The following is a 55,345-nucleotide window of genomic DNA, read 5'->3' as shown; positions in this document are numbered from 1 at the left end:
CGAACGGTCGTCGGGATGCCGTGCGCTCGCAACCGCTCGACAAACTGCTGCTCGACGCCGGGCCGAGACGCGGTCCACTTCGACCCCGGGGTGGGGTTGAGGGGAATCGGGTTGATGTGCACCCACCCGCGACCGCGCGCCGCGAGCTTCTCCCCGAGGAGGTCGGCCCGCCACGCCTGATCGTTGATGTCGCGGATCAGGGCGTACTCGATGCTGACGCGCCGCCCCGTCGCGACGAAGTAGCGGTGCGCCGAGTCGATCGCTTCGTCCACCGAGAAGCGGGTGTTGATCGGGACCAGTTCGTTGCGCAGTTCGTCATCGGGTGCGTGGAGCGACAGTGCCAGCGTGACCGGGATGCCTTCGGCGGCCAATTTGTCGATCCCTGGGACCAGCCCGACGCTGGACATCGTGATCCCCCGGGCGCTCATCCCAAGGCCATCGGGACTGGGGTCGACCATCCTGCGAATCGCACCGATCGCGGCCTTGTAGTTGGCGAGGGCCTCCCCCATCCCCATGAAGACGACATTGCTGACCCGCCGCAGCGCGTCTGCCCCTTCGAGCGAATCGTCCTCGTCGGCCTCAGCGCCGAGTTCGACCCCCGGAGCGGCGGCGTCGACCATGCCCGAGCGGAGCATGCGGTTTGCCGCGACCACCTGGTCGACGATTTCGGCCGTCGACAGGTTACGGGTGAGGCCCTCCTGGCCGGTGGCGCAGAAGGGGCAGTTCATGCCGCAGCCGGCCTGACTCGAGATGCAGATCGTCGCGCGGCGCGGGTAACGCATCAGGACCGACTCGACGAGCGCTCCGTCATGCAGACGCCAGACGGACTTGATCGTGGCCCCGGCGTCGGCCGTGATCGAACGGACCGGGGTGAGCAGCGTCGGGAGCATCGTCTCGACGAGGTCCGCGCGGCCGGCCTTCGGCAGGTCGGTCATCGTCTCCGGGTCGGTGCTGAGGTGCTCGAAGTAGTGGGTGCTCAGTTGCTTCGCCCGGAATCCGGGGACACCGAGCTCGCTCACCGCGGCCTTGCGTTCGGTCGGGGTGAGGTCGGCGAGGTGGCGCGGCGGCTTCCCGCGGCGCGGCGCGGTGAAGGTGAGTTGTCCGGGGCGGGGCTTCGGGGTGGAGGTCATCGCTATCGCCTCTCCTTGAGTGTGCTGCGAAGGGGGGTCAGTGCGGCGCGACGAGGCGTAGGACCGCCCAGACCACCGGCGCGACGAGGACGAGGCTGTCGAGCCGGTCCATCAGGCCCCCGTGCCCGGGCAGCAGGTTCGACATGTCTTTGAGGCCAAGGTCGCGCTTGATACTGGATTCGACGAGGTCGCCGATCGTGGCGACGGGGGCGACGAGCAAACCGAGCAGCGCGCCGTGCCACCACACGCCGGAGGCAAAGGCGAGCGGGACCACGATCGCGCCGATCACCATCGCCATGATGATCGACCCGGCCATGCCTTCCCACGACTTCTTCGGGGAGAGTTTGGGCGCCATCGGGTGCTTGCCGAGAGTGACACCGGCGATATATCCGCCGATATCGGAGCCGACGACGAGCAGGATGAAGGTCAAGATCCGCCACTGCCCCTCGGGTTCGGCGACCATCAGGATCGCAAAGCCCGCGAGGAAGCAGGGGTAGAGCACGGTCAGCAGGCCCGCGGCGACATCGCGCGCGGCCACTCCCGATACCCCGTCGGCGGCGCGCCAGAGGAGCACCGCCACGCAGGTCAAGGTCGCCGCGAGGACGAGGGCTTCCGGCCCGGCGCGATAAGCCGCGACGACCATGCTCACCGCACCGACCGCGACGGGGACGAAGGGGACGTGCAGGGAGCGCTCAGCGAGCGCCTGGCGGAGTTCCCAGACCGCGATCACGAGAGCGCCCGCGACAATCACGACGAAGGCGACGGGCTCTACGAACAGGGCGATCGCCACCATCGCGCCGAGCCCGACGCCGACGGCGATGGCCGCCGGCAGGTTGCGCCCGGCACGACTGGTCTTCGGTTCTTCGCGCCTCGCCACGGCCATCTCGCTCGTCTCCCCGTCGGTCGTTGCGAGCGGTTCGCCGCGCGAGGGGGCGGCGCTCTGGTCGTTCATCAGACCTCGGAGAGTTCGGCTTCCTTGCGCTTTAGCAGGTCGTCGACCTTGTCGACGTACTGCTTGGTGAGGCTGTCGAGTTCCTTCTCCCCGCGCATCCCGTCGTCCTCGCCGACCTCGCCGTCCTTGACCAGTTTGTCGATCGCGTCCTTGGCGTGTCGGCGCACGTGCCGGATCGAAACCTTCGCCTCTTCGCCCTGGGAGTGCGCCAGCTTGATGTACTCCTTGCGGCGCTCGGCGGTGAGCTCCGGCATGACGATGCGGATGACATTGCCGTCATTGCTCGGGTTCGCGCCGAGGTCGGAGTCGCGCAGCGCCTTCTCGATCGCGCTCATCGACCCCTTGTCGAAGGGGGAGATGATCATGACCCGCGCCTCGGGGGTCTGGAAGGAGGCGAGCTGCTGCAGCGGCGTCGGGGCGCCGTAGTAGTCCACCGTCACCTTGCTGAACAGACCCGGGTTGACGCGACCGGTGCGGATGCCGGCGAAGTGGTCTTTGGCGACCTCGATCGCCTTTTCCATCTTCTCCTCGGCCTCGAGCAGGGCCTCTTCGATCATCGTCTTATGCTCCTTCGCCGGCCGTCCATGGGCCGCTCGGGGTGAAAGGGGGTGGTGGACGCTCGCCCTAGTCTCGCAGATGGGCCGCGATCAGGGGGTGACGAGGGTTCCGAGCCGCTCGCCGAGCAGGGCGCGGGTGATGTTGCCCTCGCCCTCCATGCCGAAGACGAGCATCGGGAGGTCGTTTTCGCGGCCGAGGGCGAAGGCCGCGGCGTCGACGACCTTGAGGTCCTGCGCCAGCGCCTCTTCGTAGGTGACCGTCTCGAGCTTGCGCGCCTGCGGGTTGGTGCGCGGGTCGCTGTCGTAGACCCCATCGACGCCGCTCTTGGACATGAGCACGGCGTCGCACTTGATCTCCAGGGCGCGCTGAGCGCTCACCGTGTCGGTCGAGAAGAAGGGCATCCCGGCGCCCGCACCGAAGATCACGACCCGGCCCTTTTCGAGGTGGCGGATCGCTCGGCGCGGGATGTACGCCTCGGCGACCTGGCCCATGGTGATCGCGGTCTGGACCCGGGTGTCGATCCCCGCCTTCTCCAGGAAGTCCTGCAGAGCGAGGCAGTTCATCACGGTGCCGAGCATCCCCATGTAGTCGGCGCGGGTGCGATCCATGCCCTGCTCCTGGAGCTGGGCGCCGCGGAAGAAGTTCCCGCCGCCGATCACGATGGCGACCTGGACGCCTTCGCGCACGGCGGCCGCGATCTGCTCGGCGATCCCCCGCACGACCTCGGGCGCGACGCCCACCTTGCCACCACCGAAGACCTCGCCGGATAGCTTGAGCAGAACCCGCCGATAGCCAGGGTTGGTCGCTTGGTCGCTCACGTGGGTTCTCCTTGGCTGGCGGGACGGGCGTGGTCGGTCCGCGCGAGGTGATCGCGGGCGGGCCGCGAACGATCCTCGCATATGCCAAGGGTGCCCCAGCCACTTCGCGAGTGCTCATCGGGGTGAACTTCGCCTGACCAGCCCATTTTCGTTCGGCGCGCGATCTGGGTGCACACTAACCCGTGCCCGAAACACCTCCCCCTGCCCCGAAACCGCCCGCCGCCGTCACCGTCGCGATCACCCGACGCGTGCGCCCCGAAGACGAGATCCTCATGCAGGCCTGGGCCGACGCGGGGACGACGATGGCGCAGCGCTTCGAGGGCTTCCTGGGCTCCGGCTGGGTCCGTCCGGCCGCCGACTCCCCCGACTGGCACATGCTCTATCGCTTCGACTCCCGCGAGCACCTCGACGCCTGGGAGAGTTCCCGCGAACGCCAGCGCTGGCTTGCCTCGGGACGCGACCTCGTCGAAGACACCCGAGTCGAGCATCGCACCGGGATCGAGGGCTGGTTTGACGAGCCCGCGGAGCACAGCACGCACGACCTGATGGCGCCGGCCGCGCCCCCGCGGTGGAAGCAGATGGTCGTGATCTTCTGCGCGTTCTTCCCCACCAGCCTCGCGCTCACCTATGCGCTCATGCCGATCACCAGCAGCTGGCCGGGATGGGGACGGGTGTTGCTCAACACGATGATCGCGATCCCGTGGATGACCTATATCTTNTGCGCGTTCTTCCCCACCAGCCTCGCGCTCACCTATGCGCTCATGCCGATCACCAGCAGCTGGCCGGGATGGGGACGGGTGTTGCTCAACACGATGATCGCGATCCCGTGGATGACCTATATCTTCTTGCCCTTCGTCACCCGCCTGTTTTCGCCCTGGACCTCCCCCAAAGGCTCGGCATGACGAAGGGGGTCACTCACCAGATCTGGTGAGTGACCCCCTTCGCGGCGTAGCCCGATAAAAGTGGGCGACCGCGTGTCGGTCAGGCGCCGACGCGGAAGCGGGCGAAGGCGGTCGCCTTCGCGCCGGCCTCGTCGAGCACCTTCTGGATGCTCTTCTTGGCGTCCTTGGCGAACGGCTGCTCGAGCAGGACGTTCTCCTTGAAGTAGCCGTTGACCCGACCCTCGACGATCTTCGGAAGGGCAGCCTCGGGCTTGCCCTCCTCCTTGGCCGTCTCCTCGGCGATCCGACGCTCGTTCTCGACGGTCTCGGCCGGGATGTCCTCGCGGGTGAGGACCGACGGGGCCATCGCCGCGATGTGCACCGCGACGTCCTTGGCCACGGTCTCGTCGCCGCCCTCGGTGCCTAGCAGGACACCGACCTGCGGGGGCAGGTCCGGGCTGGTCTTGTGCAGGTAGACCGTGACGAGCGGGGCCTCGACGCGGGCAACCCGCTTGACCTCGATCTTCTCGCCGATGGTGGCGTTGGCCTCGTCCAAGACGGTCTGGACGGTCTCGCCGTTTGCGGTGGTGGCCGCGAGCAGCTCCTCGGCATTGGTCGCACCGGAGGCGACGGCCGCGGCGAGGACGGTGTCGGCGAGCTCGCCGAACTTCTCCCCCTTCGCGACGAAGTCAGTCTCGCAGAGGACCTCGACCAGGGTGCCGACGCCATTGCCGGACTCGGCAGCCACGAGACCATTGGAGGTCGCGCGGCCCTCGCGCTTGGTCACGCCCTTCAGGCCCTTGACCCGAAGGATCTCGGTGGCCTTCTCGCGGTCACCATCGGCCTCGTCGAGGGCCTTCTTGACGTCGAGCATGCCCGCGCCGGTGCTGGCGCGCAGGGCCTTGATGTCAGCGGCGGTGTAGTTCGCCATAGATGTGTCTTCCCTCAGCTCTGTTTCGTAGGGGTGATCAGGCGCCGGCGATCTTGTGCGCCTCGTCGGCGGTCACGTCCGCGACGGCCTCGGCCTCGTCGGCCGGCATACCCGCGGTGTCGACCGCAGCGGTCTCACGCGCCGCCTCTTCGACCGACGTGGGGCCGGTCTCGGTGTCGGTGTCGGCGGCGGCCTGCTCGGCAGCGGCCTGCTCACCGGCGAGGAGCTCGCGCTCCCACTCGGCCATCGGCTCGGCCTCGGCGCCCTCGGCGTCGGCGCTCGCGCCGCCACCGGAGCGGGCCAGCAGACCATCGGCGACAGCGTCGGCCACCACGCGGGTCAGCAGGGTGACCGAGCGGATCGCGTCGTCGTTACCCGGGATCTTGTAGTCGACCTCGTCCGGGTCGCAGTTGGTGTCGAGGATCGCGATGACCGGCAGGCCAAGCTTGCGCGCCTCGTCAACGGCGAGGTGCTCCTTCTTGGTGTCGACGATCCAGACCGCCGACGGCACCTTGCTCATGTTGCGGATACCGCCGAGCGCCTTTTCGAGCTTGTCCTTCTCGCGGCGCAGGATGAGCAGTTCCTTCTTGGTGTAGCCGGAGCCGGCCACGGTGTCGAAGTCGATCTCCTCGAGCTCCTTCAGGCGGGTGAGCCGCTTGGAGATCGTCTGGAAGTTCGTGAGCATGCCACCGAGCCAGCGGTGGTTGACGTAGGGCATCCCAACCCGGGTCGCCTGCTCGGCGACGGGCTCCTGGGCCTGCTTCTTGGTGCCGACAAACAGGATCGTGCCGCCGTGGGCCACGGTCTGCTTGACGAACTCGTAGGCGTCGTTGATGTAGGTCAGCGACTGCTGCAGGTCGATGATGTAGATGCCATTGCGCTCGGTCATGATGAAGCGCTTCATCTTGGGGTTCCAGCGACGGGTCTGATGCCCGAAGTGGACGCCGCTCTCGAGGAGCTGGCGCATGGTGACGACGGCCATGCCGATGTCTCCTTATATCTAGGGTTGTCAGTTAGGTCCTGGTGTCCTGGCGGCACCCCACCCGAGCGATCGGGACTGCTGTGGTGCGCCCCGGGATCGAAGGAAACCTCGTCACCCGGCGAGAAGACACGCGAATTCGACCGGCGAAACCGGTCGTCCGGCCAGTGTATGCCCGATGCGACGCAACCGCCGAATCGAGGCGGGCGGCGCTGCCCCCGTCGGTTAGGTGAGGATCGGGGATTTCGGGAAGGGCCGGGCGCGCTCGAGCTGAGCGGCGAGGGCGAAGAGGATCCCTTCGTCCCCCTTCCGCGCCACTAGCTGCACCCCGAGTGGGACGCCGCGGTCATCAGTCCCGGCGGGGACCTGCATGACGGCATGACCGGTGACGTTGAACAGCGCGGTATTGGCGACGACCGGCAGCGTGTGCCACTGGGAGCGGAGGTAGCCCGCCCCGGTGAGTTGGCCCGCTGGCGGCGCCGGCGTCGTCAGAGTCGGCAAGACCACCACGTCAGCGTGGGCGAAGAAACGCTCCTCGACGGCGGTCGCGATCCGTTCGCCGCGGCGCTCGGCCCACTTCACGGCGCGGCCTGGGATGGGCCGGCCGATCCGTGCCGAGATCCGGGTCTGGCGCTGCAGACGCGCATAGTGCTCGACGGTGGCTGCCTCGGTTGCCATCCCCGCGAAGAATTGGATCAGGAAGGAATCGGTCGGAGTCGGCCAGCGGGCGTCGGTTTTGGCCACTCGGTGACCGGCGCCGGCGAGGGTGTCGACGACCCCCTTCGTCGCCTCCTGCACGACCGGATCGGTCCGCAGCCCAGGGGTGATGGAGCGGGTCGTCCAGGCGATCCGTAGCGGGGCTGGGTCCTTGGCCGCCTCGGCCGCGAAGGGGGTGACCGGAGCCGCCGCTTGCCACCGGTCGGTCGGCATCGACCCGCTGATCACGTCGTAGAGGACCGCGGAGTCGGCGACCGTGCGGCTCATCCCACCCGCGACGACCAGGCCGAACCAGTGCTCGGAGTGCGGCGCGAGCGTCACGAGTCCGCGCTGCGGTTTGAAGCCCACGAGACCGGCGCACGCGGCGGGGATCCGGATCGATCCGCCGCCGTCGGCCCCCAGCGCGATCGGGACCATCCCCGAGGCGACCGCCGCGGCGGAGCCTCCCGAGGAACCGCCGATGGTCCGCGCGTGATCGAAGGGGTTGCGGGTGATCACCCCATCGCGGGTTTCGGTGAGCGGGACCTGGCCGAACTCGGGCATCGCCGTCTTCCCGACGATGACCGCGCCCGCCGCGCGCATGCGTCGGATGACCTCGCTGTCGGCGCCCCGGGGCGTCGAGTTGCCCCGGCCTCCGAGCGTCGTGACGCAGCCCGCGACGTCGAACTCCTCCTTGACCACGATCGGGACCCCAGCGAGCGCACCGGAGCGGGCCCGGTCATCGTGATCGACCGCAGCGGCCTCGGAGAGGGCTTCGCCGGAGCGCACGGTGGTCATCGCGCCGATCGTGGGATCGAGCGCGGCGATCCGGGCGAGGGCAGCCTCGACCATCTCGCGAGCGCTCCAGCGGCCCTCGCGGACTCCCTTCGCGATCTGGGTCGCGGTTAAGGCGCTGTACTCGTCTGGGTTCATGGCTCGTCCTTGGTGTCGAGATGTTTGAGGGCTTCGCGGCGGCTCAGCGGGGCCAGGTCGTGGTGCTCGACGAAGGCCACCACCCATTGCGGGTCCGTGCGCGCATACTGCCGCAGCGCCCACCCGATCGCCTTGGTGATGAAGAACTCGCGGCGGGCGAGGTTGATCTCGATGACCTCGGCGAGGAGGTCACGATCGGTGCGTTCCTTGGCGCCCAGCTGGGCGATGATCGCGCTCCGCCGGAGCCACAGGTCATCCCCGTGACGGCTTTCGCCGCGCGCCCAGGTGCGAAGGCGTCCCCCTTCACCCTCCGGGTCGGTCAGCAGGATCGCTCCGACCACATGGCTGATCTCGTCAACCAGATCCCACCAGGCACCGGTCACGATGAGGTCTTCGACGAGCGGCATCGCCTCGCTCGTGCGCCACGGGGCCGCGAACCGGTGGCGCAGGACGGCCAGCGCGGCATAGCGCTCCTCCCGGTACTGCGCGCCGTCCCACAGCTCGCGAATGTCCTGCTGCCACTCCTCGCGGCTGGTCGGACGAAGGGTGGGCTCGGCGAGCACCGCCGCGACGATGGCGCGCACCGTCGGGACGCGCACGCCGAGGAAGGGCATCGCCGACTTCATGTAGCGCTGCGCTCCCTCAGCCCGCTGCGGGTCGGCGTGGGCGGCTAACTCGCGGCGAAGGGCGATCCGCACGGCCGTCGTCATCCCCCCATCGTGACGCACCTGCCTACAGTGGCGGGATGGACTCTCCGCTCGTGGCCCGCATGACCCCCTTCGGCGAGACGATCTTCTCGACCATGACCGCGCTCGCGATCACCCATGACGCGGTGAACCTCGGGCAGGGTTTCCCCGACGAAGATGGTCCCGCCGAGATCCTCGCCGCCGCGCAACAGGCGATCGCCGATGGGCATAACCAGTACGCGCCGGGCCCCGGGGTGCCGGTCCTGCGCCAGGCGATCGCCGATCACCAAGAGCGCTTCTATGGGCTCTCCGTCGACCCCGACCGCGAGGTCCTCGTCACGACCGGCGCGACCGAAGCGATCGCTGCGTCGCTTCTCGCCCTGCTTGATCCCGGCGATGAGGTCGTCGCCTTCGAGCCCTACTACGACTCCTACCAGGCCTGCGTCGCCCTCGCCGGCGGGGTGCTGCGCACGGTGCCGCTCACCTGGCCCGATCTCGAGCTCGACGTCGAACGCCTCGAAGCCGCCTGCTCACCACGGACCAAGGTCTTCTTGCTCAACTCCCCGCACAACCCGCTGGGGAAGGTCTTCACCGCGGGTGAGCTCAGCACGATCGGGGAGATCGCCCGCCGCCACAACGCCGTGATCGTGAGCGACGAGGTTTACGAGCACCTCACCTTCGACGGTGCCACGCACATCCCGATCGCCAGCCTGCCCGGGCTCGCTGATCGCACGCTCACGATCTCGTCGGCGGGCAAGACCTTTTCGACGACGGGCTGGAAGATCGGCTGGGCGACCGGTCCCGCCGACCTCATCCGGGCGGTTCGCACGGTCAAGCAGTACCTGACCTTCACCTCCGGCACCCCCTTCCAGTTCGCGATCGCGCACGGCCTTGGGCTGGGTGACGAGGTGTATCGAGGTCTCACCGAATCCCTCGACGCGCGCCGAGGGCTCATGCTCGATGGGCTTCGGTCCATGGGTTTTGGGGTTCAGGCACCAGAGGGGACCTACTTCATCGTGGCGGACACCGCGCCGCTCGGCGTCGATGACGCCGACGCCCTCTGCCGCGCGATGCCCGAGCAGATCGGGGTGGCCGCGGTGCCGGTGTCGGCCTTCTATGAGGACCAGACGCTCGGGCGCTCGCTCATCCGGTTGGCGTTCTGCAAGGACGAGGCCGTGCTGCGAGCAGGCCTCGAGCGCCTCGCCCGCGTCCCCGACGTCCGCCTCTAGCACCTCCCAAGCCCCCAAGCACCCCACAGACCGCGGCCGGCCTGCAAAAGGTGCCGACCCCCGCACCCCGCACACCCCACCGTCTGCGGCCGGCCTGCAAAAGGTGCCGACCCCCGCACCCCGCGCACCCCACCTCCACACCCGGGGTGCCAAACGCGCCCACCCCAGCACCCCGCGCACCCCACCGCGGCGGCCGGCCTGCAAAAGGTGCCGACCCCCGCACCCCGCGCACCCCACCTCCACACCCGGGGTGCCAAACGCGCCCACCCCAGCACCCCGCGCACCCCACCTCCACACCCGGCCTGCAGAAGGTTCGCCCCCTTCGCCTCGGGTGCGGGAGTTATCCCCATCGGTTGCGAGCGCATCGGCGAAATGCACCGGCAGAAGGGGCGATGAGTTCCACCGACCGCCTTATTGCCACGCTTCGTGGATGGAACTCACGAGCGTCCTCCCCGGCGCCGGGCTTGCCCTCGTCCTCGCGCTCGCCCCTGCGCCGATCGCCGCAACGGATCGCGATGCCTTTGCCCCCACCCACGGGGGCGAAGGGGGGCCCGCGCTGCTTGCTCCCTTCGCCAGGGGCGACGTCGACTCGGCCTTCGTTGCCCCCACCGGCGGGGGCGAAACGACACCGCGCGGACGGTGGGCGTGGCCCCTCACCCCCCGACCGCCGCTGGTCCGCCGGTTCGAGGCACCGGCATCGGTGTGGGGTGCCGGTCATCGCGGCCTCGATCTCGGCGCCCACGTGGGAGCCCCGGTCCGCGCCGTCGCCGACGGCACGGTGAGTCACGCGGGCGTGATCGCTGGACGAGGCACCGTGAGCGTGCGGCATGCGACCGGGATTCGCTCCACCTACGAGCCCCTCGACGTCAGCGTCGCCGTGGGCGAGCGCGTCCGGCCCGGCCAGGTCATCGGACGCCTCTCCGACGAGAAGGGGCATTGCCAACCCTCGGCGTGTCTGCATCTCGGCGCCAAGCGCGGCAACGAGTATCTGGACCCGCTGCCCTTCTTCGGATGGCGGGTGATCCTGCTCCCGGTCACGCGATGACGTCTTTGGTAGTTCGCTCCGGCCGCTAACCGAGCACCGCCGCGGCCTAAGCCCGGGGGTGTGCCTGCGCGTACGAGCGGCGGAGCCGTTCGACAGAGACGTGCGTATAGATCTGGGTCGTGGCGAGTGAGGAGTGGCCGAGGAGTTCCTGGACCATTCGCAGGTCGGCTCCCCCTTCGAGGAGATGGGTGGCCGCACTGTGGCGTAGTCCGTGCGGGCCGACATCGGGGGCATCGGGGACGTGCCGGAGCAACTCATGGACGACCGCGCGGACCTGACGGGGGTCAACCCTGCGCCCCCTTCGGCCGAGGAAGAGGGCCGGCCCGGAGTCCGCGGATGCAACCCGCGGACGTCCGTGGTCGAGCCACTCGACGAGCGCCTCGGCGGCCGGTTCACCGAAGGGGACCACGCGCTCCTTACGCCCCTTGCCCATCACCTTGACGACCCGGCGGTCGAGATCGAGGTCGTCACGGTCCAGCGCGCAGAGCTCGCCAACCCGGATACCGGTCGCGTAGAGGAGTTCGAGGATCGCACGGTTTCGTTGATGGATCGGATCGTCATCGTCGGCGGCAACCGCGGCGACGTCCAGAAGGTCGGCGGCGCCGCCTTGGGAGAGCACCTCTGGCAAACGCGAGCCGCGCTTGGGGGCAGCGAGTCGGGCCGACGGGTCGGTGGCGATCACTCCCGTCCGGGCCGCCCAGCCAAAGAACCCGCGCACCGAGGCGGCGCGCCTCGCGAGGCTCGCGCGAGCGGCGCCGGCCGCAGCCAGTGACCCGAGCCAGGCCCGAAGGTCGGCGAGCGTGATGTCGGTGAGCGCGGCGCCCTGCTCGGAGGCGCACCATTCCAGGCAGGTGCGGGCGTCCCGGATGTACGCCCGCACCGTGTGCTCGGAGCGATCTCTTTCGACGGCGAGGTGGGTCCGGTAGTCGCCCAGCACCCGCTCGGTGCTCTCGGGAAGGGCGGGACGATCACTCACCCGAACCAGCCTAGGTCGGTGAGGTCCGCGGGCCCGGAAGGCGCTCCGAGCCATCACCCCGCCTCGGCTGCGACGCGGAAAACGCCATCGGCCGCGGAAATAGCCGCGCCAGCGGGCGCTTTCCGGTACGGGAGGCTCAGCGGCGCATCAGCCGACGCCACGTCCCGTCGGGCTCACGTGCGGCCCATCCCTCCAACTCAAGGGAGACGAGCTCGGCGAGGACCTCATCGGGCGCGAGCGCCGTCGTGACTGCCACGGCCGCGACCGTCGTGCCGCGACGCACCAGCAACGCATCGTGGACCGCCCGCGCCGCCACACTCAGGTGGTCGACCGCGAGACGACGGTCCAGATCATCGGTCCCGGCCGCGTCCGCTCCGATGTCCCCAGCGAGGTCGATGACCTCGACAGCATCGGTGACCAGCACAGCGCGTTGCTCACGGATCCACTGATGGCAACCGGATGAGGCCATCGACGTGACCGGGCCCGAGACCGCTCCGACGGGGGCACCGATCCGCTCGGCATGACCGGCCGTGTTGAGCGCACCCGAACGCCGCGCCGCTTCGACCACGATCGTCGCCGCCGTGAAGGCGGCGATCAGGCGATTGCGGCTGAGGAACCGTTGCCGCATCGCGACCGACCCCGGGGGTAACTCCGAGACGATCCCTCCCGAGCGAGCCACCGCACCCACTAACTCCCGGTGTGCCATCGGGTAACACCGGTCGATGCCGCAGGGCAGGACCGCGATGGTCGCTCCATCGACCGCCAGCGCTCCTCGGTGCGCGGCCGCGTCGATCCCGTAGGCCGCTCCCGAAACGACGGTCCACCCACGGGATGTCAGATCGGCGGCAATCTCTTGGGCCACCGATTCCCCGTAGCCGGTGCTGGCCCGCGAGCCGACCAGTGCGACGCTGCGTGCGCTCACCTCATCGAGGCGCTGCTCGCCGCGGACCCACAGGGCGTGCGGCGGCTCCGGGAGACGGCCGATTTGGGCGGGCCACTCGGCGTCGCCGGGGATGATGATCCGCGCGCCGACCCGCATCGTGTTCGCGATATCCCGATCGACGTCGACCAGGCCGATCCGCTCACGCGGCCCGCGGACGGCCGTCAGTCGGCCGTCGATCAACCGGTGCCATGCCCCGACATAGCCATGGCTGCTCACGGCGGATTGCACCGCTGGGCTCGCCGGTTCGGCCACCCGTGACCAGGCGATTCGGGCCCGCCGCTCGTCGGCTTTGACCATGTCTCGCGCTCGGGCCATCACCGCCGCGCTCACCGAACCCGTCGAGGCCGTCATCGCTGCACGCCTTCGGCCGCGCGATACATCAGGCCGAGCGCGAGCTCGGCTCGTCCCGGAGTCGTCTTGCCGCGAAGGTCGGCCACCGTCCATGCCGTCCGCAGGGTTCGGTCGTAACCGCGCAGGGTGATCCGCCCCCGATCGAGCGCCCGGTCCAGATCGGCGGTCTCCTCGGGCGGCAGTCTCCACGGACTTCGCCGCAGCACCGACCCCGGGACCTGGCTGTTCAACTGCCAACCGGAGGGGCCCCAGCGCTCGGCTTGCACCGCCCGGGCTTGGGCGACGCGATCGGCCACCTCGGCGCTGCTCTCTCCCACCTCCCCGGTGAGGCCCGATCTCGTGAGCGGTGGGACCTCGATGCGGATATCGACCCGGTCGAGAAGGGGGCCGTGGAGCCGGGCGCCGTAGGCCATCCGTTCGGTCGCGCGGCAGCGGCAGGCGAGGCCCTTACCGAAGCCCATCCCACAGGGGCAGGGATTGGCCGCCAGGACGAGCTGAAACCGCGCCGGGTAGGTCACGCTGCGCCGAGCCCGGGCGATCACCACGCGCCCGGACTCCAGGGGTTGGCGCAGCGACTGCAGGACCGAGGTCGCGAACTCGGGAGCCTCATCCAAGAAAAGGACCCCACGGTGAGCCTGCGAGATCGAGCCCGGCAGGACCTGCCCCGATCCACCACCGACGAGCGCTGCCATCGTGGCGGTGTGGTGTGGGGCGACGAAGGGGGGCGTCTTGTCCAGGCCCTCCTTCGTGTCTACGGCGCCGAGCAAGGAGCGGACCGCGAGCGACTCCAGGGCCGCGGCATCGCTCAACCGGGGCAGCACGGTGACCAGGCGCTCGGCCAGCATGGTCTTGCCCGACCCCGGCGGCCCGCTCATCATCAGGTGATGCCCGCCCGCGGCCGCCACCTCCAGCGCCACCCGCGCCTCGTGCTGGCCGGCGACATCGGCGAGGTCGACACAGCGCCGCTGTCCGGGCGAACTGGCCTCGACGGGCGGTGCCTGCGGCAGGCTCGCCCCACGCGCGAGCGAGGTGTACGCATCGAAGAGGTCTTGCAGCGTCTCGTACGCGCTGACCCGGACCCCGTCGACAAGCCGCGCCTCCCCCACATTCGCAGTCGGCACGACGACGTGGCGAAATCCGTGCGCCGCCGCGGCCATCACGGCAGGCAAGATGCCGCGGACCGGGCGGATCCGCCCATCGAGCGCCAGCTCCCCCAGGTGGGTCACCCCCCGGCAGGCGTCTTGGGGAATCGTCCGCAGGCAGGCGAGGACGGCGATCGCGATCGCAACGTCATAGGACGTGCCGTGCTTCGCGATCGCAGCGGGCGACAGATTGATCATCACGCGCCGCTGATTGACCGATTGCTTGAGAACCACGAGCGAGGAACGGACGCGCTCGGCGCTTTGCCGCAGCGCAGTATCGGGAAGTCCCCCCACTGTGAAGGCGGGGAGCCCGTCGCCGATATGACACTCCACCTCCACGGGCGCGCCGGTGAGGCCCTCCAGCGCGACCGCCCGGGTACACCCGAAGCTCATCCCCCAACCCCCGCACGGTGATCGATCGCGTAGGTCCCGTCCGGATGCGCGAGCACCCCCACGACATCAAGTCGGATCCCGCTCCACCCGCCACCGGGGTGCTCGCGCAACCAGGCTCCGGCGAGACGACGCAGTCGGGCGAGCTTGCGCGGCGTCACCGCCTCAATCGGAGCTCCGAAGGCGGTGCCGCGCCGGGTCTTGACCTCGCAGATCACGAGGTCGGCGCCATCGCGCAGGACGAGGTCGATCTCGCCGATGGGCGCACAGCGCCAGTTCCGTGCGATCAGTTGCAACCCGCGGGCCGCGAGGTACCGCCAGGCGATCTCCTCACCGGTCGCGCCGAGCGCGATCCGATCGTCGCTGCCCTTCGGGTCCTGCTCGTCCGCCGTCGCCACCATGTGCACCACCTCCGGGACCAGGATTGGCCGGAGCGAAGGCGACCAGGCGCGCCCCCTTCACCCGGTGGATAGCGCAGCGCGGTTGTGACCCGCGGTGGACGAGACGGTCAGCGGGGGCGGAAGCCCTCCTTGGGCAGTTCGATATCGGATTTCGCGAGTTCTTCGACGTTGACGTCTTTAAACGTCACGACCTTGACGTTCTTAGCGAACCGAGCCGGGCGGTAGATATCCCACACCCAGGCGTCCTCCATGGTGACCTCGAAATACACCTCGCCGGAATCCTGCCGGGCCCGCACGTCCACCGAGTTCGCGAGGTAAAACCGGCGCTCGGTCTCGACGACGTGACTAAAGAGGTGGACGACATCGCGGTACTCCCGGTAGAGCGCAAGCTCCATCTCGGTCTCGTACTTCTCCAGGTCCTCGGCGCTCATCGCCCTGCTTCCTGATCGCTCACCGGTTCGGGAGTTCCCCGCACGTCCTGCTCATCATGCAACACCGGGGCATTCGCGACAGCACCCGGCAGCCGCCAGGACCGCCGGTGGTGCACGCTCGCCCCCTTCGCCGTTAGCGCAGCGAGGTGCTCGGCGGCTGCGTACCCCTTGTTGCCGGCCCAGCCGTACTCGGGGTGCTCCGGATCGAGGCGGACCATGATCGCGTCCCGCTCGACCTTGGCAAGCACGCTCGCCGCCGCGACCGAGGAGCAGCGCATGTCGGCCTTGATCACCGTGGTGACCGGCGGCACGGCCTCATCGACGAGTTCGGCGAAGAGGCCCACCTCGCCGGGGTCGGTCAGCCAGTCATGATGACCGTCCAGGATCACGAGGTCGGGCCGCACGCCGCAGGCCGCGAGCGCGCGACGCCCGGCGAGGCGAAGGGCGGCAATGATGCCCACCTCATCGATCTCGCTCGGCGAGGCATGCCCCACGGCGTAGGCGACGGCCCAGCGGTGGAGGCGCGGCACCATCGCGGTGCGCGCGGCAGCGGTCATCAGCTTGGAGTCACGCACCCCCATCGGAGCGGTCCGCACGCTGGGGTCGATGACACATACCCCAACGGACACCGGCCCGGCGAGAGCCCCCCGCCCCACCTCATCCATCCCGGCGATCACGAGATGACCGGCGCGTTGGAACTCTCGCTCGAGGCGAAGGCTCGGCCGTCGAGGAGTCACGATCCGGCGGATACCGGTGGGGTCGCGACCGATCGCGCGCTCGAGGCTCGCGGCACATGGGTAAAGACCGCGTCGTAGTCGGTGAGTCCGCCCATGCGGTTCATCGGCCAGACCACGGCCTTGGCCTTCCCCACGACGAGGTCGATCGGGACCGAACCATTGGTGCCGTTTTCGAGGGGCGCGTCGTGATAGCGCGAATCCGAGGAGTCGCCGCGGTTATCGCCCATCACCCACACCCGCCCTTCGGGCACCACGATCGCGAAGGGCTTCTCGCTCGGCTCCTGACCGGGCTTGACGTAGGCCTCGTCGATCGCGACGCCGTTGACGGTGAGGCGCCCGTTGGCATCGCAGCACTCGACCTTGTCGCCCGGCATCCCAATGATGCGCTTGATCAGGTGGCCCTCGGAGGTGTCGGGTAGCAGCCCCACGAAGACGAGGCCGTCACGAACCCCATTGAGGAAGGCTCCGCGGTTGACCGGCTCGGTCTCTTCGAGCCACTGACCGGGATCGGCGAACACGATCACGTCGCCTCGCTCGAGATCGAAGACCCGCGGCGTCAGCTTCGAGACGATCACGCGGTCCCCTTCCATCAAGGTGGCCTGCATCGACGGGCTCGGAATGAAGAAGGCCTGCACGAGGAAGGTCTTCACCACGAAGGACAGGGTGAGTGCCATCGCGATGACGATGATGATCTCGCGGACGCCGGCCGCGACGGAGGCGCCGAAACTACGCTCCGGCGTCGGGTTCACGGTTTCGCGCTCGGCCGCACGATCGGAAAGCGATTCCGAGCGGGCGGAATCGGCGTCAGGGGTGCGCGCCATGGCTTTACAAGCCTCCCAGGTCGGTAAGCGGCCAGTAACGCCAGGAGACGTGGCCGATGACGTCATCGAGCGGGATCATCCCGCCGCCTGGAGCGCCGAGGTGGGCGCGGGAGTCTGAGGAGTGAGCGCGGTTATCACCGAGGACGAAGAGCCGCCCGGTCGGCACCGCGAGGTCGAAGGGGGAATCGCAGGCCGCGGTCCCCTCCGGCAGGTACGGCTCGGCGACCGCCTTCCCGTCAACGACGAGGCCCCCTTCGGGTGTGCACGAAACGCGGTCCCCACCAACCGCGACCACGCGCTTGAGGTAGTCCTGTTCGCCCAGGTCGATCCCGACAGCGCCCGATAGCCCAGAAAGGACCCGGCCGATCAGGCCATCGGACTCGTGCGGATCGCGGCTCGCGGGCGCGAAGGTCCGCGTGCCGTCGAAGACAATCACGTCACCGCGATCCACCGAGTCGGCACCGAGCTTGGTCACCACGACGCGATCACCGGGACGCACTGTCGGCGCCATCGAGTCGCTCGGGACGAAGAAGGTCTGGGCCACGAAGGCCTGCAGCAGCATCGCCAAGACGACCGCGAGCGCGATCAGCCCGAGGACGCGTCGTCCGCTCATCCCCCATGACCGACGCGAGACGACCCCCTCATCGGGGGTCGTCTCGTGCTGATCGGGCGTCACCTGCGTCAGATTAAACGCTGCTGCTGGGAGGTGCCTGCGTCAGTTCGCCGGCGTCTCACGGCGCTCGCGGATGCGAGCGGCCTTGCCGCGCAGGTTGCGCAGGTAGTACAGCTTGGCGCGACGGACGTCACCGCGGGTGGCGACCTCGATCTTGTCGATGTTCGGCGAGTGGAGCGGGAAGGTCCGCTCGACGCCAACACCGAAGGAGATCTTGCGGACGGTGAAGGTCTCACCGATGCCGCCGCCGTGGCGACGGATCACGACGCCCTGGAAGACCTGGATACGAGAGCGCGAGCCCTCGATGACCTTGACGTGGACCTTGACCGTGTCCCCGGCGCGGAAGTCGGGAAGGTCGGACTTCATCGAGGCAGAGTCGAGCTCATCGAAACGCTGCATGGCAGATTCGCTTTCTTGCCGGCGCCACAGGTCGCCCGCGAGTATTCGTGATCGTCTGTACTGATCGCGCCCGTCCGCCGCATGCAGATCGGCTACGTGGCCGTGCACTCCCCCTGTGGCGGGGGCGAAAAGGAATAAGGCGCGACGTCACAGTCTGCCAGAGGCGAGCACTCCGGGCGAAATCAGCGCCGCCGCTTGGTGAGGACGACGAGTTGAGGATGGCTCCCGCGCCCCCGGATCCGGTAGCCAGCTTTTTTGTAGAGACGAAGGGCGCGCGCGTTGCCTTCCCAGGTGTCCAGGGTGAAGGTCGTCACGCTTGCCGGCGCCCAGGTCTCGGCGAGCGCGAGGAGCTCGGCGGCGATCCCCGTGCCCTGAAGGTCGGGCGCCACCATGATGCGACCGGTCTCCCAGACCGTGTCATCGCCCGGCAGCAGCCGGCCACGGACGGAGGCGACCATGCGCCCGTCGATCCGAGCGACGAGGGTCCGCCAGGCGGTGAGGCTGGCGGCGACCTCTTCGGGGCCGTCGACAAGGGGAGGGATCGTCTCCCCCGCCGCGTAGCCCTCCGGCAACCAGCACGCTCGGGTGAGGACGACCAGTTCGGCCACATCCCCCGCGGTGGCGTCGTTGAGCGTGAGATCGCCAAGCGCCTGGGCCGCCTGTGCCGCGTGCAGCAAATCGGGTCGACGGGCGGCGGTGCGAGTAAGCCGTTGCTGGTGGCGCCATTCGGCGATCGCCGCGTGGTTCCCGCCGAGCAGGACCTCCGGCACCGGGCGCCCGTCCCAGGTCGAGGGCTTGGTGTAGATCGGGTACTCGAGTAGGCCCCCTTCGTGGGACTCCTCGACGAGTGACTCGGCGTTCCCGACGACCCCCGGTAGGAGCCGCACGATCGCCTCGGTCATGGCCAGCGCCGCGACCTCGCCGCCGTTTAAGACATAGTCGCCGAGGGAAAGGACGCGCACCTCCATGCGCTCGGCCGCCCACTCGTAAACCCGTTCGTCGATCCCCTCATACCGCCCGCACGCGAACGCGAGCCAGGGAGCCTCCGCGAGTTCGCGTGCGGTCGCCTGGTCGAAGGGCTGACCACCCGGCCCGGGGACGATCAGGATCGGTGCCGCACCACTGGCCTCATCGGCCGAATCGACAAGGGCAGTCAGGGCTTCGCTCCACGGCTGAGCCTTCATGACCATGCCCGCGCCGCCACCGAAGGGGGTGTCGTCAACCGTGCGGTGGCGATCGTGGGTGAAGTCGCGCAGGTCGTGGATCCGCAGGTCCACGAGGCCTTCGCGGCGAGCCTTGCCAATGAGCGAAAGATCTAGGGGCGCAAGGTAATCGGGGAAGATCGAGATCACGTCGAGGCGCATCGACACGCCTTTACTGCCCGAGATCGAGCAGACCGGGAGGCGCGTCGATCACCACGTGCCCCTGCTCGACGTCGACCGTCGGCACCAGTTGCTCGACGAGCGGGACCAAGGCCTCCCGCCCACTCGCGAGGCGCACGACGAGCCGGTCCTGGGCCGGGCCGAGTTCGAGCGCAACGATCTCGCCCAGGTGCTCCCCATCCGGGCTCTGCGCAGCAAGGCCCACGAGGTCCTCTTCGTACCAGGCGTCACCTTCGCCCCCTTCGGACTCCTCGGGAGCAAGCAGCCGCGTGCCCCGCAGGCCCTCGGCGCCGGTGCGGTCGGGGATGCCCTCGAAGCCCAGCAACCAGATCCCCCGGTGCACCCGCACGCTCGCGAGGGTGAGTTCGCGCGGCACGCCGGATCCGGCCTCGGCGCGCGTCGGGAAGGTGGCGCCGACGACGAATCGCCCCTCGGGGTCGTCGGTGTGGACCTGGACCGTCACCTCCCCGCGCAAGGCGTGCGGCTTGCCAATTCGGGCGACGACGTGGCCGGGCGCGCTGGAGGTCATGGGCCTAACCGTATGCCACGGGGCAGATCGGCCAGCCGGTCAGAAGGGGGAAGCGGCGCCGGGTGGCAGGATCAGCAGGCCGGTGATCTGGTCATCGGCATCGAAGGCGACCCGGCCCGACCACTGCCCGGCCTCGCACACCACCGTGGTCGCTCCGATGGCGCTGCCCACCACATCGTCTTCGTCGGCCAAGACGGCCCCATCAGAGGTTTCGACCCGAGTCGCTTCGCAACGCTCGAACTCCCCGGTGGCGGCTACGACATCGGCCCAGGTCCGCGCGATGAGTTCGGCGGTCAGGGTCGCGGCGGCGTCCTCACGGATCAGCGGCCGCAGAGAAGCGTCGTCGCCGGCGGCGATCAGCTGGAAGACCCGCTCGGTGATCGCGACCAGGGCCTCGGCGGTACGGCGCGTCATGGCTTCGCCCGAGCGGGGATCGCGGGGGCGGCCAAACCGTTTAAAGGCCGCCTGGCGCGATGTGCCGAGAGCCGCACCGATCGCGGCCCACGACTCCCCGGCGTCGCGGGCCTCATCCACGGCCTGCTGCAGCGCGGCGCGAGCGGCCTCGAGGGAGCGAGCGGCGGCTTGGACCGCCGCGAGGCTCTCACCGCTCACTCCTTCTTGGCGACGGCGACCGAGCCGCCACCGACGACCGCGCCGGCGATGATCGCCCCCACGGGCCAGAAGGTAATCACGTCGGTCATCGAGACGAGGATCGCCCCGAGCGCCACGGTGATCACCGCCGCGACGAGATAGGCGCGAGCATCGACCCCGCGCTCACCCTCCGGGCGCGCGTAGTTCGCGAAGAAGAGGATGACCCACAAGACAAGCGCGAGGAGTGCGCCCACCAAGAAGGCGGTACCACCTCCACTGATCACCCCCACGGCGATCGTCATGAGGGCGGCAATCCCGAGCGTCCAGGCGATGTTGGGCATAACCCCAGCGCGGCCCCCTTCGCCGGCGAATGTCAACCAAAGGTTTACACCTGAGGTCAGGCCGACGCCGACGCGTGGCGGACGCACCGCTTCGCGTGCTTCGTGCAGTGCGCCTTGCGCGGCTTGTACACATCGGGCCACACGTGGTCCCCGGTCGCGACGGTGGCGCCTGACGTCGGCGCCGAGGGGACGGCCATGACGGCAACTCCCATCCCGGAAGCCAGAGCGAAGGCGGTGATCACGGTGGCGGCGGTGCGGCCCATTCTTTTCATGGTCTGTTCCATCTATGAGGTCCGGTGTCGCGTTTTACCGAAGGCGACTGAATCGATCATTGCCCCATTCCTAGGGGCATTCGAAGAGGTCTTCCTGGCATACTGTGGAAAGTCCGTTTTAGGCCAGGGGTGTGGGGATTACGGGGTGTTCGATCGGTTCGGTCTATCCGCCGGGCACGAGCGTGTGTACCGGCATCTGCTCCTCGTCCCCGAAGCACGAATTGAAGAGTTAGCGGCCGCGAGCGGGGCGGACGTGCCCGAGGTTCGCCAATCGCTGGCCGACCTGGACGAGGCCGGGGTGGTCGGGCAACGAGCGACGACGCCGACCGGCCACTACTCCCTCCCACCAGAACAAGCCTTCGAGGTCTTGATCGCGCGCGAGGAGGCGCGGTTGGAAGCCCAACGGGCCGCTCTCTACGCCGCTCGCGATGAACTCCCCGAACTCGTCAATGACTATGTGACGCAACGTCGCAGCGGCGTCGGATCTGACGTCGAATACCTCATCGACTCGCCCTTGGTCCGCTCGCGGATCTACCAACTCTCGGCAGCAGCGACGCACAGCGTGTGGTCTACCCACCCCGGAGCGGCGGTCTCGGAGGCCGCGGTGCGCGCTGCGCTCCCCCTCGAGCGCAGCGCCGCAGAGCGCGGCCTCGACCAGCGGATGATCGTCTCGCTTGAGTCGCTAGGACCGGCGCACTGGGACGACTACCTCTCGACGCTGCTCACGCTCGGGCACTCGGTGCGGCTTCTGCCGGCCATCCCGCAGCTGTGTCTCATCTTCGATCGTGAGCACGCATTGATCCCCGCCCGCGGAGCAGACGGATCGACCGGCGCCTATGTCTTGCACGGCGATTCGCTGGTCGCCCCGATCCTCGCCCTCTTCGAAGAACTCTGGAGCACGGCGACCCCCTTCGGGACCACGAATACACCCGGGGACGGGGTCTTTACCGAGGCCCGCATGCGTCAGGTGGCGACCCTTCTGGCGAAGGGGTTGAAGGATGAGTCGGTCGCTCGGAAGCTGGGGATTTCGGTCAGGACAGTGCGGCGGATTATCTCGGCCCTCGCCGACGAGCTGAACGCCGAGAGCCGTTTCCAGGCCGGGTACCTCGCCTCCAGCACCGGGTGGGTCGATCTCACCCGCGGCTCCTAGTGGACACTGCGCGGTAGGCGTCGGCCACTCGCTGCCAGGCCAGTAGTACCCACGATTTTCTCTTTTGCTGGCAACTGCTCGCTCCGCAGAGTGCGGTTATCCGAACTTTGGATTCGGGCCGTAGCCGTCAGCAAGGAGCAGCGCCATGCAGATCCGACGCTCAGTGTCTTTCGCCCTCGCCGCCGCCGGCGTCCTCGTCACCGCCTCGATCGCGACCGCCCCTCAGGCCAGCGCCGACGAGATCTCGGTCAGGTACTGCGGACAATCAGGGACCAATCTCGCGACCGTCACCGGCGAACAGGCGATCACGCGGGCCCAGTCGTGGCTTCCCCCAGTCGTCGCCCGGCGGGTCAACTACAACCAGAGCTTGTGCTGGCGCAACCAATACGGCCGGTACCGCGAGGACTGCTCGGGGTACGTGTCGATGGCCTGGGGGCTTCCGAGTTCCTTGGTGGCACACAATCTCGACCCTCGATTTGCCGACACCGCGTACCTGCGCAGCCAGCTCCAACAGGTCCCCCCGACCGCGCTGCGTCCGGGCGACGCGCTCAACTTCAATGTGAGTTCACCCTGGGAGAAAAGCCACATTGTCCTGTTCGGCGGTTGGGCCCCCAACGACGCCGGTCAACACCGGTATTTCGTGTACTACTCGGAGTCCAACCCACGCGTCGGCACAGTCAAGGGCACGGGCGATCTGCAGTCGTCGTACTGGCGGAAGTACATCGGTGTCCGTTACAAGAAGATGACCTGGAGCGCTCCGCAGCCGAGTGTTCCGGCGATGAGCGCAGCATTGATCTCGGGATACGGCGACTTCACCGGTGACGGCAAGTCCGACATCGTCGGCTACAACCCCACCCGCAGCGGCGGGGCCATCACCGTCTACCCCGGCACCGGCACCGGATCCACCACCACCGCCTCCACCTGGGGCGGCGGCTGGTCCCAGTTCAACGCCCTCCTCCGCGCCGACTACAACCGCGACGGCAAACAAGACCTCATCGCCCGCAGCAAAACCGACGGCACCTTGAAGTTCTACAAAGGCACCAACGCCATCCCCAACGCCGCCGTCACCATCCCCAACACCAGCGGCTGGAACCAATTCACCCAACTCGCCGCCCCCGGCGACCTCACCGGCGACGGCCAACCCGACATCCTCGGCGCCACCCCCGGCGGAGACCTATACCTCTACACCGTGACCTCCACCCCCGGCGCAACCCCCACCATCACCGGCAAAGCCCGCATCGCCGCCGGCTGGAACCGCTTCAAAGAAATCGTCACCACCGGCGACCTCACCCGCGACGGCAAACCCGATGTCCTCGCCATCGACCGAAACACCGGCGACCTCCTCCTCTACGCCGGAACCGGCCAATCCACCCTCGCCTACACAACCACCATCGCCACCGGCTGGCACGGCTTCAACAACGTCACCGGACTCGCCGACTTCAACAAGGACGGCTACCCCGACCTCGCCGCCGTCACCAACGACGCCAGCCACACCCTGCGCATCTACAACGGGCAAAACAACACCAACCAACCCATCAGCCCCACCTACCGCACCTACGGCGCCGGCTGGAACCAATACACCGGCCTGCTCTGATGGCCGCCCAGCCCAGCCACCGGGTGGAGCCGGTCAGCGATGAAGCGAAGGCGGCCAGTGCCACAGCGCTCAGCATCATCGCCGGCGCGTCCTTCGAGGCACACGCCAAGGGACCCCCGCTAAGCCCGGAGGAGACGCACCCTTCCACTAGCGACAACCATCACGGCGCCGAATGAGGTGGCCAAAAAGGGAAGGGCCCTACGCCAGTCGGCGTAGGGCCCTTCCCTTGTTACTGCGTGGTGCTTAGCGAACGCGATCGGTGTCGACGATGTCGATCCGGACGTTCTCGCCCCCGGAGAGGGCGCCCATCACGGTGCGCAGCGCGCTCGCCGTACGGCCCGAACGGCCGATCACACGGCCGAGGTCATCCGGGTGGACGCGCACCTCGAGGATGCTGCCGCGGCGCAGATTCTTGTGCCGCACCACGACATCGTCCTTGTGCTCGACAATGCCGCCGACCAGGTGCTCTAGCGCTTCCTCTAGGGCCTCGTCGGGCATGGTTTAGGCCTGGTCCTCGGCGGGGGCCTCGTCGGCCGGAGTCTCGGCGGGGGTCTCCTCGGCCTGCTTCTTCGGCGCCTTCTTCTTGGCGGTCACGGCCTCGGCGTCGGCGCCCTCCTTGCCGGAGGCGGCGAGCGCGGCTTCGTAGAGCTCACGCTTGCTCGGCTTGGCGTCCTTGACCTTGAGGTTGCCGCTCTCGAGGATCTCGAGCAGTCGGGCCACGGCCTCGGTCGGCTGGGCACCGTTGGAGATCCAGTACTTGGCGCGCTCCATGTCGATGTCGATCACCGAGGGCTCCTCGGTGGGGTGGTACTTGCCGATCTCTTCGATCGCGCGACCATCGCGCTTGGTGCGCGAGTCCATCACGACGACGCGGTAGAACGGTGCACGGATCTTGCCCATGCGCTTGAGACGAATCTTGACGGCCACGGCCGGTCACTCCTTGTTGGTGGTGAGCAGGGCAAGACCGCGCGAGAATCACGCGGGGAGCCACAACACTCGGGTGTAGGCGTCCAGCCAGGCACGGGTTTCCCTGGCCTGGGCGGGTACAGCCGTCCATCATGCCAGAGCCCATGCTCCGAGCCCGAATCGGCGCGGATCGAACCGCGGTGAACCAACCGCCCGTTTCATAACGTGGCGTTACTTGACTCATAACGCAACGTAATGGTTTGGTTCTCGCCATGCGCAAGCTCGTTCTCCTCGCCCTCGTCGGATTCGCCGCCCAGCTCGTCGACGGCAGCCTCGGCATGGCCTACGGAGTCACCACCACCACCCTGCTCCTTCTCATCGGGACCAACCCGGCGCTCGCGTCGGCCACCGTCCACCTCGCTGAAATCGGCACCACCTTGGCCAGCGGCGCGGCGCACTGGCGCTTCGGCAACGTCGACTGGGGCGTGGTCGTCAAGATCGGTCTGCCCGGCGCCGTCGGCGCCTTCATCGGCGCGACCTTCCTCGCGAACCTCGACACCAGCACGGCCAAGCCGGTGATGGCGATCGTCCTGCTCGCCCTCGGCGTTTACATCCTCACCCGCTTCACCTTCACGGGGCTGCGCCGTGACCGGCTCGGTCAGCCGCTCCGCAAGCGTTTCCTCGCACCGCTTGGCCTCTTTGCCGGCTTCATCGATGCGACGGGCGGCGGCGGCTGGGGTCCGGTCGGGACCCCCGCGATCCTCTCGTCGGGCCGGCTGGAGCCGCGCAAGGTGATCGGCTCGATCGACACCAGCGAGTTCCTCGTCTCGGTCTCCGCGAGCGTCGGCTTCCTCATCGCGCTCTCCAGCCAGGGAATCAACTTCGCCTGGGTCCTCGCCCTTCTCGCCGGTGGGCTCGTCGCTGCCCCGATCGCGGCCTGGCTGGTGCGCCTCGTCCCCGCCCGGGTCCTCGGTGCCGCGGTCGGCGGGATCATCTTGCTCACCAACTCACGCACCCTCATGAGCAGCGACTGGCTCGAGGTTGCCGGCGGCACGCGCTGGATCGTCTACGCCCTCATCGTCACCGTGTGGGTCGCCGCCATCAGCATCGCGGTGCGCGGCCACCGCGCGGAGGTCGCTGCCGATGCCCAGGTCGACGCCTCCGAAGGGGAGCTGGCCGGCAAGTCAGTCTGAGCCAGCCCCCCGGTAGGTCGGGACAGGGTCAAGCGACGACCCGGCCGCGCAGCACGATGTGACGGGGGCGGGCGACGACCGCGAGGTCATCGCGCGGGTCGGCGTCGAGCACGACGAAGTCCGCTTCGCTCCCTTCCTCCAAGCCTGGTCGGCCCAGCCACTCTCGGGCCGACCAGGTCGCGGCTGCGAGCGCCTCACGGGTCGTCAGGCCCGCGCGGTGCAGCAGCTGAATCTCCTCCCCCACGAGGCCGTGAGGAAGGGAGCCGCCGGCGTCGGTCCCGACATAGATCGGGACCCCGGCCTCGTGGGCCGCGGCGATCGTTTCGAAGCGACGCGCGTGGAGGTCGAGCATGTGGTCGTGATAGCGCGGGAACTTCTCCTGCGCGGGCGCCGCGATCTGCGGGAAGGTCTCGATATTGACCAGCGTCGGGACGATCGCGATCCCCTGCCGGGCGAAGGCGTCGACCGTCTCGGGGACCAGGCCGGTCGCGTGCTCGATGCAGTCGGTCCCGGCCTCGGCGAAGTCGGCCAGGGACTGCTCTCCGAAACAGTGGGCGGTCACGCGTGCGCCCTCTTCGTGCGCCGCCGCGATCGCTTCGGTGAGTTCCTTGACCGGCCAGCACGGCGTGAGGTCACCGGCTTCTCGGTCGATCCAGTCGCCGACGAGCTTGACCCAGCCGTCCCCGGCGCGGGCTTCGGCGCGCACCCGTGAGACGAGTTGATCGGGCTCGATCTCATGGGCGAAGTTGCGGATATACCGCTTGGTCCGGGCGATGTGACGCCCGGCGCGGATGATCTTCGGCAGGTCGTCGCGCTCGTCGATCCAGCGGGTGTCGGCGGGCGATCCGGCATCGCGGATCAGCAGAGTTCCCGCGGCCCGGTCGGTGAGGGCCTGCTCCTCGGACGTCTGCGCGTCGACCGCCCCGTGTCGGTCCAGCCCGACGTGGCAGTGCGCGTCGACGTACCCCGGCAGCACCCACCCCGAAACGTGCTCGACGTCGTGGTCGCCGGTTGGCCGGTCGAAGGTCACCCGCCCTCCGACGACCCACAACTCGTCGACCACCTCATCGGGTCCGAGGAGTACCTGACCTGTGACATGCAGCACGTGGCCCATGCCGCGAGCCTAGCGAGCCACCTCAGATCGCGGCGAGGAAGGCTTTAACGGAGGCGACGAAGACCTCCGGCGCATCGGTGTGCACCCAGTGGCCGGCCCCCTTCACGCTCACCGTGCGGGTGGCCGGGAAAAGCGCCCGCATCGCCGGGACCACCTTCGGCTGGACATAGACCGAGTCCGCGCCGTTCAGCCACAGCACGGGGCCGTCGTAGGTCGCGCCCGGATCGGCGATGTCGTCCGGCCAGTCGCCGAGAGCGGCGAGATTGGCCTCCAGCAGATCGAGATTGGCCTGCCACGCCCATGGGGTCTCGCGACCGCGGCGCAGGTTTTGGAGTGCGAACGCGCGCGTGCCGCCGTTCGGGATCGCGGCGGTCAGTCGGGCGTCGGCGTCATCGCGCGAGCTGATCTCATCGAGATCCAGTCCGCGCAAAGCTCGGATGATCGTCGTGAAGTCCCGCTCGACGGAGCCATAAGAGAAGGGGGCAATGTCGACGACGACGAGGCCGCGCACCAGGTCGGGGTGGCGCAGCGCGAGGATCATCGCGACCTTGCCGCCCATCGAGTGCCCGAGCACGACCCACGGCTCGCCCGGCGCGAGCTCGCGCAACTTGTGGGCCACGGTGTCGGCCATCGCGACATAGGAGAAGTCCTCGGTCCAGGGCGAGCGGCCGTGGTTGGGCAGGTCCACCAGAGTCGCTTGGATGCCGGGGTCGGCGACGAGGTCCTTAGCGATCTCGGTCCAGTTCCGGCCCTGGCCGAGCACGCCATGGAGGAAGGCGACCCGAGGGCCGGACTCCCCGATCGTGCGGGTCGTGAGGCTCACTTGCCGAGGAACTTTTCGAAGCCCTTCGGCAACTGGCTCGGGTCAAAATCGGCGGCATCCGGCGTCGCACCAGCGCCGAAGGCGCCACCCGCCGGTCCGCGCCCAGCGGCCCGCTCGCGCATTTCCTTTTCCTGCTGCGCGCGCTTGGCCGGGTTCCCGGACTTGCCCTTCTTCTTGACCTGCTTGCCCTGGCGTTTGCGTCCGGCGCCGCCACCCATCCCGGGAATCCCCGGCATGCCAGGCATGCCGCCGCCCTTCGCGAGTTGCTTCATCATCTTCTGGGCCTCGCCGAAGCGCTCCAGCAGTTGGTTCACCTCGGTGACCTGGACCCCGGAGCCGCGAGCGATCCGGGCGCGGCGCGAGCCGTTGATCTGCTTGGGGTGGTTGCGCTCGAAGGGGGTCATCGAGCGCACCATCGCCTCGACCCGGTCGAACTCGCGCTCATCGAAGTTGTCGATCTGAGCGGCCATCTGACCCATGCCGGGCATCATCTTGAGCATCGACTTCAGCGAGCCCATCTTCTTGATGGCGCCCATCTGCTGCAGGAAGTCATCGAAGGTGAAGTCCTCGGCGGCGAGGAACTTGCGCTGCATCTCCTCGGCCTGGCCCCGCTCGAAGGCGCGCTCGGCCTGCTCGATGAGCGTCATGATGTCGCCCATGTCGAGGATCCGGCTCGCCATGCGGTCCGGGTGGAAGACCTCGATGTCCTTGGTCTGCTCGCCGATCGAGGCGAACATGATCGGGCGCCCGGTGGTCCGCGCGACCGACAGGGCCGCACCACCGCGGGCGTCACCGTCGAGCTTGGAGAGCACGACACCGGTGAAGTCGACGCCATCGGCGAAGGCACGAGCGGTCTCGACCGCGGCCTGACCGATCATCGCGTCGATGACGAAGAGGACCTCGTCGGGAGTGATCGCCGAGCGGATGTCGGCGGCCTGCTGCATCAGGTCCGCGTCGACGGCGAGTCGGCCCGCGGTGTCGATGATCACGACATCGTGCTGGTCGCGGCGCGCGACCTCGACGCCGGCGCGAGAGACCGCGACCGGGTCCCCGAAGGACCTCGTCCCCTGCCCGTCCGCGCCGACCGCGTCGTGGCCACCGGTGTTCCCACGCTCCGGCGCAAAAACCGGCACCCCGGCTCGCTCGCCGGTCACCTCCAACTGGGTAACGGCATTGGGCCGCTGCAGGTCGGCGGCGACGAGAAGGGGGGTGTGCCCCTTGTCCTTCAGCCACGCGCCAAGCTTGCCCGCGAAGGTCGTCTTACCCGATCCCTGCAGACCGGCGAGCATGATCACCGTCGGCGGGTTCTTCGCGAAGGAGATCGTCCGGGTGTTGCCGCCGAGGATCTCGACGAGCTCGTCGTTGACGATCTTGATGACCTGCTGGGCGGGGTTCAGCGCCTGGCTGACCTCCGCGCCGAGCGCCCGCTCGCGGACCGCGCTCGTGAATTCCTTCACGACCGGCAGGGCGACGTCGGCGTCGAGCAGCGCCATGCGGATGTCCCGGATCGTCTTGTTGACGTCGGACTCGCTGAGGCGGCCCTTGCCGCGCAGGTTCTTAAAGGTCGCGGTCAGGCGATCGGAGAGGCTGTTGAACACCCGCCCAAGGGTACCGGCGCGGGCGACGTGCTCCCCCTTCGGCCGTCAGGACCTAAGGGTGCGGCTCCCCGTCGCAGGCGTCGATCAGGGTCGATAGGGCCTGGGCGACCTTGGCTGGCGAGAGCATCTTCCCGCCGACCTCGGTCACATAGAAGGTGTCGAGGGTCTGCCCCGCGTGGGTCGAGATATGCGCCGAGCGCACCGAGACCCCAAGGCGCGCGAAGGCGATCCCGAGGTCGTGGAGCAGGCCCGGGCGGTCCTGGGTGCGGACCTCCAGGACGCTCGCCTCGGTCCCCGAACCCGGGACCACGAAGGCGCGCGAGGCTCCCGCCAGGGAGGGCACGCCCGCGCGCTGTCGACGGCGGCGCTCCAGCGAACCCAACGCGCTGCGGTCCCCGGTCGCGAGGCGCCGCAGCCCCGAGACGATCCGCGCCGGCTCGGGGGCGTCACCACCGGGCGATTCGACCAACCACTCATCGACCGCGACCCCGTCAACCGTCGCGAGGCGGGCACGCCGGACGGTGAGTCCGTAGGCCGCGAGCAGCCCGGCGGTATCGGCGAAGAGGCCGATCCGGTCCTCATCGTGCACGGTCACCGACCAGCCTCCGGTCGCCGCGGCCACCGTGACGAAGGGGGATCCGCTCGCCACTTCGGCCAGCGCCTCCGGATCCAACTGCGGATCGCTCGGCGGCGGCAGCGCCGGTGCGGTGCCCCCGAGAATCTCGCGAATCCCACTGCTCAGGGTGTCGAGCAGGGCGGCGCGCCACTCGGTCCAGGCCTTGGGGCCAGCAGCCTTGGCGTCGGCGATCGTGAGGGCACGGAGCAGCTCGAAGGTCTCCAGGTCGCGGCCGACCGTGTCGATGATGTGCTGGAGGGTGGCGGGGTCGGCGAGATCACGGCGAGTCGCGGTCTCCATCAGCGTGAGGTGCTCGCGGACCAGGAGGACCACCTGCTCGCGGTCCGCGTCGTCATACCCGACCCGGCGGAGCAGGACGTCGGAGATCTTCGCCCCCGTCTCGCTGTGGTCGTGCGCACCCGACACCTTCCCGATGTCGTGGAGCAGAGCCGCGACGAGGAGCAGGTCCGGTCGGGCCACCTCGCGGGAGAGTCCCACCGCGCCGAGGACCACCTCGAGGAGATGCCGGTCGACGGTGTGACGGTGGATCGCGCTGCGTTGGGGGCGGCTGCGCACGGCCGCCCACTCGGGGAGCCACCGCTCGATGATCCCGACCTGGTCGAGGCCCTCCCAGACGGCCAGCAACCCGGGGCCGCTCGCGAGGAGGTCGGCGAAGAGGGTCCGTGCGGCCTCCGGCCACGGGGTCGGCAGGTCGGGTGAGAGAGCAAGGTTGTTGAGAGTCTGCGGAGAGAGTGGCAGCCGCGAGCGCGCGGCGACCACAGCAGCCCGCAGGGGCAGCATCGCGTCCTGCCCGACCTGCTGGGTCGAGCCGAGGACCGCCTCGCCGTCGTGAGCGAAAAGGCCGTAGCCGAGCGGGCTGAGCTGCGGGCGCCGGGGGCCGACCCGCAAGGTGCGAGCGCGCTGGGACTGGCTCGCGCGGCGCACGGTCGAGTCCAGCGCCCAGGCGATGGTCCGAGAGGCGGTCGAGACCTGGGTCAGGAGGTCATCGGAGTCGGTGTGGCCGAGCAGCGCGGCCACGGCATCGTGGTCATCACGAAGGAGGCGGTCTCGCCCCCTTCCCGTCACGACATGGAGAGCATCGCGAACATCGAGCAGGGTGCTTGCGGCCTGCTCCACCCTGCCGTGCGGGCGATCGGTCAGCCAGGCCTCGGTGAGGGCCGCGAGGACCGTGACATCGCGCAGGCCACCATGGGCCTCCTTGAGGTTTGGCTCGACGTCCTGGCTCAACTCCCCATGCCGGTGGTGGCGGGCACTGAGGCCCTCCAACAGGATCGGGAGGCGTTTGCGAGCGCCGGCCCTCCAGTCGTGCGACACCGACGAGCGAATCCCGGCGACGAGATCCCGGTCCCCCGCGATCAGCGAGAGATCGAGCAGCCCCATGGCGGCGGCGAGGTCATCGGCCGCGACTCTGCGGCACTCCCCCGCGGTCCGCACGCTGTGATCCAGCTTCAATCCGGCGTCCCACACCGGGTACCAGATCCGGTCGGCCATCGCGGCGACCTGCTCAGCCGAGGTCGTGCGGCCGTCATGGAGCAAGACCAGGTCGAGATCGCTCAAGGGCCCAGAGTCCGCGCGTCCGAGGCTTCCCACCGCCGCCAGCGCCACCCCCGAGCGACGACCGACCGCGTCGGCGAAGAGCTCGGCCAGCCACTCCTCGGTCACCGCGCGGATCGCGGCGCGCCGGGCTTCGCCCGCACCCGGCCGGGTGAACTCGCGGGTCCCCGCGACATCCAAGCGCTGGGCTCGCAGGTCCCGGTGGGTTTCGGTGCTGCTGGCGCTCATCGATGGTCCTTCCTCATGACGGCGAGAGCGGGGTTCGTGGTCGGGCCGGGACGAAGGGTGATGTGCTCCCCCTTCGTCCCGGCCAGGCCGACCGGTCCGAGCGATGTCGAGACGGTTCTTTTTTCTTTACAGGGCGTCGACGCCGCGCTCGCCGGTGCGGACGCGCACGACCTCTTCGACCGGAGTCACCCAGACCTTCCCGTCCCCGATTCGGCCGGTGCGAGAGGTCGAGACGATCACGTCGACGACTGAGGAGGCGTCGCTGTCCTCGACGAGGACCTCGAGGCGGATCTTCGGGACGAAGTCGACGTTGTACTCCGCGCCGCGGTAGACCTCGCTGTGTCCGCGCTGGCGTCCGTACCCGCTGGACTCCGAGACGGTCATCCCGGTGATCCCGAAGGTCTCCAGGGCTTCCTTGGCCTCATCCAGTTGGTGGGGCTTGATGATCGCGGTCACGAGCTTCATGCGTTGGCTCCTTCGGGGGTAGAGGTCTCGTCGTGGTGACGAGCGTCGTGCAGCGCTCCGGTGCTGGTGACGCCCATCCGGCCGCCGCGAGAGACGAGATCGTAGGCGGACTCGGCGTGCTCAGCGGAGTCGATGCCCACAGTCTCCTCGTCGTCGGTGATCCTCCAGCCGAGGGTGTACTTCAGGGCGAACCCGATGACCGCGGTGACGACCCCGGAGACGAGGACTGCGACCAGGGCGATCACCGTCTGGACGACGAGGAGCCGGACGCCGCCGCCGTAGAAGAGGCCGCCATCGGTCGCGAGCAGACCGATCGCGATGGTGCCCCAGAGGCCGGCGGCGAGGTGCACGCCGACGACGTCGAGGGAGTCATCGAAGCCGAAGCGGAACTTCAGGCCGACCGCGAGAGCCGCGATGGCACCGGCGAAGGCGCCGAGGACGATCGAGCCGAAGGGAGAGAGGGCGGCACAGGCCGGGGTGATCGCGACCAGGCCAGCGACGACACCGGAGGCGGCACCGATGGAGGTCGCGTGGCCGTCGCGGATCTTCTCCACGAGCAACCAGCCGAGGATCGCGGCACAGGTCGCGGCGGTGGTGTTGACCCAGACGAGGCCAGCGGTCTCATCGGCCGCGAGCTCCGAGCCGGCGTTGAAGCCAAACCAGCCGAACCACAGCAGCCCGGCACCGAGCATGACGAGGGGGACGTTGTGGGGGCGCATCGCGGTCTTGCCGAAGCCGAGGCGCTTGCCGACGATCAGGGCGAGCACGAGGCCCGCGACACCGGCGTTGATGTGCACGACCGTGCCACCGGCGAAGTCGACCGGCGCGACCGCCGCGACCATCTCGCCGGCATCCTCAACAGTCCCGAAGAGCTTCGCGGCGAGGCCATCCGCGGAGTGCGAGAGCAGGCCGCCGCCCCAGACCATGTGGGCCATCGGGAAGTACGCCAGCGTGACCCAGAGACCGGAGAAGACCAGCCAGGTGCCGAACTTCACGCGGTCGGCGATGGCGCCGGAGATCAAGGCGACGGTGATGATCGCGAAGGTCAACTGGAACCCGGCGAAGACGATCGTCGGCAGCCCGCCGTCGGCGGTCCCGAGGACACCGTCGAGGCCGAAGTTGTCGGCCGGGCTCGCGATGATCCCGCCGAGGTCGCTCGACCCGAAGGACATCGAGTACCCGTAGAGGACATAGATGACGCCGATGACGCCCATGGCGCCGAAGGACATCATCATCATGTTCAGGACGGACTTGGCGCGCGTCATCCCTCCGTAGAAGAGGGCCAGCGCCGGCGTCATCAAAAGCACCAAGGAGGAGCAGATGATGACGAACGCGGTGGCCGCCGCGTCGATCTCTGGTGGGTCGGCCGCTAGGGGCATCAGTGCTGTGCTCATGGAGGAAAACCTTGCGCTGCAGGTGTTTCCGTCGTTTACGTGCAGGTGTTTCGTCGGTGTTACAGCGCGGTGCACCGCGTTAGCGGTACGTAACGTCGGGGGGCTCGTCCCGCCTGGTGAGACGGCGCGGGTACTCGCGCCCGGGGTTGCCGCCGTGCTGTCATGGCCATATGAGTTCGTATCCGCCGCCCCCGTCCGATCCGCCGGAGGACGACGCGACGCGGCCGTTTGAGCCTCACGCCACCCAGCCCCTCGACCCGCACGGAATGGAGGGCGTCGACCCCGATGCCACCCGGCGGATGGAGGGTGCCGACTCCGACGCCACCCGGCGGATGGAGCCCGCCCCGAGCGAGCCACCGGTCGGGTACGGCGATGAGCAGGTCATGGCGCCGCCTCCAGGTGGCCCGCCGCCGGAGAAGAAGCTCTCTCCGGCCGTGCTCGCGCTCGTGGCGTTGTTGGCCTTGGTGATTCTCGCCGGCGGTTTCCTGCTCTTCCGCGCGGTCTCCGGCCCGGCAACGCCGACGGAGTCCACGACCACGACGACCACCACCCAGACATCCGAGCCGACGACGACCTCGGAGCCCAGCCTGCCGACCACGACGCCGACGACCCGCGGGACCGAGACGGGCCCGGAGACTCCGACCGCGACGCCGCCGGGGACCAATCCCCAGACGCCGCCGGAGCCGACGGGCGAGCCCACGCAGGAGCCCACGACGACGCAGACGCCGCCGGAGCCCACGCAGACCCCGGACCCGCCGACGACCGACGGCGGTTAGCCCGAAGGGGGCTTAGTCGATGATCGCGTCGACGAAGGCCTCCGGCACGAAGGGGGCGAGGTCGTCCGGCCCCTCCCCGAGCCCGACAAGCTTCACCGGGACGCCAAGGGCACGCTGCACCGCGACGACGATGCCGCCCTTCGCGGTGCCGTCGAGTTTGGTGAGGACGACTCCGGTCACATCGACCGCCTCGGCGAAGACCTTCGCCTGCTGCATCCCGTTTTGCCCGGTCGTCGCGTCCAGCACGAGCAGGACCTCATCAATCGGGGACTGCTTTTCGATGACGCGCTTGACCTTGCCGAGTTCGTCCATCAGGCCGACCTTGTTGTGCAGGCGCCCGGCGGTGTCGATGATCACGCAGTCCACCTCGGACTCGAAGCCGGCCTTGACCGCATCGAAGGCGACGGCGGCGGGGTCGGCGCCCTCCTTGGCGGACCGGACAACGGGGACACCGACGCGCGAGCCCCAGGTTTCGAGCTGATCGGCAGCGGCAGCGCGGAAGGTGTCAGCGGCACCGAGGAGGACATCGCGGTCGTTGGCGACGAGCACGCGGGCGAGCTTGCCGACCGTGGTCGTCTTCCCCGTGCCATTGACGCCGACGACGAGGATGCACGCGGGGCGATCCCCGACGCGGCTCGCGGCGAGACCGCGGTCCATCGTCGGGTCGACGAGGGTCAGCAGATCCTGGTGGAGCCAATCCCGCGCCACCTCTGGATCGGTGGTGCCATCGACCGCGACGCGGGCGCGGAGGTTCTCGACCAGCTCGGTCGTCGGTTCGACGCCGAGGTCGGCCTGCAGCAGGGTGTCCTCGACGTCCTCCCAGTCCTCTTCGTCGAGGGAGCCGGCGGAAAGCAGAGCGAGCAGGCGTTGACCGAGCGCGGAGTTCGAGCGCGCCAGGCGGGCCCGCAGCGAGCGCATCCGGTCCTGGGTCGGGGCCGGGGTGTCGAGTTCGGGGAGGATCTCCTCGGCCTCGACGACCTCGGGGGCGATCTCCTCTTCGAGCTCGGGAATGCGCTCGTAGACATCCGGGGCCGGCTGGCTCTCATCAGCGGGAGCGGGCGGGACGGGCTCGAAGTCCTGCGCGGGCAGGGTTTCCGGAGCCGGAGCCTCGGCGACCTCGGGCGCCGGGGCCGGAGCGGAGACTGGTGGCGCCGGCTCCTCCTCGTGCCGTTCGGCCGGCGCCGCCTTATCGCTGGGGCGGTCGATGACGAAGGTGCCCTGGCGGTGGTCCGCTTTCTCCTTCGGCCGAGTCTGCGGGGGCAGCTCCTTGGTCGAGCCGCCACGGCCGCGAAGAAGTCCAACGGCACCAGCAATGGCGGCGATCAGGATGCCGACAGCGATCAGGGCATAGAGCAGGATGTCGTCCACACCCGCCATCCTCGCTCAGCCGGGCGATCCCGACCAACCCCGCCGCGCGAGAGCGCGAGCTGGGCGCGCTAGAAGACGGTGACGCGCTCCGCCGGGTCGACCCAGAGCCCGTCGCCGGGCTCGCTACCAAACGCCTCGTGGAAGGCGTCGACATTGCGAACGGCGTTACCGCGCAGGTCCATCGGCGCGTGCGGGTCGACGGTCAAGAGCCGCTTGGCCTCTTCGCGTCGCGCGAGCCCACGCCACACCCGGGCCCAGCCGATGAAGAACCGCTGATCGCCGGTCAGGCCGTCCTCGCCGACCTCGTGGGGGTCGACACCGGCCTTCTCGGAGGCGATTCGGTAGGCAGCGTGGCCGATCTGGAGGCCGCCGAGGTCACCGATGTTCTCGCCGACGGTGAGGCCGCCGTTGACCTTCTCGCCGGGCGCGTCGCGGGTTTCCAGCTCCGAGAACTGGGCGATAAGGCGCTCGGCGCGCTCGGTGAAGCGCGCCCGGTCCTCGGCCGTCCACCAGTCACGCAGCGTGCCGGTGCCGTCATAGGTCGAGCCCTGGTCATCGAAGCCGTGCCCGATCTCGTGACCGATCACCGCGCCGATGCCACCGTAGTTGAGGGCAGGGTCGGCGTCGACATCGAAGAAGGGGGGTTGCAGGATCGCCGCCGGGAAGACGATCTCGTTCATCCCCGGGTGGTAGTACGCGTTGACCGTTTGCGGGGTGAGGAACCACTCGCCCCGGTCGATCGGCCCGCCGAACTTGGCAAACATCCGGTCGATCTCGAACTCGGTCGCGCGCTGGATCGAGCCGATCAGGTCCTCGCCGTCGATCTCGAGCGCGGAGTAGTCGCGCCAGCGGTCCGGGTAGCCGACCTTGGCGACAAACGAGCCCAGTTTTGTTAGGGCCTCGGCGCGCGTCTGCTCACCCATCCACTCCAGGTCGCTAAAGGACCGGCGGAAGGCCTCGACGACATTGGCGACGAGGTCGTTCATCGCCTCCTTCGCCGAAGGGGGGAAGTGCCGCTCGACGTACAACTCCCCCACTGCTTCGCCGATCGCTGCCTCGACCAGCCCGACGCCCCGCTTCCAGCGAGCGCGTTGGGCGGGGATTCCCGACAGGGTCCGCCCGTAGAAGTCGAAGTTCGCAGCCGACATCGCACTGGTGAGGTACGGCGCGTACTCGCTCACGATGTGCCAGCGCAGCCAGTCCTGCCAGGTGGAGAGGTCGACCTCGCGCATCGTCTCGGCGATGACGCCGAGGTATCCGGGCTGGCGCACGATCGGGGCGTCCAGCGCGCGCTCCGGTGCCTGGAGAGCCGCCATCCACGCCTGCCAGTCGTACCCCGGGGCGAGTTCGGCGAGTTCTGCGGCGGTCTTGGGGTTGTAGGCCTTGATCGTGTCGCGCGCGGTCACCGCGTCGACGTGACCGGCCGCGAGCCGCGTCTCGAGGTCCATGATCGCCGCCGCGCGCTCGCCCCCTTCGTCCTCGTCGGCCGCGATCCCGGCGAGCACGAGCATCCTGGCGATGTGCGCGACGTAGGCCTGACGGATCGGCGCGAAGGATTCCTCGCGATAGAAGGACTCATCGGGCAGGCCGAGCCCGCTCTGCTCAAGCAGGAAGGCGTAGCGTCCCGCGTCGCCGGGGTCGGTGTCGACGAAGGGCTGAAGCACTCCGGTGACGCCCACGCGCTGGAGGGCTCCGGTCAAGACGATCAGCGCGCCGACGTCGCTCACCGCGTCGACCTGAGCGAGGAGCGGCCGAAGGGGGTCTGCCCCGAGCGCGTCGAGGCCAGCTTCGTCCATGAACGCCCGATAGAGATCGGCGACCTTCGCCGCGGTGGTGCCGGGTTGATGCTCGGCCGCGGAGAGTTCGTCGATCAGCGCGCGAACGTGCTCTTCGGAGCGTTCGCGCAGGTCATCGAAGGTGCCGAACCGTCCCCGGTCCTCCGGGATCGTGTGCGACGCCAACCACGAGTTGTTGACATGACCGAAGAGGTCGTCTTGCGGACGAGTGGCCTCGTCCAAGGTGCCGGGGTCGAACCCGGTGCTCACGCGGCGCCCTTGCGGCCGGGGACGAGGGCGCCGGCGCGATGTCCCGCCTGGCCCGCACGCCCCTTCGCCGCGTCGGCCTGGTCCTTGACGCGGACCACGACGCGTTCACCGCGCTCGGTGAGCAAATCCTTGCCTTCGCGGCGAGCCGGCACAGCCACCAGGCCCAACACGACGACGGCGAGAACGAGGCAGAAGAGCAGACCCAGCACTAACGGAAGCATGCCTCTATGCTCGCCCATTCTCGCGAGTAACCCCAACCCCGACACCCGGGCTGTCAGGACTCTCACAGGCCCGCGGTGGTGGACGTTCAGGCGGTGGAGACGTCCCGGACCCGCTGGGAGACCACGGCGGTGATCCCGTCACCGCGCATGCTGACGCCGTAGAGGGCGTCGGCGACTTCCATCGTCTTCTTCTGGTGGGTGATGACGATGAGTTGGCTGGAGTCGCGCAACTCCTCAAAGAGGGTGATCAGGCGGCCGAGGTTGGTGTCATCGAGCGCCGCCTCGACCTCATCCATGATGTAGAAGGGCGACGGCCGCGCCTTGAAGATCGCGACGAGCAGGGCCACCGCGACGAGCGAGCGCTCTCCACCGGAGAGGAGAGACAGGCGCTTGACCTTCTTGCCGGGTGGCCGGGCCTCGACCTCGATCCCGGTCGTCAGCATGTCCGATGGGTCGGTGAGGATCAGCCGCCCCTGGCCGCCGGGGAAGAGGCGAGCGAAGACCCCTTCGAACTGCTCGGCGGTGTCCGCAAAGGCCTCGGAGAAGACCTGCTCCACCCGCTGGTCGACCTCCGCGACGATCCCGAGGAGATCCTTCTTGGACTGGCGCAGGTCCTCGAGTTGGGTCGTCAAGAAGGTGTGTCGCTCCTCGAGCGCGGCGAACTCCTCCAGCGCGAGGGGGTTGACCCGGCCGAGGGCGCGCAGGCCTCGCTCGGCCGTGCGCAGGCGCTTTTCTTGCACCTCCCGGACGTACGGAGCGGGCTCGGGGAAGTCGTCGGCCTCGGGGTCCTCTTCGGGCCCAGCGACGTGCGGCACGAGTTGGTGGGGGCCGTACTCGTCCATGAGGACATCGGGGTCCATCCCGAGCTCCTCGATCGCCCGGGTCTGCATCTGCTCGATCCGAGCGACCTGCTGCGCGCGGGCGACTTCGTCGCGGTGGACGCTGTCGGTGACGTCGCGGAGTTGGTCCTGCTGGGCGGCAAGGACGGTGCGGAGCTCGGCGAGGGCCCGGTCGCGCTCGGTGCGGGCCTCCTCGGCCGCGGCGCGCTCGGTCTGGGCGAGGTCGCGGGCGAGGCGCACCCGCCCGACCGCCCAGCGAGCGGCGGTTTCGACGGCCGAGGCGGTCTCGGCCTCACGTCGGCGCTGCTCCTGACGGGCGCGGAGGCGCTCGCGGGCGGCGATTTCATTGCGGGCGGCGCCCTCGAGGGACTCGGCGCGGCCGTGCAGGGCTCGGGCCCGTTCTTCCTTGGTGCGCAGCGAGAGCCGCACTTCGGTTTCGGCCGTGCGCGCGCGGCTGGCCTCGATTTCCAGGCGGTCGCGGTCGTCGGTCTGCTCGTCCTGCTCCTCTGCCGGAGCGGCCTCGGCCTGGGTGAGCCGGGCCTCTAACTCGGCGAGTTCGGCGCGGCCGGACTCCAAGGTGCCGGTGAGCTCGGCGATGGAGCGCTGCGTGCGCTCGGCTTCGGCGCGGGCGGAGCGCATCGCGAGGCCATGCGAGCCGAGTTGCTCTGCGACCGCGGCCATCCGGGCGTCGGACTCGTGCAGGGCCTCCATCGCGGTCTCCATCGCCTCGGCCCGCTCGGCGAGCGTGGTGCGGGCGGCGGCGAGCGAGAAGCCCGCCTGCTCCCCGCGCCGGGTGGCGTCGGCGACGGCTTCTCGGGCCTCGTCGAGCGCGGCAGCGAGCTCGAGGGTGCTGGGCGCGGCGCTGGAGCCGCCGTGGACGACTCCGGGGGCGTAGAGGTCGCCATCGGCGGTGACCGCGCTCACCCCTTCGCGCTGCTCCAGCAAGGCGATGGCGTCTTCGGTGGTCTCGACGATCGCGACCCGCTCGAGGACTTGCTCGACGGCGGGGCGCACCGACGCGGGTGCCTCGATCACGTCGACGGCCCAGGTGGCGCCGGACGGAAGGGCGGGCCACTCCCCCTTGCTGATGGGCCGCGCCGTCTCACCGACGATCAGGGTGGCGCGACCGGCGTCGTCGGCCCGCAGTTGCTCGACGGCTCGGGCAGCGGCGTGAGCGGTGCCGACTGCGAGGGCTTCGGAGGCCCAGCCAAGGGCAGCGGCGACGGCCGCCTCGTGTCCGCCGGTGACTTGGACGAGCTCGGCGAGGCTGCCGAGGATGTCGTGATCCCCCTTCGCGGCCTCGCGCAGGGCGGCGGCGCCGTCCTTGCGGCGCAAGCTGAGCTCGAGCGCTTCGACCCGGGCCTGCGCGGACGTGCGGTCCCGCTCGGCGTCGCGCTCGGCCTGCTGCCAGCGTTCGACCTCAAGGGCGGCGTCGGCGTGGGCTTGGTGGGTGCGCTCGTAGGCAGCGTCGAGGCCCTCTTCGCTGCCCTCTTCGTCGGCGATCGTCGACTCCAGCGCGGTGAACTCGCGCTCGGCGTTCGCCGCCCGCTCGGTCGCGGTCTCGACGAGTGCGCGCAGGCGGCCGATCTCGGCTTCGGCAGCCTCGACTCGGCTCCGCCGGGCGCCGACCTGTCCAGCGAGCCGCGCGAGGCCCTCCCTTCGGTCCGCGGCAGCGCGAGCGAGCCGGGCGAGGCGGTCATGCTCGGCGGTGTACGCGCGCTCGGCCTCTTCTCGAGCCTCGACGGCTTGGGCGAGGGTTTCGCTGACGCGGGCGATCTCGTCGCGGAGGAGTTCCTCGTCCTTGCGGGCCCGCTCCGCTTGGGCGCGCAGCTCGTCCGGATCGCGGCCGGTGGTGCGCTCATCGGAGTCGTCTCGGCTGAGGAGCCGGACGCGGTCGGCGGCCATGGAGGCGGCCGAGTCGATGCGCTCGGCTAGGGACTGGAGCCTCACCCAGCGGTCGTGAGCCGCGGCGAGCAGCGGGGCCGCCTCGGCGGACGTCTGCTCGTGGGCGGAGATTCGCTCTCGGGTGGCGAGCAGGGCCTCTTCGAGTTCGGCCCGCTGGCGCAACAGGGCGGTCTCGTCGGCGACCTCCTGCTCGAGAGCGGAGGTGAGTTGGACGAGGTCATCGGCGAGGAGTCGGAGCCGGGCGTCGCGGGCGTCGGCCTGGATGACCGCGGCGCGACGGGCGGCCTCGGCCTGACGACCGAGGGGGCCGAGCTGGCGGCGGATTTCGGTGGTGAGATCGGCGAGGCGGGCGAGGTTAGCTTCCATCGCGTCGAGCTTGCGCAGCGCCTTTTCCTTGCGCTTGCGGTGCTTGAGGACGCCCGCCGCCTCTTCGATGAAACCGCGCCGCTCCTCCGGCGTCGCCCGCAGCACGGTGTCGAGTTGCCCCTGGCCGACGATGACGTGCATCTCTCGGCCGATACCCGAGTCGGAGAGGAGCTCTTGGACGTCGAGCAGGCGGCAGTGGGTGCCGTTGATCGCGTACTCCGAACCGCCGTTGCGGAACATCGTCCGGCTGATCGTCACCTCGGTGTAGTCGATCGGCAGGGCGCCGTCAGTGTTGTCGATCGTCATCGACACCTCGGCGCGGCCGAGCGGGGGCCGTCCTGCGGTCCCCGCGAAGATGACGTCCTCCATCTTCCCACCGCGCAACGACTTCGCGCCCTGCTCGCCCATGACCCAGGCCAGGGCGTCGACGACATTGGATTTACCCGAACCATTGGGGCCGACGATGCAGGTGATGCCGGGTTCGAGCCGAAGATGAGTCGCCGAAGCGAAGGACTTAAAGCCCTTCAGGGTCAGAGACTTGACGTACACGGGCGCTGAGCCTACCCGTGGGTGTCCGCAATCCCCCCGCGGTCGTCGGCAATCGCCTCGTGATGGCGGATCACCTCGGCGATGATGAAGGTCAAGAACTTCTCGGCGAAGTGGGGGTCGAGGCCGGCTTCGTCGGCAAGACCACGCAGGCGCTCGATCTGGCGCTCCTCGCGCGCCGGGTCGGCGGGCGGCAGGTCGAGTGAGGCCTTTAAGACCCCCACCCGCTGGGTCGCCTTGAAGCGCTCGGCGAGCAGGTGCACGAGCGCTGCGTCGATATTGTCGATGCTCTGGCGCAGGCGCAGCAGTTCGGGCGGGGTCTCGTTCACGCCCCGCAGCCTACGACGGCGCTTCTCGGAGTCGTTAGCGCTCGACGAAGCCGGACACCCCATCGCGCCACGTCCCGTCCATCCGCGCCACGGATTGCACGCGCCCCGGGCGGTTGGTGGTCGACGGCTGCTCCCCGAGCAGATCGATCAGCCGATCCACCTGCTCGGCCGGGCCCTGCGCGACGACCTCGACGCGGCCGTCGTCCATATTGCGGGCGTGTCCGGCGAGGCCGAGTTCCAGTGCCCGCGCGCGGGTCCACCAGCGAAAGCCCACCCCCTGGACGCGTCCTCGCACGAAGGCGGTCACTCGGATCGGGGCAGCGGATCCCCCTTCGTCACTCATATCGGCCAGGGTAGGCAAGTCCGGCGCCCCTCGGTGCGCCTCCCCCCGGTTGTCGGCCCCAATCCCTACCGTTTGGTCTCGTGGGAGTCGACGCCACCATCGCTACCCCGACCCGCGCTCCGGATGCGCCGTCGGGTGCTGCCCGGCCACGCGCCCGGCACCTGCCCGGGCTCGATGGTCTGCGCGCCGTCGCCATCGCCGCGGTCCTGCTTTTCCACCTCGATCCGACCTGGCTACCCGGCGGCTTCCTCGGCGTCGACGTCTTCTTCGTCATCTCGGGCTTTTTGATCACCACCTTGCTCGTGCGCGAGCGCGAGGCCACCGGAGGCGTGGACCTCAAGGGCTTTTGGACCCGGCGCGCGCGGCGCCTGCTGCCGGCGCTCCTCGTCGTCGTGCCCTCGTGCATCCTGATCGCGCGCACGGTCGAGGCGGATCTGCTGGTCGGCATCGGGCGCCAGACGCTTGGGGCCTTGACCTTCTCCACGAACTGGCTCGAGATCGCCCACGGCTCGGACTACTTCAACGCCACGTCGCCGCAGTTGTTCATGAACTTCTGGTCGCTCGCGGTCGAGGAGCAGTTCTACCTCTTCTGGCCGCTTGCCTGCCTTGGACTGCTGGCGCTGCGGCATCGGTTGCGGGTCAGCGAAGGGGTGATCGCTGGGCTTGTCGTTGGGCTCGGGCTCACCTCGGCGGCGATGATGGCGCTGCGCTACGACCCGGAGGCGCCGACTCGGGTCTACTACGGGACCGACACGCATCTTGCCGGGCTGATGCTGGGATCGGCGCTTGCCTTCTGGTGGGCCGGGCCGACGCGCGCAGGCACGACCGGTCGGGTCTGGGTCCGCTACCGACGGGCGATCACCGCGGGCGCCCTCGTGGGCCTCGCCGGACTGTTCTGGTTCGCCGATGAGGGAGCCGCCTGGACCTTCCGGATCGGGATCCTCGCGGCCTCGGTAGCGACCGCTGTCCTGGTACTGGCGGCGATCGACCGGCCCGGCCCGCTCCGCACCGCCCTCGAGTTGCCCCCGCTCACCTGGATTGGCCAGCGCTCTTACGGCATCTACCTGTGGCACTGGCCGGTCATCCTGATCATCGGCCAAGATGCGCCCACGGCGGCCGGTACCACCGCCTTCCTGTGGTCGCGCCTGTGGGCCGTGGTCGTGATCCTGGCCCTCGCGGATCTGTCCTTCCGCTTCATAGAAACGCCGGTTCGGCGACGGGGCTTTCGCGGCACCGCTCGGGTGATCGGTGGTCTGCTCGCGATGAGTTCAGAGCGCACCCGACGCGGTGCGCTCGCGGTCGCCGTCATCCTCGCGGTGGTGCTCACCGCCGTCCTCGTGACCGCTCCGGACAAGAGCTCCACGCAGCAGGTGATTGAGCAGAACTCTGCCGCCGCGAGTGGCAAGCGCGACACGAAGGCGGCGAAGACCTTTACGGGCAAGAAGAGCTTCACCATGCCCAAGGGCAAGGACATCGACATCTTCGGTGACTCGATGGTGGTTGGGAGCGTGCCGGCCCTGCGGTACTACTTCCCGGGAGTGCAGATCAGCGCCAAGTCCAATCAGCAGTGGCACCACGGCTATGCGGAGGTTCACAACGCGGGCCGCTCCCTTCGGCGCGCGGTGGTCCTTGCCTACGGGACCAACGCCGGGACCGATGAAGCGACGATCCGCAAGACCCTCGATCTCATCGGCCCCGACCGGATGGTGGTCCTGGTCAACCTGCATGGCGATCGCCTCTCGCGGATCCCGAGCGACAACAAGCAACTCGCCGCGATCGCGTCGGACTATCCCAATGTCACCGTGGCGAACTGGAATGCCGCAGCAGCGGGGTCGCCCACATCGCTGCAACCCGACGGCATCCACCCTTCACTGACCGGCGCCCACCTGTACGCCAACACGATCCGCAAGGCGTTCGCGGGGCTATCGGAGAAGCACACCGGCCAGAAGGTCACCCTGAAGGACCTCCCGATCCCCTGATCCTCCCTTTTTTCTGCCATCACACCCTTGTGCCCTTGTTCGAACACCTGTACGATTAGGTCATGAGGGCGACGGTAGAGATTCGCAGCGAAGGGGGCTCTCACCCGGTCTCGAGTGAGGACCACGGTCGAGCGTTGATCGAGCGCGCCCGCGAGGTGGCCGGCCGGCTGAACTCCGCCCATCGCGATCTCGTCGCCCTCGCGGCCGAGGTCATCGCCGATCCCGAGTCGATGGGCCGCGGATTCACCTCTGCAGAGCACTGGCTCACCGTCCGCGCCGGGATCTCGCCGGCCCGGGCCCGGGATGCGGTCCGCATTGCGCGGCGCGCAGGCGAGCAACCGGTCTTGACTCGCTCCCGCGAACTGGGACGGATCACCTTCGACCAGGCGGCCGTGGTGGCCTCTCGGGTTCCGAGCAGCCACGAGGAGTCGATCACCCATCTCGCCGAACAGACCACCGTCACGCAGTTGCGCCGGGTCGTTGCGCGCTATGACTTCGCTGCCGGCCAAGAGGCCGCGGAGCTCGCCCTCGCTCGCGATGGGGGCGACGAGTCATCAATCCGCCCGGCAGCAGATACCGCCGCGGACGCCGATGTCTCCGCAGACCCGCCGGTCGAGCCACCCTGCCTTGCCATGTGGCACCAAGGGGGACGATTCCATCTGCGCTATGAGGCACCGTCGGATGTCGGAGCGCTGATCGAGCACGCTGTCCGAGAAGCCAAGGACGCCCTCTTCACCTCGGGCCAGACCAGCGTCACTCACGCCGACGCCATCGCCGAGATGTCGAGCCGATCTCTGAGCAGCACCGACTGCAGCTCGCGGGCAGCGCGCTATCGCGTCTACGTCCATCTGTCGGCCGATGGTTCCTGGCTCAACGGGCGGGGCAGCATCCCGCGGCGGATCGCCGAGCGTTTCACCTGTGACGGGATCATCCAGCCGGTCCACGAGGACCGTCATGGTCGTCCGGTCAGCGTCGGGCGCGAACAGCGGATCGTGCCCATGCGTACGAGGCGCCTGATCGAGGACCGCGACCGAGGGTGCGTCGTGCCGGGCTGTCCGGCGGTGCGCTTCGTCGAGATCCACCACGTCGACTTTTGGAGTCGTGGCGGCGGCACCGACTACGAGAGCAATGTCAGCCTCTGCCCTGCGCATCACGATGCACTTCACCGCGGCGAGATCGCGATCACCATCGGCCCCGACGGGATTGGCCCGGCTGGCACCGGACTGACCGTCACCGATGAGCACGGTATGGCGATCGCGAGCGCCCCGACCGGCATGGTCGAGGCGATCGAAGACCCAGAAGCACGACGATGGCGAGCACCGACCGGCGAGCGGCTACACCTCGCTGGGCTCAGTTCGAGGACCGAGCTCGCCGCCGGCCGATCACAATGGGGCGATCACGCGATCCTCGGCGCCGCCTGGGTGACCGACGGCCCCGGCGCGGCGTCGCCCACCTTGACCGGTCAGCTCTACTCGCCACCTCGCCATCGTCAGATCGAGGCCACACCGGTCGCGGAGTATCCCGACCCCGACCCGCCCCCGCGCGAGTCGTACGAGTTAGTCCCCTTCCTCTCCTGGTGACCGGACCACGGTCGCCGGCGCAGACTCCACGGCCCGCGAGGTGATGGCGGAGCCCGCGAGTTGGATGAGCGGCTTGTTCACCGAGGCCTACGTCGCAGGTGCCTTCGGATCGGCGCTGACCTCGCAGGCCTCGGTCACCCGGATCAGGTATGCCTTAGTCGTCGACCAGGCGCGGCTTGGCTTCGACGACCCGCAGGTTCGAGACGGGCTCATTGTCGAGGTCCGCGACGCCGTCGATGTCACGCCAGGGGCCGCCGTCGATCCGGAACTTGCCTCGCAGTCGGGCGTCGGCTTTAACCGACATCACCCCGGTATCGGTGTATGCGTGCACGATGTCGCCATCGGGGTACCGCCCGCCGCGGCTCGAGGTCCAGCCCGATGCGTTGCCGTCGCCGAACCGGACGTTGTACTCGGGATCCGCGATCTGGAACTCCACCTTCCACCCCAAGAGGGTGACCGGCGCAGATACTTCACCCGGGCCGAGCCCCGAGTCTGACCAACGCACCGCGTAGTAGGTCGGTAGGTGAACCAAGGTCTTCTGGCCCGGAGGCTCCATGCTGACCCTTGGTTTGGCGAATGGCACCGATCGGTACGCAGACAAGACCTGGCCCATCGATGGTTGGGCGGGCACCGCGACCCCTGGAGGCGCCGCCTCAGGCGAGCACACGACCTGGGGGCCCGGACTCCAGGCTCCGGAACCCCGCGGCCGGCTCCAGATCAAGGTCGGCACGCCCGCGTAGCCCACCTGCGAGACCATGCACGATCCGAGCGCGGAGGCACAGCCGGACTGATCGCGGCGGGCGCTCGCCCCCGAGCACACCACCGATCGATACTGCACCCGCGACGGAGGTCGAGCAGAGGCCACGCCACGCGTCGACTGCTTCTGGCCTGAAGGGCGGGTTGTAACGCGCGAACTCCTCAGCAAGAGCCCAATCTGGTTGCGCCTTGTCCACGCGCTGTGCTCGGGGTCGTCCGCCGTCGGTGCCGCCTCCGCCGCTTTTCCTTCTACGAGGTGGCCCGTAGCGAGGACGAGCAGCATCCCTAAACAGAAAGAACAGAATCGACTACGCGCCATTGCCCAGCCCTCCAATGCAACAGATGCGTGTAGTAGCCGACCGTCCTCGGAGATCTCTCGACCCGCTTCCCGTCTTGATCGACCAGGTCGTACTCGACCATTGCCAGGTTCACCCTCACGTGAAGGCCTCGCTCGCTCCGTTGGGGCTGCTCGGCGCGGATGTCCGTGTTCGGGTTCCGTTCCGCATGGAGGCCATCAGCGCGGAGTTCATCGATCCCATCGACGAGCGCCTTGCACGCCACGCAGTTTGACTCCCCCAGCGCCTTTAAGGCGGTCGTGTCCCCTGTTCTGAAAGCCTCGCCAACTTGGACGGTGTAGAACTCCGCAAAGGCCATCGCTCCGGCCTTGGTGTTCTTGGTTGCGGCCTCGGGCAGGTCGGGCGCGGCGCTCTCCCCTGACGTGGGTGACGTCGTGCCGGAGGTTGCCGTCCCACTCGTGGATGAACTGGTCTCGGTCGGGGTCAAGGCCGGGCCCTTTTTTGGCGAGGCGACCGAGGTCGTCGACGGTGCTGGGGTCTCGTCGTCCCCGCACCCTGCGCTCCCGAGCGCGACCGTCAGCACCACGAGCGCACCAGCAACCCGACGAACCACCACGGGGTGCCCCCTTCGTCGTCGAAAAGGAAAGTGCCTTCCACCATGACGCAGATCCGGGGCAATAGCACCCCCTGAGTCGCACCTTGTGGATAACCCGCGCCCAGCGGTCACCTTCCTCACGCCGGACGATGTATCGCGCCGTCAACGATGACGGCGGGATACATCGGGTGCCAGCACCACCCGCCGTGCGCGGGCCTGAGCGCCGATCACCATGACGTTGGCGAGCACGATCAGCACGATCCCCGCGAACTCGTTGATGCGGAGCGTCTGGCCGAGAATGATCATCCCGGCCAACGCCGCGAGCACCGGATGGATGCTCGAGAAGAGGCCGAAGGCCCCAGGTGGCACGCGGCGAAGGGCGAAGAGGTCCACGCAGTAGGGCACGACCGAGGCGAGGACACCCGCCGCCACGGCCGCGCCGAGCGCCGCCCCTGTGAATCGGCCGTCGATCACCAAATGGATCACGATGGGCGTCGTCAGGACGCACGCGGCGCACGCTGCGACCGCGGGGGCCTGAAGGCCGGGCAGGCGTGTGCCGAGAGTGCGGTTCAGCAGGATGTACGCCGCCCAGCAGGCCGCCGCGAAGAGGCCGCTCGCAACCCCAATGAGGTCGGTACTGGAACTCGGCAGGACCAGGACGTAGACCCCCAGACCGGCGAGGAGGGCTCCGAGCACATCGAGACCGCGCCGCGATGACCCGAGCGCGACCGCCAAGGGCCCGAGGAACTCCAAGGTCACCGCGAGCCCCAACCCGATCCGATCGATGGCCGTGTAGAGGCCCAGATTCATCCCGGCGAAGACCAGGCCGAGACTGAGAGCTGGCCACCATTGCGACCAGCTCATCTGGCGCCACGGCGGCCGGGTCAGCGGAACCAGGACGGCTGCGGCGACAAATTGCCGCACGGCGACCACTCCGGGCGGACCGATCGCGTCGAAGGCGAGGGCACCGGTGGCTGCGCCGGCCTGATTTGAGGTTGCGCCGACCACCATCGCGGCGTATCCGGGGGCGCGACGCGGCTCGGCTGTCGCGACGGGGGTCTGGAGATCGGTCATGACGGTGAGTCTTCGACCCGTCGGGTCATACGCAAAATGCATGATCACCGCCTGCCATACGCTAAACGTATGGAACTTCGACACCTCCGAGCCCTGGTGGCCGTCGTCGATGAGGGCACCTTCACCGATGCGGCGATCACCCTCGGCCTCTCTCAGGCGAGCGTCTCGCGCACGATCGCCGGTCTGGAAGCCGAGCTCGGCGTCCGGCTCCTCGAACGCAACGCCCACGGCGTGCGACCGACGACCTCAGGGCGGCTCGCGCTCGGGCACGCGCGACGGGCGCTCGCGGAGTGTGACCGGCTGGCCGAGCAGGTCGCCGACGCCGGCTCCGAGGTACGGATTGGGTTCGCCTGGGCGGCCCTCGGCCGCCACACCATTGATCTCCAGCGCGCCTGGGCCGAGCAGCATCCGGGGTCGACGGTCTCCTTCATCCACGCCAATACACCGACAGCCGGCCTCGCCCAGGGGCAGGCCGACCTCGCGATCACCCGGCGGGAGGTTCGCGATCCGGCGATCCGCGCCAAGGTCATCGGGGTCGAAGCCCGCTACGCCGCGATCGCGAAGGGGGACCCGCTCGCCCGGCGACGGACTCTCTCCCTTCGTGATTTCGCTGGGCGCGTCGTGGCCGTCGATACGCGCACTGGCACCACGACGGTCGACTTGTGGGCCCCTGACGCCGCTCCTGCTAAGACCCGGTCAACCCGCGGGCTGCAGGACTGGCTCGCGCGGATCGCTGCGGGCGAGCTCGACGGGATGACAACCGCGGCGACGGTGCAGCAACACCCCTATCCCGGCGTGGCCTATCGCCGGGTCCGCGACGCCCCGCCGGTTCCGGTGTGGCTGGCCTGGTGGCGCGCCCACCCTCCCCCGCAACTGCAAGACCTCATCGACCTCGCGAGTGAGCTCTATGCCCGCGACTGACTCGGGGTGCGGGCACTAGGGTCGGGTCAGGAACTCAACGACGAGACCAAGGGAGTCCCCCATGCCCATTGCGCACCGCTCCATCGGCACCGGCGAGCAGACCGTCTTCCTCCTCCACGGGTGGTTCGGATGTTCCGACGGCTGGGGCGATTTCCCCGATTACCTCGATCCCGAGGCCGCGACCTGGGTCTTCACCGATCACCGCGGGTATGGCATGCGGAAGGGCGAGAGCGGCACCTATTCGCTCGATGAGGTCGCCGACGATGTGCTCGCGCTCGCCGACGAACTCGGCGCCGACTCCTTCTCCCTGGTGGGCCACTCCATGGGCGGCGCGGGTATCTTGCGCATCCTCGCCAAGGCTCCCGAGCGGGTCGACCGGCTCGTCGCCATCACCCCGGTCGGCGCTCAGCCCACCCCCTTGGACGAGGCGGGGCGTGACCTCTTCTTCGGCGCGCCGGACGACCCGGGACGCCGCTACGGGATCATCGACTTCACGACCGGCAATCGCCTCGCACCCCGTTTCGTCCAGTCAGTCGTCGACTCCAGCCTGGAGCAGAGCACGGTCGAGGCCTTCCGCGGCGCGGTCGAAGCGTGGGCAAACGCTGACTTCCTCGATGAGGTCGAGGGCAAGCAGCACCCCATCCTCGTGATCGCCGGCGAACACGATCCCGCGCTGGGCGAGGAGACCGTGAAGCAGACCTGGGCTCCCCACTTCCCCAACTGCACCGTCGAGGTGATGCCAAACGCCGGGCATTACCCGATGTTTGAGGCTCCGGTGGCGCTGGCGACCAGCATCGAACGATTCCTCAAGGACTAAGGGGTGTCAGCGACGGACCTGGCGGCCGCCACCTCGCGGGTCCATGACCCCGCGACTTACGTCGGGGACGTCCCGTATGCCGAGCTCGCGGCGTTACGCGACGGGCCGGGGATCGCCTGGGTCGAGGAGCCCGACATGCCGGGCTGGCCAGCCGGCACTGGGTATTGGTTGGTGCTCCGCCACGCCGATGTCCGCACGGTGCTCGGCGACCCCGCGACCTTCTCCTCCGCGCTCGGCGGGACGCAGATTCGCGATCCCGAGGGACCGGCCGACCTCGAGTACGTCCGGGCCATGATGCTCAACATGGACCCGCCGGAGCACACCCGGCTCCGGCGGCTACTCCACGCCTCCTTCACCCCGCGCGCGGTTCGATCTCTGGACGAGCGGGTCCGTGACCACGCGCGGACCATCATCGAGCGGATGCTCGCCGGCCCGGACGTCGTCGATTTCGCCAAGGAGGTGGCCGCGGATCTCCCCCTTCTCGTGCTCGCCGATCTCCTCGGAATGCCGAGCGAGGACCGCTGGCTCATGTTCGACTGGGCGAGCCGGGTGATCGGCTGGCAGGACCCCGACTACGCGGTGAGCGCGAGTTTCGACGCCAAGAGCGGGTCGGAGATGGCGCGCGAGGCGCTGGCACTCCGCCCGACCCCGGATGAGGAAGGGCGGATGCCTGACCCTCGATCGCGCGCCGGCATGCCCGACCTCTACCGGTACGCCCATCTCCTTGGCGAAGCGAAGCGCTCTGACCCAGGTGAGGACATCATGTCGATCCTGATGAGTCAGCGTGACGATGGGCCGACCGGCTTCGGGGGCGGGGTCAGCATCGAGGAGTTCGAAAACCTCTTCTGGCTCTTCGCCGTCGCTGGCAATGAAACCCTGCGCAACGGCATCCCCGGCGGGATGGTCGCCCTCCTCCAGCACCCGGACGCCCAGCGCACGCTACGCGCCGACCCCTCGCAGATCCCGGCCGCGGTCGAAGAAATGCTCCGCTGGTGGACGCCGGTGATGATCTTCCGGCGCACCGCTGCGGCCCCGACCACCATCGCTGGTCAGACGATCGCGAAGGGGGACAAGGTCGTCGTCTCCTTCGCCGCCGCCAATCGCGACCCGTCCGTCTACGACCAACCGGACGTCTTCGATATCGCGCGCTACGCGGTGCGACCACCTCCGCGGGCGCACCTCGCCTTCGGCCACGGGCCGCACGTCTGCCTCGGCGCGAATCTCGCGCGCGTCCAGATGGGCGCGATCTTCACCGAACTGCTGACGCGCACGACCTGGATTGAATCCGCCGGCGATCCCGCCTGGCTCCGCTCGAATTTCCAACGCGGGGTCAAGCGTCTGCCGGTCCGAGTGACCCCCTGAACCGCACCGTCATCCACTACAGCGTGGGGTGCTGAAGGTGCTCGCCCCGGCACCCTGTGCAGGCCACCCCGAGAGGTGGGGTGCTGAAGGTGCTCAGTCCCGCACCCTGTGCAGGCCACCCAGCGAGGTGGGGTGCCGAAGGTGCTCGCCCCCGCACCCCTGGCACCCCGGCTACGGGATGCGCCGCGCTCGCGGGCGGGGCTGGCAGCGCGGGCACGACGTGGACGAGCGGTTCATGAATTGCTCGCGTCGCATGATCGCCCCACACCGCTGGCAGGGGCGCCCGGCCTGCCCATAGGCCGCGAGCGATCGGTCGAAGTAGCCGGACGCGCCGTTGACGTTGACGTAGAGCGCGTCGAAACTCGTCCCGCCCTGCGCGAGCGCATCCTGCATGACATCGCGCGCGTGCCCGAGAAGGCGCTCGATCGCGGGCTTTGTGAGAGCGGACGCGGCTCGCTCGCCATGGATCCCGGCACGCCAGAGGGCTTCGTCGGCGTAGATATTGCCGATCCCCGAGACGACCCTCTGGTCCAGCAAGACCCGCTTGATCCCACTGCTGCGGGCCTTGATCTGCCGGGCGACGAGACGGGCGTCGAACTCCGGGTCGAAGGGGTCGCGCGCCACGTGGGCCACGGCGAGCGGGAGCCCGTCAGGGCGAAGGGGGCTGAGCGCCAGGCCCCCGAAGGTGCGCTGATCGACGAACCGCAACTCCGGACCTCCGTCAGCGAAGCGGAAGCGGGCATGAAGGTGGCGCTGCGCGGGCGAACTCGCGTCCGAGACGAGCATCTGCCCGCTCATCCCGAGGTGAACGATCAACCCTTCGTCCGCTTCGCCCGCACCATCGCCGAGAGCCAGCCAGAGATACTTCCCCCGGCGGTGCGCCCCCGAGACGACGCGCGAGGCCAGCCGATCGGCCAGATCGAGAGGTCCAAGAGGGTGGCGGCGGGCGACGCGCGCGCCGAAGAGATCGGCAGAGGTGATCCGCCGACCGACGACGTGCGCATCGAGGCCGCGGCGGACCACCTCGACCTCGGGCAGTTCGGGCACGGGCCTCGCTCAGCCTTCGGTGAGGGCGCGCCAGGCCATCGCGGCGGCCTGTTGCTCGGCGTGCTTCTTGTTCCGACCGACTCCGGTCCCACGGACCTCATCGCCGACGATGACCTCCGAGTGGAAGGTCTTGGCGTGGTCCGGGCCGTCCTCGGTGGTGCGATAGATCGGGCTCGCGAAATTGGCCGCCTGGGCGACTTCCTGCAGGCTGGTCTTCCAGTCCAGCGCCGCGCCGAGCGTCGCCGAGTGGCGGATCAGCGGGTCCAGCAAGGAGTGGATGAGTTCGGCCGCGCACTCCTGGCCCCTCGGCTGCTCCGAGGAGAGGTAGACGGCGCCGATCACGGCCTCGGTGGTGTCCGCAAGGATCGAGTCCTTATCGCGCCCACCGGTCGCCTCTTCGCCGCGACCGAGGAAGAGGTACTCCCCGAGCGCGATGGTCCGCGCAACCTCGGCGAGGGCACGCATGTTGACCACGGCAGCCCGGAGCTTAGCGAGCTGGCCCTCGGTGATATCCGGATGGATCCGGTAGAGGTGATCGGTGACGACGAGCCCGAGGACGGAGTCCCCGAGGAACTCGAGCCGCTCGTTATGAGGCACGCCGCCGTTCTCGTACGCGTACGAGCGGTGCGTCAGGGCACGCAGGAGCAGCGACTCGTCGACGGGCTCTCCGGTCACCTGGGTGAGGTGATCCGAGAGCTCCTCGACGGGCCGCTGCGTCGGTTGCGTCCGGCGTGAGCGAGCCACGCGCGGGGCTTACGCCTGGTGCTCGGTGCGGTCCGCCGTCGCGTAGTAGCGACCCTTGTAGGTGCCGCAGGTCGGGCAGGCCTGGTGGGCCGGGGCCAGCGACTTGCACTGCGGGCAGGTCGACAGCGCCGTCGGCGTCGCCTTCCAGTTCGCCCGGCGCGAGCGGGTGTTGGAGCGCGAGACCTTCCGCTTCGGGACAGCCACGTCAGTTCCTCTTCTCTTGGTCCGTAGTTCCCGCCTGGTCGGTGAGGGATCCGAGTCCCTGCAGAGCCGCCCAACGGGGGTCGATCACGTCGTGATGGTGGTCCGGGTCATCCTCGAGCCGGGCTCCACATTCGGAGCACAGCCCGGGGCAATCGTCCCGGCACACCGGTTGGAACGGCAGTGCCGGCAGCACCGCGTCCCGGAGCACTGGATCGAGGTCGATCAGATCGTCCTCGATGGTGTGCTCGGCCTCATCGTCTTGTGACGGCTCCACCGTGCGGTGGTGCTTGGCACGATCGGGCCACACGAACAATTCCTGGAACCGCGCGTCGACCGGATGGTCGATCGGGTCCAGGCACCGCACGCAGGCACCGGTCGCCATTGCCGTAGCCGTCCCGGTGACAAGCACCCCTTCGTGCACCGACTCCATCCGAAGGTCGAGCTCGATCGGCTCGCCCTCGGCGACGCTCAACACGTCATTGCCGAAGTCGGCTGGCGCCCCCACGGTCCGCTCGATCTCGTGCATCACCCCGGGGCGTCGACCAACATCCTTGGCGTCGAGCGCCAAGGGCGAGGCAGGGCTGATCCGGTTCATGGCTCCGCTAATCGGGTGGGTGAAGGGGGCATCACATAGGACGGCCGCGCCAAAGGACGCGTGGGCCGACGCACCAGATTACCCGACGGGCCGCCCGTCCCCCAAAACCTCGCCGGGACGGGGCAGCCGCTCGATGAGCGCATCCCGCACCGCGTCGCTCACGAGGCCCGTCACATCCCCACCGAATCGGGCGACCTCCTTCACGAGCGAACTCGAGACGTGCTCGAAACGGGGATCGCCGGGGAGGAAGAGGGTCTCGACCCCGGTGAGGTGCCGATTCATCAGGGCCATCGGCATCTCGTAGGCGAAATCGGTCCCGCCGCGCAGCCCTTTGACGATCGCGGTCGCGCCGACCTCGGTGCACACGTCGACGAGAAGGCGGTTCGCGAAGGCCTCGACCCGTACGCCCGGGAGGTCCGCGACCTCGTCTTCGATATAGCCGATGCGTTCGTCGATGGTGAAGGTGCCGGTCTTCGCCGGGTTATGCAAGATCGCGACGATCACCTCGTCGAAGAGGCCCGCCGCGCGGCGTAGGACATCGACGTGCCCGGCGGTCACCGGGTCGTAGGAACCGGGGCAGACGGCTCGGCGAGTCATGCGCCCCACCCTCCCATACCGTCCGTGATGAGAGCCGGGCGAAGGGGGCGAGCCCGTCGCCTAGTTGTACCCGGCCACCACGTTGGTTACAGGCGGCTGATGGGTGGATGGCCTGCGAGTGAGCTGTGGCGTCGTTCAGTGTTGTAGTGCTCGAGCCATGGCGCAAG

At 69.1% G+C, this 55,345-nt stretch carries 58 protein-coding genes (1 of these 58 cut by a window edge); 13 read left to right on the top strand and 45 right to left on the bottom strand.

What is annotated here, in order from left to right:
• The 4 genes from rlmN to pyrH form a co-directional block, all read right to left on the bottom strand.
• On the bottom strand, positions 1-1,130 hold the 5' portion of the coding sequence (gene rlmN, locus AB8K43_RS14630; RefSeq protein ID WP_370894954.1) for a 23S rRNA (adenine(2503)-C(2))-methyltransferase RlmN. It extends 61 nt beyond the left edge of the window; the window shows 1,130 of its 1,191 coding nt (coding positions 1-1,130); the start codon lies at positions 1,128-1,130; its stop codon lies off the left edge, out of view.
• Between the two features lie 37 nt (positions 1,131-1,167).
• Positions 1,168-2,082: a phosphatidate cytidylyltransferase gene (locus tag AB8K43_RS14625; RefSeq protein ID WP_370894953.1), complete on the bottom strand. Its 915-nt coding sequence runs from the start codon at positions 2,080-2,082 to the stop codon at positions 1,168-1,170.
• A complete protein-coding gene (frr, locus tag AB8K43_RS14620; RefSeq protein ID WP_370894952.1) occupies positions 2,082-2,639 on the bottom strand; it encodes a ribosome recycling factor in 558 nt (185 codons plus the stop codon). Before frr ends, AB8K43_RS14625 begins: the two co-directional genes overlap by 1 nt.
• A 90-nt stretch (positions 2,640-2,729) precedes the next feature.
• Positions 2,730-3,458, bottom strand: a complete 729-nt coding sequence (gene pyrH / locus AB8K43_RS14615; RefSeq protein ID WP_370894951.1) for a UMP kinase — start codon at positions 3,456-3,458, stop codon at positions 2,730-2,732.
• Between the two features lie 182 nt (positions 3,459-3,640).
• Between pyrH and AB8K43_RS14610 the strand changes: the two genes are divergently transcribed.
• The gene (locus tag AB8K43_RS14610; protein WP_370894950.1) at positions 3,641-4,360 is read left to right on the top strand and encodes an antibiotic biosynthesis monooxygenase; all 720 of its coding nucleotides are present in this window, start codon (positions 3,641-3,643) and stop codon (positions 4,358-4,360) included.
• Positions 4,361-4,439: 79 nt separating this feature from the next.
• Here the strand turns inward: AB8K43_RS14610 and tsf are convergent, their stop codons facing one another.
• The 4 genes from tsf to AB8K43_RS14590 all read right to left on the bottom strand — a co-directional run bounded on the left by tsf (position 4,440) and on the right by AB8K43_RS14590 (position 8,588).
• Entirely contained in the window at positions 4,440-5,270 is an 831-nt protein-coding gene (gene tsf, locus AB8K43_RS14605) for a translation elongation factor Ts (RefSeq protein WP_370894949.1), read from the bottom strand.
• 37 nt (positions 5,271-5,307) lie between these two features.
• Positions 5,308-6,252, bottom strand: coding sequence for a 30S ribosomal protein S2 (gene rpsB, locus AB8K43_RS14600; RefSeq protein WP_370894948.1), 945 nt, complete (start codon positions 6,250-6,252; stop codon positions 5,308-5,310).
• Positions 6,253-6,474: 222 nt separating this feature from the next.
• Entirely contained in the window at positions 6,475-7,878 is a 1,404-nt protein-coding gene (locus AB8K43_RS14595; RefSeq protein WP_370894947.1) for an amidase family protein, read from the bottom strand.
• Positions 7,875-8,588, bottom strand: coding sequence for a DNA alkylation repair protein (locus AB8K43_RS14590; protein WP_370894945.1), 714 nt, complete (start codon positions 8,586-8,588; stop codon positions 7,875-7,877). The genes AB8K43_RS14595 and AB8K43_RS14590 overlap by 4 nt, the downstream gene beginning before the upstream one ends.
• A gap of 35 nt (positions 8,589-8,623) precedes the next feature.
• On the opposite strand from AB8K43_RS14590, the gene AB8K43_RS14585 reads away from it, so the two are divergent.
• Together AB8K43_RS14585 and AB8K43_RS14580 are read left to right on the top strand one after the other, a co-directional pair.
• A complete protein-coding gene (locus AB8K43_RS14585; protein WP_370894943.1) occupies positions 8,624-9,793 on the top strand; it encodes a pyridoxal phosphate-dependent aminotransferase in 1,170 nt (389 codons plus the stop codon).
• 430 nt (positions 9,794-10,223) lie between these two features.
• Positions 10,224-10,838: a murein hydrolase activator EnvC gene (locus AB8K43_RS14580; RefSeq protein WP_370894942.1), complete on the top strand. Its 615-nt coding sequence runs from the start codon at positions 10,224-10,226 to the stop codon at positions 10,836-10,838.
• Positions 10,839-10,884: 46 nt separating this feature from the next.
• On the opposite strand, the gene AB8K43_RS14575 is transcribed toward AB8K43_RS14580, so the two are convergent.
• The 14 genes from AB8K43_RS14575 to AB8K43_RS14510 form a co-directional block, all read right to left on the bottom strand.
• On the bottom strand, positions 10,885-11,868 hold the full coding sequence (locus AB8K43_RS14575) for a tyrosine recombinase XerC (RefSeq protein ID WP_370894941.1): 984 nt from the start codon (positions 11,866-11,868) through the stop codon (positions 10,885-10,887).
• Positions 11,869-11,950: 82 nt separating this feature from the next.
• The gene (gene dprA, locus AB8K43_RS14570; RefSeq protein WP_370894940.1) at positions 11,951-13,108 is read right to left on the bottom strand and encodes a DNA-processing protein DprA; all 1,158 of its coding nucleotides are present in this window, start codon (positions 13,106-13,108) and stop codon (positions 11,951-11,953) included.
• Positions 13,105-14,643, bottom strand: a complete 1,539-nt coding sequence (locus AB8K43_RS14565; RefSeq protein ID WP_370894939.1) for a YifB family Mg chelatase-like AAA ATPase — start codon at positions 14,641-14,643, stop codon at positions 13,105-13,107. Before AB8K43_RS14565 ends, dprA begins: the two co-directional genes overlap by 4 nt.
• Positions 14,640-15,041, bottom strand: a complete 402-nt coding sequence (locus AB8K43_RS14560; RefSeq protein ID WP_370894938.1) for a YraN family protein — start codon at positions 15,039-15,041, stop codon at positions 14,640-14,642. Before AB8K43_RS14560 ends, AB8K43_RS14565 begins: the two co-directional genes overlap by 4 nt.
• Before the next feature lie 107 nt (positions 15,042-15,148).
• Positions 15,149-15,472 (bottom strand): DUF2469 domain-containing protein, encoded by a 324-nt coding sequence (locus AB8K43_RS14555; RefSeq protein ID WP_370894937.1) that lies wholly within the window; start codon positions 15,470-15,472, stop codon positions 15,149-15,151.
• Positions 15,469-16,209: a ribonuclease HII gene (locus tag AB8K43_RS14550; RefSeq protein WP_370894936.1), complete on the bottom strand. Its 741-nt coding sequence runs from the start codon at positions 16,207-16,209 to the stop codon at positions 15,469-15,471. Before AB8K43_RS14550 ends, AB8K43_RS14555 begins: the two co-directional genes overlap by 4 nt.
• Complete coding sequence (gene lepB, locus AB8K43_RS14545; protein WP_370894935.1) at positions 16,206-17,030, bottom strand: signal peptidase I; 825 nt, start codon at positions 17,028-17,030, stop codon at positions 16,206-16,208. Before lepB (AB8K43_RS14545) ends, AB8K43_RS14550 begins: the two co-directional genes overlap by 4 nt.
• 4 nt (positions 17,031-17,034) lie before the next feature.
• Entirely contained in the window at positions 17,035-17,706 is a 672-nt protein-coding gene (gene lepB, locus AB8K43_RS14540; protein ID WP_370894934.1) for a signal peptidase I, read from the bottom strand.
• 39 nt (positions 17,707-17,745) lie between these two features.
• Positions 17,746-18,102, bottom strand: a complete 357-nt coding sequence (rplS, locus tag AB8K43_RS14535; RefSeq protein ID WP_370894933.1) for a 50S ribosomal protein L19 — start codon at positions 18,100-18,102, stop codon at positions 17,746-17,748.
• 182 nt (positions 18,103-18,284) lie between these two features.
• Positions 18,285-19,466 carry a tRNA (guanosine(37)-N1)-methyltransferase TrmD gene (gene trmD, locus AB8K43_RS14530; protein WP_370894932.1) on the bottom strand — a complete coding sequence of 394 codons (1,182 nt, stop codon included), beginning with the start codon at positions 19,464-19,466 and terminating at the stop codon, positions 18,285-18,287.
• Positions 19,467-19,476: 10 nt separating this feature from the next.
• Positions 19,477-20,013 carry a ribosome maturation factor RimM gene (gene rimM, locus AB8K43_RS14525; protein WP_370894931.1) on the bottom strand — a complete coding sequence of 179 codons (537 nt, stop codon included), beginning with the start codon at positions 20,011-20,013 and terminating at the stop codon, positions 19,477-19,479.
• Between the two features lie 39 nt (positions 20,014-20,052).
• Complete coding sequence (locus AB8K43_RS14520; RefSeq protein ID WP_370894930.1) at positions 20,053-20,625, bottom strand: hypothetical protein; 573 nt, start codon at positions 20,623-20,625, stop codon at positions 20,053-20,055.
• A complete protein-coding gene (locus AB8K43_RS14515) occupies positions 20,622-20,945 on the bottom strand; it encodes a hypothetical protein (RefSeq protein ID WP_370894929.1) in 324 nt (107 codons plus the stop codon). The genes AB8K43_RS14520 and AB8K43_RS14515 overlap by 4 nt, the downstream gene beginning before the upstream one ends.
• A 56-nt stretch (positions 20,946-21,001) precedes the next feature.
• A complete protein-coding gene (locus tag AB8K43_RS14510) occupies positions 21,002-21,208 on the bottom strand; it encodes a hypothetical protein (protein WP_370894928.1) in 207 nt (68 codons plus the stop codon).
• A 154-nt stretch (positions 21,209-21,362) separates the two neighbouring features.
• On the opposite strand from AB8K43_RS14510, the gene AB8K43_RS14505 reads away from it, so the two are divergent.
• Together AB8K43_RS14505 and AB8K43_RS14500 are read left to right on the top strand one after the other, a co-directional pair.
• Positions 21,363-22,367, top strand: a complete 1,005-nt coding sequence (locus AB8K43_RS14505) for a helix-turn-helix domain-containing protein (protein ID WP_370894927.1) — start codon at positions 21,363-21,365, stop codon at positions 22,365-22,367.
• Between the two features lie 145 nt (positions 22,368-22,512).
• Positions 22,513-23,961: an FG-GAP repeat domain-containing protein gene (locus AB8K43_RS14500; RefSeq protein ID WP_370894926.1), complete on the top strand. Its 1,449-nt coding sequence runs from the start codon at positions 22,513-22,515 to the stop codon at positions 23,959-23,961.
• Between the two features lie 243 nt (positions 23,962-24,204).
• Here the strand turns inward: AB8K43_RS14500 and AB8K43_RS14495 are convergent, their stop codons facing one another.
• Both AB8K43_RS14495 and rpsP read right to left on the bottom strand, forming a co-directional pair.
• Positions 24,205-24,459 (bottom strand): RNA-binding protein, encoded by a 255-nt coding sequence (locus tag AB8K43_RS14495; RefSeq protein WP_370894924.1) that lies wholly within the window; start codon positions 24,457-24,459, stop codon positions 24,205-24,207.
• Positions 24,460-24,462: 3 nt separating this feature from the next.
• Complete coding sequence (gene rpsP, locus AB8K43_RS14490; RefSeq protein WP_370894923.1) at positions 24,463-24,888, bottom strand: 30S ribosomal protein S16; 426 nt, start codon at positions 24,886-24,888, stop codon at positions 24,463-24,465.
• Between the two features lie 251 nt (positions 24,889-25,139).
• Between rpsP and AB8K43_RS14485 the strand changes: the two genes are divergently transcribed.
• Complete coding sequence (locus AB8K43_RS14485) at positions 25,140-26,060, top strand: sulfite exporter TauE/SafE family protein (RefSeq protein WP_370894922.1); 921 nt, start codon at positions 25,140-25,142, stop codon at positions 26,058-26,060.
• 28 nt (positions 26,061-26,088) lie between these two features.
• Here the strand turns inward: AB8K43_RS14485 and AB8K43_RS14480 are convergent, their stop codons facing one another.
• The 6 genes from AB8K43_RS14480 to AB8K43_RS14455 all read right to left on the bottom strand — a co-directional run bounded on the left by AB8K43_RS14480 (position 26,089) and on the right by AB8K43_RS14455 (position 33,873).
• Positions 26,089-27,174, bottom strand: a complete 1,086-nt coding sequence (locus AB8K43_RS14480) for an amidohydrolase family protein (RefSeq protein ID WP_370894921.1) — start codon at positions 27,172-27,174, stop codon at positions 26,089-26,091.
• Positions 27,175-27,196: 22 nt separating this feature from the next.
• Positions 27,197-27,997 carry an alpha/beta fold hydrolase gene (locus tag AB8K43_RS14475; protein WP_370894920.1) on the bottom strand — a complete coding sequence of 267 codons (801 nt, stop codon included), beginning with the start codon at positions 27,995-27,997 and terminating at the stop codon, positions 27,197-27,199.
• Positions 27,994-29,595, bottom strand: a complete 1,602-nt coding sequence (gene ffh / locus AB8K43_RS14470) for a signal recognition particle protein (RefSeq protein ID WP_370894919.1) — start codon at positions 29,593-29,595, stop codon at positions 27,994-27,996. The genes AB8K43_RS14475 and ffh overlap by 4 nt, the downstream gene beginning before the upstream one ends.
• 52 nt (positions 29,596-29,647) lie before the next feature.
• Entirely contained in the window at positions 29,648-32,014 is a 2,367-nt protein-coding gene (locus AB8K43_RS14465; RefSeq protein WP_370894918.1) for a [protein-PII] uridylyltransferase, read from the bottom strand.
• 126 nt (positions 32,015-32,140) lie between these two features.
• A complete protein-coding gene (locus AB8K43_RS14460) occupies positions 32,141-32,479 on the bottom strand; it encodes a P-II family nitrogen regulator (protein ID WP_370894916.1) in 339 nt (112 codons plus the stop codon).
• Positions 32,476-33,873, bottom strand: coding sequence for an ammonium transporter (locus tag AB8K43_RS14455; RefSeq protein ID WP_370894914.1), 1,398 nt, complete (start codon positions 33,871-33,873; stop codon positions 32,476-32,478). The genes AB8K43_RS14460 and AB8K43_RS14455 overlap by 4 nt, the downstream gene beginning before the upstream one ends.
• Before the next feature lie 170 nt (positions 33,874-34,043).
• Here AB8K43_RS14455 and AB8K43_RS14450 point away from each other — a divergent pair, with 170 nt between their 5' ends.
• Positions 34,044-34,649 (top strand): hypothetical protein, encoded by a 606-nt coding sequence (locus AB8K43_RS14450; protein ID WP_370894913.1) that lies wholly within the window; start codon positions 34,044-34,046, stop codon positions 34,647-34,649.
• Between the two features lie 12 nt (positions 34,650-34,661).
• Here AB8K43_RS14450 and ftsY read toward each other — a convergent pair whose 3' ends face one another.
• The 6 genes from ftsY to AB8K43_RS14420 all read right to left on the bottom strand — a co-directional run bounded on the left by ftsY (position 34,662) and on the right by AB8K43_RS14420 (position 42,611).
• Positions 34,662-36,026, bottom strand: a complete 1,365-nt coding sequence (ftsY, locus tag AB8K43_RS14445) for a signal recognition particle-docking protein FtsY (protein WP_370894912.1) — start codon at positions 36,024-36,026, stop codon at positions 34,662-34,664.
• Positions 36,027-36,085: 59 nt separating this feature from the next.
• The gene (locus AB8K43_RS14440) at positions 36,086-38,062 is read right to left on the bottom strand and encodes a M13 family metallopeptidase (RefSeq protein WP_370894911.1); all 1,977 of its coding nucleotides are present in this window, start codon (positions 38,060-38,062) and stop codon (positions 36,086-36,088) included.
• Positions 38,059-38,283 carry a hypothetical protein gene (locus tag AB8K43_RS14435; protein ID WP_370894910.1) on the bottom strand — a complete coding sequence of 75 codons (225 nt, stop codon included), beginning with the start codon at positions 38,281-38,283 and terminating at the stop codon, positions 38,059-38,061. Before AB8K43_RS14435 ends, AB8K43_RS14440 begins: the two co-directional genes overlap by 4 nt.
• An 86-nt stretch (positions 38,284-38,369) precedes the next feature.
• Positions 38,370-41,942 (bottom strand): chromosome segregation protein SMC, encoded by a 3,573-nt coding sequence (gene smc, locus AB8K43_RS14430; RefSeq protein WP_370894909.1) that lies wholly within the window; start codon positions 41,940-41,942, stop codon positions 38,370-38,372.
• 11 nt (positions 41,943-41,953) lie between these two features.
• The gene (locus AB8K43_RS14425) at positions 41,954-42,268 is read right to left on the bottom strand and encodes a chorismate mutase (RefSeq protein WP_370894908.1); all 315 of its coding nucleotides are present in this window, start codon (positions 42,266-42,268) and stop codon (positions 41,954-41,956) included.
• A 34-nt stretch (positions 42,269-42,302) separates the two neighbouring features.
• Positions 42,303-42,611 (bottom strand): acylphosphatase, encoded by a 309-nt coding sequence (locus AB8K43_RS14420; RefSeq protein WP_370894907.1) that lies wholly within the window; start codon positions 42,609-42,611, stop codon positions 42,303-42,305.
• Between the two features lie 80 nt (positions 42,612-42,691).
• Between AB8K43_RS14420 and AB8K43_RS14415 the strand changes: the two genes are divergently transcribed.
• Both AB8K43_RS14415 and AB8K43_RS14410 read left to right on the top strand, forming a co-directional pair.
• Positions 42,692-44,590, top strand: a complete 1,899-nt coding sequence (locus tag AB8K43_RS14415) for an acyltransferase family protein (protein WP_370894906.1) — start codon at positions 42,692-42,694, stop codon at positions 44,588-44,590.
• A gap of 62 nt (positions 44,591-44,652) precedes the next feature.
• Entirely contained in the window at positions 44,653-46,170 is a 1,518-nt protein-coding gene (locus tag AB8K43_RS14410) for an HNH endonuclease signature motif containing protein (RefSeq protein ID WP_370894905.1), read from the top strand.
• Positions 46,171-46,324: 154 nt separating this feature from the next.
• On the opposite strand, the gene AB8K43_RS14405 is transcribed toward AB8K43_RS14410, so the two are convergent.
• Positions 46,325-46,726, bottom strand: coding sequence for a hypothetical protein (locus tag AB8K43_RS14405; protein WP_370894904.1), 402 nt, complete (start codon positions 46,724-46,726; stop codon positions 46,325-46,327).
• On the opposite strand from AB8K43_RS14405, the gene AB8K43_RS14400 reads away from it, so the two are divergent.
• Positions 46,725-46,910: a hypothetical protein gene (locus tag AB8K43_RS14400; protein WP_370894903.1), complete on the top strand. Its 186-nt coding sequence runs from the start codon at positions 46,725-46,727 to the stop codon at positions 46,908-46,910. The genes AB8K43_RS14405 and AB8K43_RS14400 overlap by 2 nt on opposite strands.
• 301 nt (positions 46,911-47,211) lie before the next feature.
• Here AB8K43_RS14400 and AB8K43_RS14395 read toward each other — a convergent pair whose 3' ends face one another.
• Positions 47,212-47,838, bottom strand: coding sequence for a DUF6318 family protein (locus AB8K43_RS14395; protein WP_370894902.1), 627 nt, complete (start codon positions 47,836-47,838; stop codon positions 47,212-47,214).
• 141 nt (positions 47,839-47,979) lie between these two features.
• Positions 47,980-48,891, bottom strand: coding sequence for a DMT family transporter (locus AB8K43_RS14390; RefSeq protein ID WP_370894901.1), 912 nt, complete (start codon positions 48,889-48,891; stop codon positions 47,980-47,982).
• A 69-nt stretch (positions 48,892-48,960) separates the two neighbouring features.
• Between AB8K43_RS14390 and AB8K43_RS14385 the strand changes: the two genes are divergently transcribed.
• The 3 genes from AB8K43_RS14385 to AB8K43_RS14375 all read left to right on the top strand — a co-directional run bounded on the left by AB8K43_RS14385 (position 48,961) and on the right by AB8K43_RS14375 (position 51,991).
• Complete coding sequence (locus AB8K43_RS14385; RefSeq protein ID WP_370894900.1) at positions 48,961-49,812, top strand: LysR family transcriptional regulator; 852 nt, start codon at positions 48,961-48,963, stop codon at positions 49,810-49,812.
• A 61-nt stretch (positions 49,813-49,873) separates the two neighbouring features.
• Positions 49,874-50,629 carry an alpha/beta fold hydrolase gene (locus tag AB8K43_RS14380; protein ID WP_370894899.1) on the top strand — a complete coding sequence of 252 codons (756 nt, stop codon included), beginning with the start codon at positions 49,874-49,876 and terminating at the stop codon, positions 50,627-50,629.
• Positions 50,630-50,632: 3 nt separating this feature from the next.
• The gene (locus AB8K43_RS14375; protein ID WP_370894898.1) at positions 50,633-51,991 is read left to right on the top strand and encodes a cytochrome P450; all 1,359 of its coding nucleotides are present in this window, start codon (positions 50,633-50,635) and stop codon (positions 51,989-51,991) included.
• A 171-nt stretch (positions 51,992-52,162) separates the two neighbouring features.
• Here AB8K43_RS14375 and mutM read toward each other — a convergent pair whose 3' ends face one another.
• From mutM to AB8K43_RS14345, 6 genes are all read right to left on the bottom strand, one after another.
• Positions 52,163-53,038, bottom strand: a complete 876-nt coding sequence (gene mutM / locus AB8K43_RS14370; RefSeq protein ID WP_370894897.1) for a bifunctional DNA-formamidopyrimidine glycosylase/DNA-(apurinic or apyrimidinic site) lyase — start codon at positions 53,036-53,038, stop codon at positions 52,163-52,165.
• Positions 53,039-53,047: 9 nt separating this feature from the next.
• Positions 53,048-53,782, bottom strand: a complete 735-nt coding sequence (gene rnc, locus AB8K43_RS14365; RefSeq protein ID WP_370894896.1) for a ribonuclease III — start codon at positions 53,780-53,782, stop codon at positions 53,048-53,050.
• A 9-nt stretch (positions 53,783-53,791) separates the two neighbouring features.
• Positions 53,792-53,986: a 50S ribosomal protein L32 gene (gene rpmF, locus AB8K43_RS14360; protein ID WP_370894895.1), complete on the bottom strand. Its 195-nt coding sequence runs from the start codon at positions 53,984-53,986 to the stop codon at positions 53,792-53,794.
• Between the two features lies 1 nt (position 53,987).
• Positions 53,988-54,581: a DUF177 domain-containing protein gene (locus AB8K43_RS14355; protein WP_370894894.1), complete on the bottom strand. Its 594-nt coding sequence runs from the start codon at positions 54,579-54,581 to the stop codon at positions 53,988-53,990.
• Between the two features lie 78 nt (positions 54,582-54,659).
• A complete protein-coding gene (gene coaD / locus AB8K43_RS14350) occupies positions 54,660-55,178 on the bottom strand; it encodes a pantetheine-phosphate adenylyltransferase (protein WP_370894893.1) in 519 nt (172 codons plus the stop codon).
• Positions 55,179-55,264: 86 nt separating this feature from the next.
• Positions 55,265-55,345, bottom strand: an 81-nt coding sequence (locus AB8K43_RS14345) for an integrase core domain-containing protein (RefSeq protein ID WP_370892097.1), incomplete at its 5' end; no start/stop codon positions are given.

Source organism: Janibacter sp. GXQ6167 (assembly GCF_041365945.1).
Classification (GTDB): Bacteria; Actinomycetota; Actinomycetes; order Actinomycetales; family Dermatophilaceae; genus JBGFSK01.
The sequence above is the reverse complement of the archived record's forward strand: the minus strand, read 5'-3'. Positions and strand labels throughout refer to the sequence as shown.

Bases quoted from the DNA above. Each gene is read 5' to 3' on its own strand.
- frr (WP_370894952.1), bottom strand. From the start codon at position 2,639: ATGATCGAAGAGGCCCTGCTCGAGGCCGAGGAGAAGATGGAAAAGGCG.
- AB8K43_RS14500 (WP_370894926.1), top strand. From the start codon at position 22,513: ATGCAGATCCGACGCTCAGTGTCTTTCGCCCTCGCCGCCGCCGGCGTC.
- AB8K43_RS14410 (WP_370894905.1), top strand. From the start codon at position 44,653: ATGAGGGCGACGGTAGAGATTCGCAGCGAAGGGGGCTCTCACCCGGTC.
- AB8K43_RS14555 (WP_370894937.1), bottom strand. From the start codon at position 15,472: ATGAGCGCCGAGGACCTGGAGAAGTACGAGACCGAGATGGAGCTTGCG.
- AB8K43_RS14485 (WP_370894922.1), top strand. From the start codon at position 25,140: ATGCGCAAGCTCGTTCTCCTCGCCCTCGTCGGATTCGCCGCCCAGCTC.
- AB8K43_RS14590 (WP_370894945.1), bottom strand. From the start codon at position 8,588: ATGACGACGGCCGTGCGGATCGCCCTTCGCCGCGAGTTAGCCGCCCAC.
- AB8K43_RS14480 (WP_370894921.1), bottom strand. From the start codon at position 27,174: ATGGGCCACGTGCTGCATGTCACAGGTCAGGTACTCCTCGGACCCGAT.
- AB8K43_RS14405 (WP_370894904.1), bottom strand. From the start codon at position 46,726: ATGGAGCCTCCGGGCCAGAAGACCTTGGTTCACCTACCGACCTACTAC.
- AB8K43_RS14595 (WP_370894947.1), bottom strand. From the start codon at position 7,878: ATGAACCCAGACGAGTACAGCGCCTTAACCGCGACCCAGATCGCGAAG.
- dprA (WP_370894940.1), bottom strand. From the start codon at position 13,108: ATGACGGCCTCGACGGGTTCGGTGAGCGCGGCGGTGATGGCCCGAGCG.
- AB8K43_RS14390 (WP_370894901.1), bottom strand. From the start codon at position 48,891: ATGACCGATCTCCAGACCCCCGTCGCGACAGCCGAGCCGCGTCGCGCC.
- lepB (WP_370894935.1), bottom strand. From the start codon at position 17,030: ATGGCGCGCACCCCTGACGCCGATTCCGCCCGCTCGGAATCGCTTTCC.
- AB8K43_RS14380 (WP_370894899.1), top strand. From the start codon at position 49,874: ATGCCCATTGCGCACCGCTCCATCGGCACCGGCGAGCAGACCGTCTTC.
- rpsB (WP_370894948.1), bottom strand. From the start codon at position 6,252: ATGGCCGTCGTCACCATGCGCCAGCTCCTCGAGAGCGGCGTCCACTTC.
- AB8K43_RS14585 (WP_370894943.1), top strand. From the start codon at position 8,624: ATGGACTCTCCGCTCGTGGCCCGCATGACCCCCTTCGGCGAGACGATC.
- AB8K43_RS14510 (WP_370894928.1), bottom strand. From the start codon at position 21,208: ATGGGCCGCACCGCCGCCACCGTGATCACCGCCTTCGCTCTGGCTTCC.
- AB8K43_RS14495 (WP_370894924.1), bottom strand. From the start codon at position 24,459: ATGCCCGACGAGGCCCTAGAGGAAGCGCTAGAGCACCTGGTCGGCGGC.
- AB8K43_RS14575 (WP_370894941.1), bottom strand. From the start codon at position 11,868: ATGGCTCGGAGCGCCTTCCGGGCCCGCGGACCTCACCGACCTAGGCTG.
- AB8K43_RS14460 (WP_370894916.1), bottom strand. From the start codon at position 32,479: ATGAAGCTCGTGACCGCGATCATCAAGCCCCACCAACTGGATGAGGCC.
- coaD (WP_370894893.1), bottom strand. From the start codon at position 55,178: ATGACTCGCCGAGCCGTCTGCCCCGGTTCCTACGACCCGGTGACCGCC.
- AB8K43_RS14420 (WP_370894907.1), bottom strand. From the start codon at position 42,611: ATGAGTGACGAAGGGGGATCCGCTGCCCCGATCCGAGTGACCGCCTTC.
- AB8K43_RS14450 (WP_370894913.1), top strand. From the start codon at position 34,044: ATGAGTTCGTATCCGCCGCCCCCGTCCGATCCGCCGGAGGACGACGCG.
- AB8K43_RS14455 (WP_370894914.1), bottom strand. From the start codon at position 33,873: ATGAGCACAGCACTGATGCCCCTAGCGGCCGACCCACCAGAGATCGAC.
- AB8K43_RS14580 (WP_370894942.1), top strand. From the start codon at position 10,224: ATGGAACTCACGAGCGTCCTCCCCGGCGCCGGGCTTGCCCTCGTCCTC.
- rimM (WP_370894931.1), bottom strand. From the start codon at position 20,013: ATGACCTCCAGCGCGCCCGGCCACGTCGTCGCCCGAATTGGCAAGCCG.
- AB8K43_RS14625 (WP_370894953.1), bottom strand. From the start codon at position 2,082: ATGAACGACCAGAGCGCCGCCCCCTCGCGCGGCGAACCGCTCGCAACG.
- AB8K43_RS14560 (WP_370894938.1), bottom strand. From the start codon at position 15,041: ATGGTGGCGACGGCGGACGAGCAGGACCCGAAGGGCAGCGACGATCGG.
- AB8K43_RS14400 (WP_370894903.1), top strand. From the start codon at position 46,725: ATGCTGACCCTTGGTTTGGCGAATGGCACCGATCGGTACGCAGACAAG.
- AB8K43_RS14565 (WP_370894939.1), bottom strand. From the start codon at position 14,643: ATGAGCTTCGGGTGTACCCGGGCGGTCGCGCTGGAGGGCCTCACCGGC.
- tsf (WP_370894949.1), bottom strand. From the start codon at position 5,270: ATGGCGAACTACACCGCCGCTGACATCAAGGCCCTGCGCGCCAGCACC.
- rplS (WP_370894933.1), bottom strand. From the start codon at position 18,102: ATGCAGCGTTTCGATGAGCTCGACTCTGCCTCGATGAAGTCCGACCTT.
- AB8K43_RS14465 (WP_370894918.1), bottom strand. From the start codon at position 32,014: ATGAGCGCCAGCAGCACCGAAACCCACCGGGACCTGCGAGCCCAGCGC.
- AB8K43_RS14435 (WP_370894910.1), bottom strand. From the start codon at position 38,283: ATGCTTCCGTTAGTGCTGGGTCTGCTCTTCTGCCTCGTTCTCGCCGTC.
- AB8K43_RS14515 (WP_370894929.1), bottom strand. From the start codon at position 20,945: ATGCCCAACATCGCCTGGACGCTCGGGATTGCCGCCCTCATGACGATC.
- trmD (WP_370894932.1), bottom strand. From the start codon at position 19,466: ATGCGCCTCGACGTGATCTCGATCTTCCCCGATTACCTTGCGCCCCTA.
- AB8K43_RS14355 (WP_370894894.1), bottom strand. From the start codon at position 54,581: ATGAACCGGATCAGCCCTGCCTCGCCCTTGGCGCTCGACGCCAAGGAT.
- ftsY (WP_370894912.1), bottom strand. From the start codon at position 36,026: ATGGCGGGTGTGGACGACATCCTGCTCTATGCCCTGATCGCTGTCGGC.
- AB8K43_RS14385 (WP_370894900.1), top strand. From the start codon at position 48,961: ATGGAACTTCGACACCTCCGAGCCCTGGTGGCCGTCGTCGATGAGGGC.